We start from the raw sequence: 57671 nt of genomic DNA on the forward strand, positions 1-57671 counted from the left end.
CGGATATTGGGCAATATAGCCGAACTTAACGCTTTTAACGGCGCAATTCGCTTTTAAGTAATTTTGAGAATACAATAATTCGACCGCATCAAGCTCAGGAATCAGGCTCTCCGTCTGGATTCGCTTGAATGACTCCAGCATGGTCTGCTCGTAAGATACGACCTCGTTTTTATCGTTCAGATGCAGAATCACCTGTCCGATCGCATCCGTGGACGAGTCAAAATCTTGATAAATAAACTGGCCGTCATACATCTGGTAAAAAATGATCTGTTTTTTATCCTTGTCGACTTTCCACAGTTTATATTTTTCACCGCCGGTTATTTTAGAGCTGACGAGCGATTCCGCATCCTCCTGCGGTTTTTGCTTCGATAAACCGACCGGATCGGTAAGTTTCATTTTCAGCGTCGTAACCTTGTGATCATCCGCCGGCATCTCCATTAAAGGCTTTTGATCTTTCAAAGCATCAATATCTTCAGCGGTAAATACCTTTTGGCCCGCCGTCAGCCGGTAGCCCGTCGCGGAATCAGAAGACAGGTTGCCGAAAGTGATATGATCCATCTCCATGTCTTTTTCCACATTTGAATTTTTAATCACTTCGTATTCACTGCTCGAGCGTTTTTCAAAAAACTGATAGCCGAGAAAAATATCGAGGATGAGGAAGGCAATGATGAAGATCGTTTTTGTCTTATTCCACTCCATTATCGTCCTCCTCCTTCCCCAGCAGATCTTTCGTAATCGGGACGATCTTCCCGTTGATTTTCATACTCCAGACGGGTTCCAGCTCAACGAGATCATTCGTTGATGAAGAGACCATTTGATAGGCCAGGAAGATCTGGTCGATTTTGTTCACGTCGTATTTATCCTGCTGCTCCAGCAGAGACACAACCTCATTGCCGTTCATCATTTTTACGTCTTTTGTTTTAATCGGATTCGGTCCGAGAACATAGTTCGGCCGCTTGTAGCTGAGAACCTCGTCATTGGCCCATTGAAGGGTCAAAACAGGTCCGGATCCGAAAGGCTTAGACGTGCTGTTGATCACGGGCATTTGGTCTTTAAACATGTAGAAACTCAGCTGCTGGTTATCACTCACATTGAAAAATTGATAATGATCCGTCCAGCTTCCCGTATCCTCTAAATATTTATAGCTTTTCTTAATCAGCTCCCCTGTTTGATAAGAAGCGCTTTGTGCCAGGTTCCGATGCTGGAATTGAATCTGCCGCTGTGTCGAATTGATTTCCAGACGGCTGATTCCGTCAGTCAGGACATTTCGATTGTAATTCGGGTCTTCTCTGACCGTGCTCGGATCATTAAAAAGTGTCTGCTTAAACAGGTTCGTCTTAATGGTTTCAGTAATAAATTCCTTTTCCTTCATATTAAACCGCGCATTCGGCATGAGAAATTCTTTGCTTTTTCCGACCGAATAGAGGTGGTATAACGGCATACTCGACTTTTTGCTGTACAGCTCATTCATCAGATTGCGGTAATTCGCCGATTCCACAGTCACTTCCAAAATCAGCTGCTTGCTGTATGAGACCATGTAAATCTTTTTATTTGTCTTATTCTCATTAAATGGAATGACAATATGGTCAAATGAGCTGTATTCCATTGACGGATTCGACCATTTAAACATCGTTTGGAAGAAATCAATCGGAATGGTGTCATTGAATTGCAGATCGAGCTTTGCCGAATTGCCGTTTCTGCCGTAAAGCCAATTTTTAAAACCGAGCTTGTCGTATTGATCGGAAATATCCTTCATCCCTTTTACTTCCCATTGCGGCAAATCCGCCCACAGGTCATTAAAGAGCGTCTCATCATCCACTTTATAATGAGAGCCGTTTGTATGAATAAACATATCCCGGGGTTTTACCGTTTGCGACACTTTTTGGCTCGTTTTATCAATTTTATGCTTTTCCCGGACAGGCGATTTGGTTGAGGCCGTGCCTTCTGAAAAATTGGGCTGGAATGTCCAAATTCCCCATGTTAAAACAAGACTAATGACGACCAGCACTGACAGTATGACTGTTTTTATATTTTCACGCCTCATCCCAATCATCCTCTTGCTCTTCTTTATATGGAAGAGTAAATGTAATCTTCGTTCCTTTGCCTTCTACACTGTCGGCCCAAATGTCTCCGCCGTGCGCCTGAACCATCTCTTTTGCAATCGCAAGGCCGAGCCCGGTGCCGCCGAGTTTTCTCGTGCGCGCTTTATCCACTCTGTAGAAACGGTCAAAGACTTTTTCCACATCTTTTTTCGGAATGCCGATACCTTCATCTTTTACGCTGATATAAAGCAGCTCTTCTTTCTCATTCACATCGACTGAGAAAGTGACATGTCCGCCTTCCGGTGAGTATTTCAGTGCGTTAGAAATGATATTATCGAGAACCTGCGTCACTTTATCCTGATCAATCTCCACGTACAGATTTCTGTCCGGAAGCTCGCGGATAAATTCGACATGCTGTTCTTTCGTCATTTCAAAACGATCGATAATCAGTGACATAAAGCGGATCATATGAATCCACTCCCGATTAAACTGATAATCTTTGCTGTCGAATTTAGAAAGCTGGAGCAGGTCGTTCACCAATCTGATCATGCGCTCAGTCTCATTTTGGGTCACCATTAAGAAACGCGGAGCGATATCTTTGTTTTCCCACGCGCCCTCTGCAAGCGCCTCTAAATAGCTTCGCATGGTCGTCAGCGGTGTCCGCAGCTCATGAGACACGTTGGCAACGAACTCTCTGCGTTCCCGATCGAGTTTTTCCTGTTCGGTGACATCATAAAGAACCGCGATTAAACCGTCGATTTTTCCGTGCTCTCTCTGAATAACGGAAAAATTCACCCGCAGTACAGTCGTTTCGTCCTCACGTTCGATCTCCAGCAGCATTGAATCCTGCTGTTCTACTAAATCCTCAAATGTAAAGTTCTCTTTTATGCCCAATAAAGACGTAATCGGCATCTCTAAAGCCGTTTCACGTGAAACATTCAGCAGCTCAAGCGCAGGGCTGTTTAAAAGAATAATAGCCCCGTTGCGATTCGTAGCGATGACACCGTCCGTCATATACGCGATAACGGAAGAAAGCTTTCTTCTCTCCCCTTCCGTCATGGCTTGGGCATCTTCAAGCTCTCTCGTCAGATGGTTGAACGTCGTTGCGAGCTGACCGATTTCATCATGCCCGTATTTCCGCACCTTTCTGGAGAAATTCCCTTTTGCCAGTTCCATCGCCTGCTTACGCATATCCGACAGCGGATGGGTAATGGTACGGGCGAGAAATATACCGAGAAGAGCCGTCAGAACAAGGGCTAAGCCTGTTCCTGAAGCAAGAATCGAGTTGACGGTTTTCATCTGGTTAAAGGTATCTTCCATACTGGCCACGACATAAATCGCGCCGACAACTTCCTGATTCTCTGTGACGACAGGTTTTGCTGAAATCAGCACTCTGTTTTTGCTTTTAGGATCATAATATTTTTTTGAATAGGCCTGTTTTGTTGAGAAAATCCGTTTAAAAATCGGGTCAGTCGTCTGTTTCCCCGCTATTTCCTCGCCATAAGGCCTCGAAGAACCGACGACCTCATAGCTTTTATCAACAAATGTAATCTCCCGTATTTCATTATTCTTCGTAAAATCATTCAAAATCCGTTTGACGTCATCTTTAATGACGGTGCTGTCATTATCTCCTTTATATTCCTGCTCAATATAATAGGATAGATTGTCAATCCGCTGATTTAACGATAATTCATAGGACTTGAGAAGAGAATTCTCCACCTGTTTCACAAAGTACACGCCGATAATCTGCATGGCGATGATAATGAGAAGCACATAGATCAGCGTGATCTTAAACTGAATCGACCGAAAAAAACCAACCTTATTCATCGCCGGTTAGTCCTGTTCAGGGTTTCTCAAGTAATAACCGACACCCCGTCTTGTGACGATCCAGTTCGGATGGCTCGGATTATCCTCGATTTTCTCGCGAAGGCGGCGCACTGTTACATCCACCGTTCTCACGTCACCGAAATAGTCATAGCCCCACACAGTCTGCAGCAGATGCTCACGCGTCATAACCTGTCCGATATGTTTGGCTAAGTAATGAAGCAATTCAAACTCACGATGAGTCAGCTCGATCGTTTCTTCTCTTTTTGATACGACATAAGCGTCAGGGAAGATGACGAGAGAACCGATATGAATGTCATTAGATGCTGATTCTTCCTCAGCCGGCGCAACCGTAAGCTGGCGGCGCAGGTTCGCTTTGACGCGGGCCAGAAGCTCACGCGTGCTGAAAGGCTTCGTGACATAGTCATCCGCTCCGATTTCAAGCCCGATGACCTTGTCAATCTCCGAGTCTTTTGCCGTCAGCATAATAATCGGCATATCATATTTTTTCCGGACTTCCCGGCACACTTCAACTCCGTCTTTATTCGGAAGCATAATATCTAAAAGAATTAAATCAGGCTGAAGCTCCTCCACCATTTCCACGGCTTCGTTTCCGTCGTACGCACAATGCACGTCATAGCCTTCTTTTCTTAAATTAAACTCTAATATATCTGCAATCGGTTTTTCATCATCGACTACAAGGATTTTCTTATCCATCATCTTGATTTTCCTCCTGCCAGAATGACTTCATTTCATCTATTGATATTTCATGATGATCACAATTCGGATCGTGAAAAACGTTCCCCGTCTATTATAACGGTTTCAGGTCAAAAGATAAAAAAATTAAAGAGAACAGCGCAAAAACGTATTGAACTGCCATCCTTTTGTCATGTTTTTTATTTTCTTTTAAAAAATAATATTTTTTTGAAACCTCATGAAAAAAAACGCCGTCTAGTGTTTGACGTCTTCTTCTGGGCCGGCTGAAAAGCCGGCTCTCCCTTTTTTTATAACAAAAGAAAAAACGCACCTACTATTGCAGATGCGTTTGGGTAAGTGGCTCGGGACGGAATCGAACCGCCGACACACGGATTTTCAGTCCGTTGCTCTACCAACTGAGCTACCGAGCCAGATGTTTCTTTTCTATACTATAAAGTAAAGTAAAATGGCGGTCCGGACGGGACTCGAACCCGCGACCTCCTGCGTGACAGGCAGGCATTCTAACCAACTGAACTACCGGACCTTACAGTAATTTGTCCGGAGAGCCGTATCGTGGCGGCCCTCCGAGGACAAATAAGGAGTTAGCAATAACGCTAAAGTAAATCAATGACCCGTACGGGATTCGAACCCGTGTTACCGCCGTGAAAGGGCGGTGTCTTAACCGCTTGACCAACGGGCCATAAAAAGTGGTGAGCCATGAAGGACTCGAACCTTCGACCCTCTGATTAAAAGTCAGATGCTCTACCAACTGAGCTAATGGCTCTTGATGTGTCGGATTATGTATCATAGAGCATTCAGACAAAAGCTTTCTTGCAGTACTCTATTGAAGCTGTTCCGTAACAACGAGATTTATAATATCATAGAACATTCGAAAGTGGCAACTACTTTTTTGAAAAAAATCTATTATTTTTTTCCTACATAAAAAAACAAGCCTCCGTGACCGGAGGCTTGTTTGCTGCAAATTCTTAGTTAGCGCGGTATACACTGCGGATGACGTTCGTTTGTGAACGGTCGGGACCGACAGAGAAAATAGAAAGCGGAATACCTGTCAGCTGAGATACGCGTTCCAGATAATGGCGCGCATTTTCAGGAAGATCGCTTAATGTTTTTGCGCCTGTGATATCTTCCGTCCAGCCAGGCATTTCTTCATATACCGGTTCACACTCTGCGAGAGCTTTCAGACTTGCCGGGAATTCTTCAATCACTTCACCTTTGTAGCGGTAAGCGACACAGATTTTCAATGTTTCAATGCCAGTCAGCACATCGATTGAGTTCAGAGAAAGATCTGTGATTCCGCTGACGCGGCGGGCGTGGCGGACAACAACGCTGTCAAACCAGCCGACACGGCGCGGACGGCCTGTCGTTGTGCCGTATTCGCGTCCGACTTCACGGATTTGATCTCCGATTTCATCTTTCAGTTCAGTCGGGAAAGGACCGTCACCGACACGGGTTGTGTACGCTTTAGATACACCGACGACGTGCTGGATTTTTGTCGGGCCTACGCCTGAACCGATCGTCACCCCTCCGGCGACCGGGTTGGATGAAGTGACAAACGGGTATGTCCCTTGGTCAATATCAAGCATAACCCCTTGAGCGCCTTCAAATAAAACGCGGCGGCCTTCATCCAGCGCGTCATTTAAGACGACGGATGTATCGCATACATACTTTTTAATCTGCTGGCCGTATTCATAATACTCATCCAGAATATCTTCAATTTTGAAGCCTTCCGTTTCATACATTTTTTCAAGCAGACGGTTTTTCTCTTCAAGGTTCCGTTCAAGCTTTTCTGCAAACACGTCACGATCTAGCAGGTCTGCGATCCGGATGCCGATCCGCGCCGCTTTGTCCATATAAGCAGGTCCGATGCCTTTTTTCGTTGTGCCGATCTTGTTGGCCCCTTTGCGTTCTTCCTCTACTTCATCCAGTTTCAGATGGTATGGAAGAATGACGTGGGCTCTGTTGCTGATTCTCAAGTTATCCGTGCTCACATTGCGTTCATGAAGATACGCAAGCTCCGTTATGAGCGCTTTCGGATCAACAACCATTCCGTTCCCGATGACACACGCTTTTTCTTTATAAAAAATTCCTGATGGGATTAAATGAAGCTTGTACGTGACGCCATCAAACTTGATGGTATGTCCTGCATTGTTTCCGCCTTGATAACGTGCGATCACTTCTGCATTTTCTGATAGGAAATCTGTAATTTTACCTTTTCCTTCATCGCCCCACTGCGTACCTACTACGACTACTGAAGACATATATCCGTGCACCTCCGTTAACCTTTCAAAACGATATCTCATTCAAACAAATTAAGTGTATCAGTGCCGAAACAGAAAGTCAATCGTAAATCCGAACATTAAAATCTTATCAATCTATATTTGTTCGCCTTAAACATGATTAAAAGCGTTTTCTCTTTCATTTACTATCTATTACTCCCGAAACTTTCATGCTTTAACAAGAAAAAGAACCCGTAATCAGGGTTCTTCAGACAGTCATTTATATGCCGCATGTATTCATCAGGACGACCCGCCAGCCGTCAGGATCTTCGATGGTCACGCCTTTTTCTTCCCAGTACGGGTTTTCGGGTGCTTTCTCCTCATATCCCATCTGCTTTAATTTCGTGCTGATGCGAATGACCTCCTGCTGATCCTGGATGTAAAAGACAAGCAGGCTGTCGCCGTGCGGAACGGGCGCCGGCTGAGACGAGCCGGTTTCTTCGGTGAATTCTAAGTGATATTGCGTATGGGGCAGGCCGAACATGACACCGCTGTAGCCCTCATGTCCGGAAAAGCTGCCGACCCTCTTCAGCCCGAGGCCCTCTTCATAAAATCTGATGATTTCCTTAAGCTGTCCGGTCGGCCGGGCAATCCGGATTTGCGCCGCTTGAAATTGCGGAAATTCAATTGTCATCATCATTCCTCCCTTAATTCCATTATATAAAAGCGCTTTATTTTTTCGTCTGCCGAACGGACGGCATTCTCTCATTCTTTCGGATGAAAAAAAGCCTCAAGACATTGCTTGAGGCTTTACGCACCTGCCGGAACACCGCCGTCATCAAAGCGCCTTTCCAGGTTTACGAACTTATTGTATTCTTTCACAAAAGCCAGTGAGACGGTGCCCACCGGGCCGTTACGCTGTTTGGCGATAATGATTTCGATGATGTTTTTGTTTTCGGATTCTTTATCATAGTAATCATCACGATACAGGAAGGCGACGATGTCGGCATCCTGCTCAATACTTCCCGACTCACGGATATCTGACATCATCGGACGTTTATCCTGCCGCTGCTCAACACCCCGGGAGAGCTGAGACAGAGCGATGACCGGGACTTCAAGCTCCCGTGCCAGCGCTTTTAGCGCCCGTGAAATTTCCGATACCTCTTGCTGGCGGTTGTCGCTTGAACGGCCGCTTCCCTGAATGAGCTGCAAGTAGTCAATTAAAATCATGCCCAATCCGTTTTCCTGCTTCAGTCGGCGGCATTTTGAACGGATTTCGCTGACGCGGATGCCGGGGGTGTCATCTATAAAGATACCGCTGTTTGACAGGCTTCCCATCGCCATCGTCAGCTTGCCCCAATCTTCTTCCGTCAGATTTCCCGTTCTGAGATTTTGGGCGTTAATATTCCCTTCGGCGCAGAGCATACGCATGACAAGCTGCTCGGCACCCATCTCAAGACTGAATATCGCGACGCTCTCATCCGTTTTGGTGGCCACGTTTTGCGCAATATTTAAGGCGAACGCCGTTTTCCCCACAGACGGACGGGCCGCGACAATGATCAAATCATTCCGCTGAAACCCCGCTGTCATCCGGTCAAGCTCGATAAAACCAGTCGGAATCCCGGTAATATCGCCTTTCCGGTTGTGAAGCTGCTCAATGTTGTCGTATGTTTGCACAAGCACGTCTTTAATATTTTGGAAGGCGCCCGAATTTTTTCGCTGAGCGACCTCCATAATCGTTTTTTCCGCATCGCTTAATAAATCTTCAACTTCATCCTCGCGCGTATACCCGTCTTGAGCGATCGAGGTCGCCGTTCTGATTAAACGGCGGAGAATGGATTTTTCCTCAACGATTTTCGCGTAATATTCTATATTAGCCGCTGTCGGAACGGAATTCGCGATGTCCGTCAGGTAAGAGACGCCTCCCACCTCTTCTAACAAATCGGTATTCGCAAGCTCTGACGTTACCGTGACCAAATCAACCGGTTCACCGCGGTCTCCGAGCACGAGCATGGCATTGTAAATTTTTTGATGTGACATTCTGTAGAAATCATCCGGAATCAACACTTCAGAAGCCAGTGTCAACGCAGACGGCTGTAAAAAAACAGCACCTAACACGGCCTGCTCAGCTTCTATGTTTTGCGGCGGCAGCCGATCATTCAGAAGGTCTGTCATGCTAAGCACCGTCCTCTCCTTAAAAAATATCCAAACTCCATTTTACCATTTCTCATGAAAAAGAATAGAAAAATATCACTTTCCCTGTATTTGTCAAAGAGCGGCTGCGTGTTTCACCATTCCGAATGCTGGGAAACAAATAAATAAATCGAAACCAGGAGGTAAGAAGGATGAAAACATATGCAGTAACACCCAGTGTTGATGCGGACGGATGGTTTGTGAAGGTGGAAAATGTGGCGCCGACGGCTCTTTATACATCGAAGGACGCGGCGATCGAGAAAGCGGAGCAGACGGCTAAAGAGAACAGCCCGTCTAAGCTTGTCATTTATGATCAGCATAAAAACATTGAAGAAGAACGGTCCTTTTAAGAAAAGCCTTCGCCCGAGCGAGGGCCTTTCTTATTCGATGAAACGGATGTGCAGCACCGTCTGCGCCATGAGATCGGCCGTTTTTTGATACAGCTCCCATTCTTCACAGGCGGCGAATACTTTCATCATGTCCTGCAATGTCTGTTTCAGTATAATAAATTCGTCAATTGTCCGCAGTTCTGCGGCTTTTTTCTGATAATCAGCCAGCTTCAGCTGTAATAACATCAATGGCGATTGCATAAAAAACCTCCCCCATTCTGTTATAAAGCCCCGCTTATCAAACCTCCATTCCTTTGTCATATCCTCTTACGATAGATTTCTGATTTTAGTACAATAAAGAAACGGAAGGAGTGATCACATGAAACCGCTGCAAATTTCCGCCGAAACGGCGCAAAAGCTCGCAGAATCACTGAATATGCCACTTGAGAGAATCATGCACATGCCTCAGCACATTCTGCTTGCCAAATTAGCTGAAGTCCAAAAAGAGAACGATCACAAATAAAGGCTGCTCTCTCATATATATGTGCAGGAGGCGGAAGCGATGGCTTTCCGCCTCTTTTTCCGCGAAGAAAATTTTGGTAAATCAGTCTCACAGCTGTTGACGAAGGAAAAGTGAAATATTTCTTATTATCCGGAAACAATTCAGGCAACACAAAGCTTGTCTCATGGATTAAAAAGAACGGCACAAAAATCTCAGCTGACCCATACAGCACCGAAAAAACAAGCTCAGCCCGGCAAGGAATGACAGGCGGCCCGGGCGGACAAAGTCAGCAGACTCTGTATGAGATGAAAAAATAACTCAGAAAGAGGCTGGATAGTTAAACGCCGGCCTCTTTATTTTGCTCTTGAAGCACCTGTCATGCGGCGCCGGTATCATTCAGAAAAATGATTGATAAATCCTTTCTATTTTTGAAACCATCAGTTCCTGACGCAGATGCCGGCCCGCATAGGAGCGCGCTTCTTTCCCAAGCCGTTCCCTGAGAGACTGATCCGTAATCAGCATTACGAGAGCATCAGCAAGTTCGCGGCTGTTGCCGGGCTGACAGATAAGCCCTGTGTCCTCATGCCGGATCATCTCAGGGATTCCTCCGCAGTCAGTTGCGACAATGGCTTGACCTGAGAACATCGCTTCGATGATCGCTATAGGGAAATTATCATTCAATGTCGGCAGGACAAATATAGATGATTCAGCCAAAAGCGCCGGCACATCACGTCGTTTTCCGAGGAAAAACACATTCGAGAGGCCCAGTTTCCGTTTCTTCTCTTCCAGAAACCCTCTCATGTTTCCGTCTCCGATGATCCATATGTCGACTCCGGATAAATGGTGCCGGATGTGTGCGAGGGCGTCCAGAAGCACATCATGTCCTTTTCGCTCGGTCAGACGGGAAACGCACGCAATCACGAGCTTTTCAGCACGTTTTGGCTCAGGGGCATCCTGAATGTGAATACCGGTATGAACAGTCGTCAGCTGAGTCTCCTTCGCTCCGTACTCCAGCAAGGGCTCGTGAAAGGAGTCGCTGATTGTAATGATTTTATCCGAAGCCCGAATACCCTGCCTTTCTATTTCACTGAAATATGCCTCTTCTATTGAACCCTTTTGGATTTTATGAAACTTCATCCGGCTTTTCGTAAAATGTCCGTGCGGCGTGAAAAAAAGAGGACGCTGGTACGTTTGATTAAGGTATCCCAGCAAAAATACCGCAAATAAATCCTGCGCGTGAAACAGGTCATATTGTTCTAAGTCTTTCTCCTTCAAAAATCTTTGAAAGACATGTAAATAGCTGAGATTCTTCACAAACTTTTCATTTGCGGCGCCGTATCTGCCAACAAGAAACGCTCTGATCTCGTCAGCGGCCCGCGGGATATCTTCCTGAAAAAAAGTTGGCGGCATTTGGATCGGCGAGATGACATCCGCCTGATGACCGATGCGCTCAAAACCGGTCTTAATTGATGTGATATAACTCGCCAACCCTCCGACATTCGGGTAACGGAGAAAGGTTGCGTACAGAATACGCAATGGCTTTTTTCGTTTGGGGGAGCTTTTTCCTTCCGCACAGAATGAATACAGCATCTCTGGCTCACTTTGATGTTCGATCCCGTAAAATTGATCCATGACGCGCAATAAGGCTGGAGGCACCAGACCGTTCGGCTTGCCGATCTCTTCTTTCACATCCGCTCCCCCTCTCTCAAAATTATAATCCTAATTCCCGTCTCCATTTTGACACTTTGTCAACATGATACGGCAGCAGTTCCCCTCCCCGATTGTCGAAGATTCTCCGCAATTGGGTATGAAGCCCTTTCTCAAGTGTTCTCTGCAAATAAGCCATTTTATAAAGCGTCAAAGGAGGGGTCTGAAAATGAATGCCCCGCTTTTTCATTTCTATCGTATACACTTTTACGCAATACGTCCGAATATCTTCTGCGTGCCGGCTCCAATCTTTTCTGAAGCCAAGCAGAATTTCGACCAGCACCGTCATATCAAACCAAACCGGCGCGTATTTTGCGGATTCCCAATCGATGAATTGAATATCCCACGGTTCATGTCCGGACGCATCGTGGGTGCAGATATTCTGCATATGAAGATCACCGTGTGTGATGGCTGAGCCGTTTTGTATCAATTCAGGGAAAAAATCCGGCTCCTCCTGCTCAAGCAAGTTTGTGATTTGCCGATAATGAGGCTTCACGATATCTTTTGTGCGCTCATCTTTAAGAGCTCTATCCAATAATTCCGCTGTCTTTTTGATCTGCTTTTTACGCCCTTTTCTCATGGTTTCCGATTCGTATACCGGCAGCCACGGCCGCCATTTACCGTCAGAAATATTCTTGTTTTCAAAGGTGCGGCTGTGCAGTTCTGCGACAGACGGAATAATATACTTGAAATGCTTCGGGTGAAATGTAAGCTGTCCCCTGACCTGGCTGACAAACTCCATAAATATCCACGTTTCATGGTCACTTTCTTCTATATGATAGATGTCCGGCAGCAAATCCCCTAAAACAGAACGGGCTTTCCCGTATATATTAATCTCGACCTTATTTTTTTCACGGGAAGATTTATATACTTTCAATATCAGCGGAACAGTTCCGGATTTTTTCTTTACAAACAGTTTATAAATGGCGCTTCTGTCCGTCGATTTCAGACATGTGATGTCATCCGGATTCACCGCAGCCCTTTCACCGAACGAATACGACAGTTTTTCGTCAATTCTCAGTTTTTGAAATGCGCCATACAAAAGATCCTTTTCATACATGCCGATCTTCCTTCCGCTTCCGTTTCCAGCTGTTTTTGAGATGAGACCAAGTGTTTCTGATAAATGGCATCGGGTCATTCCAAGCAAAAAGAGCGTACTCTTTTTTTCCTTTACACCCTTTCCAAAAATCCCGGAACGTCATTTCTCCTCTTTTTCGTTTCTTCAAAAACGTTAAGAAGTAACGCACCTCATAAATCCAGTTGATTCCGTCTTTTTGTTCGAGCTGGGGCTTCACATGCTGTCCGGTCAAATACAGATAGTACATGTAAACGAAATGAACGCCTGCCGGTTCTGTCAGGCTATGGCTGAGCCAAAAGCGCGGATTAATTTCGATAAACTTGTAAACATTGTCCCGGGGGTCCTTTTTAAATTCCGCCATGCCTACTCCCTTCAGCTGAATCGCTTCAAAAAACGGCAGGGTCTTCTCGATCAAATCAGGAAGCCGTTTGCTGACGACGTGGGCCCCCGCGCCAAAATCTGCAGGGAATTGATGGTTCTTTTGCAGAGAGAACAAGCCCATTAATTTCATTTGGTCATCATAAAAAGTGGCGACTTTATAAAAACACTGGTTGTCTCCGGGGATGATCTCCTGCACGAGCAGTTCTCCATTTTCTCTGTAGGAGCTGAACTCCTTGCGCAATTGTGCGGCATCCTTCATTACAATTGCTTTTTTGTTTACTTTTTTTCTGTATTCATGGCCGGCCACCGGTTTTAAAATACACGGGAAGTCAATATTGGCGATGGCCTCTTCCAGCTCATCCTGGTTGTTCGGAAAAAAGGTTTTCGGGCAGGGGATGTTATGCTTGACCGCTAATTCATATGCTTTGCTTTTATCTAAAACCGTTTCTAACAGAGAGTGGCTCGGGAGCAAAAATAAAAAAAAACCGGCTAATGTCTCGCGGAATTTAGATATAAATCCCGCATAATCATCAGATCCTGCGTACAGAACCGGCTTTGCTTGGAATCGCTTCCCGAAATCAGTCAGAAATGTCAGCAGTTCTTCCTCTTGTGTTAAAGGGCTGGGACATATCCCGCAATCTGCCAATCTTGATTTTCCGATACGATAAGGTCCCTCCGTGTCAAACGCGTAAACATCGATTCCTCTTCGGGCCAGACTGCGAATGATCCCAATCCCGTTTGCACTGAAATCAAGTACAACGGCTGCATGTTCATGTTTCATGATCTCCCTCCGAGCTGTTGGTATTTTGATAAATCGATTCGATATTTTTTATCATCGGATCACTGCTTAAATATTTCTCCGCGTAGGCCCTTGCGTTTGAAGCAGCTATCTTCCGCGCAGATTTGTTAGTGATAAAAAACGCTAAAGCCCGGGCAAGAACCTTTGCATTTCCCGGCTCGACAATAAGCCCCGTTTTGTTATGGCGGATCAGATCCGGAATACCCCCGCAATCGGTCGCGATGATAGCCGAGCCGCTGAACATCGCTTCAATAATCGAAATAGGCAGGCTATCATTAATGGTCGGCAGTACGAATATGTCCGTCATATTCAAAATAGCGGGAACATCATCTCTTTTTCCTAAAAAGGAAACCATAGATAGATTCAGTTTTCGAGCCTGTTCCTCTAAGGCGCTCCTCATCTCTCCGTCGCCCGCGATCAGCACTTCAACATGCTCAAGTACATCAGATGGAATTCTCGAAAGTGCGTCCAGTAAATATTTGTGACCTTTTCTCGGGCCTAATCTTGCAATACACGAGATGATGATCTTATTTTTCGGTACCGGGATTTTTCTTTTCCCGCCTGTTTTGGCATCGTAATCGATTCCTGTGATCACCGTTGTCATGTCTTCCTGTTCGGCTCCGAGCTTCATGAGCGGGCTGCGGAACGTATCGCTGATAATAATCAGGCGATCTGCGTATTCAATGGCTTTCATCTCTAGTTTTTTATAATAAAACTCTTCTACCGATCCTTTTTTAAAGATGTGAAATTTAAGTCTGTTGAAAGTGAACATGCCATGCGGTGTGAAAAATAAAGGTTTTTTATAGATTTGATTGAACCTGCCTAACATATTGGCCGTAAATAAATCTTGAGCGTGGAACACATCATATCTTTCCAAATGAATCTTTTGAAGCATTTGCTCGTATATAAACATCAGCCGATTATTTTTCAAAATATGATCGTTATAATCCCCATATCTGTCTTTAAAGAAATCTTTTAATTTCGGAACAACAGCCGCCCGCAGTTCTTTTACCTGCGCGGACGGAAACAGATTAGGGGATATGACATCCACCTTATGACCTCTTTTTTTCAGTCCTTCACTAAGCGTTTTAATATAGTTTGATAAACCGCCCGTGTGCGGGTAGTCCCAAAACGTGGCAATCAAAATGGATAACTTCTTTTTTTTCCTGTATACTCGCGGAATATGATGATCGTGTTTCAACTGTGTCTTTACCGCCGTCTTTTTTTGCCGGGGCGTTTTGACTCCGTAGTAGCGGTCAAGCGTTTGAACCATATACGGATAGGGGACGGAAAATGTCTTGTTCATTTCCAGATCCTCCGCACGACTTCAAAAGCTTCGGCGTATTCCACACCCGCCGTCATCCCTCTGACTTTTCCTAAATGTTTTACGCCTTCATATGAACGGGGATGAGGGTAATCCCTCATTTCTACGTCATAGTGGTGAAGCGCCGCGAGTTTGGCATCCATTGTGTCTGTGATATTGACGAAGTAATTGGGCTTGAAGAGTTTATCAGCCGTATTTCTCTCCCACTCGCTTGAAGATAGCGTTTCGAACGTAAGCAGTTCGATAGGCTTTTGATTCGGAAGCGGTCTGGCGGCTGTTAAAACTGCTTGGAATGTTCTCTGGTGGTCCATATTGATATCGCCGTAATGATGTGTAAAGATTTTGTCAGGCTGATAGACGCGAATGAGCTGCTCTAATTCTTTGACAAGCTTATGAAGAGGGATACATTCCAGCTCTAAATTCGTGTGCTCCAAAAAGATGACTTTCTCAATTCCAAGCTCTTGATTCGCGCGTTCGCCTAATTGTTTAATATGATGAGCTTCTTCTTTTCTTCCTAATGCCGTAATAACGGAAATCACTTTATATCCTTCATTGATCAGCCGTTTTATGGTGCCCGCTGATCCCAATAGTTCATCATCGGGATGAGCGCCGATAACCATAATGTATTCTGCCATTTTTTCCACACTCCACCAAACAAATGTTACAAATATCATATGACGACCCTAAAAAAAGGAAACTTACATGTGCGGATTTTCAGAAACTTACATGTGCGGCTGCCATTCCAGGTAACGTGACGGATTTAATTTTTTTATAGTGTTCAAAAACTCATCCGCCAAGCCGTATTTGTCCAGTCCTTTTAATAGTTTTACGGGAAACCGGGTAATGGCGGAAAAAGCTCTTTTATGGTCGATGACCTTAAGATTTCCGTGTTCATTGATCAGAATGTGCCTGATTTCGGCATCCCATCTGGTAAAACCGATTTTCTTTAATTCATCCAGCATATTTAAAATATCAGCAGTCAGTTTGACGGACAGGGATTTTTCTTTTTTGATATGGCGGGCAAGAGAGGTGCCTTGGACATATTCCATCACAATATAACGATCTCCGTATTCATACAGTCTTGGAATCACCGGGGAACCTTGTCCGGTCTTTAAAGCTGCCAATTCCTTCTTGCATGTCCCTTTTTCAAAGAAGTATTTTACGCATTTGTTGTGTGTTAAGCGATAGACTTCCCCGTCTTTTCCGTCACCGATCAGCGGATAGTGCTCCAGCGCCTTTTTATTCTCCGGATTATTAAAATATGTTTCAGAAAAAAATCGTTTCATACCGACACATCCTTCGTTATGATGTAATATAATATGCAATCTGGTGATGATCGGAAATGAAACAATCTCATCATTTTCTTGCGCTGCGCCGTCTGCTGACATGAAAAAAACCCGCCGGATCGGCGGGTTTTTCATTGTGTATTACGCTTCTTCTTTTACGTGAACCTTCAGCACAGCCTGAACTTCAGGGTGCAGCTTTACAGGAACGTTTGTATATCCCAGTGTGCGGATACCGTCTTGGAGCTCCAGTTTCCGTTTATCCACTTTAATCTTATGCGTTTTTTGCAGCGCTTCTGCAATTTGTTTGCTTGTGACAGATCCGAATAGACGGCCGCCTTCACCGGATTTGGCACTCAGCTCAACAGTCAGCTGTTCAAGCGTTTCTTTCAAATCTTTGGCTCTTTCAAGCTCGGCAATCGCTTCTTTTTTCTCTTTTTCTTTCTGTCCTTTCAATGCGCTGATGTTTGTCGCATTTGCTTCGACAGCGAGGCCTTTTTTAATGAGAAAGTTATGTGCATAACCGTCTGCTACGTTTTTCATTTCGCCTTTTTTTCCTTTACCTTTTACATCTTGTAAGAAAATAACCTTCATCTCTGAACGCCTCCCTCAAAATATTCATCAATGGCTTCCTTCAGCCGGACGAGCGCTTCTGAGACAGAAATGCCCGATAACTGGGTTGCCGCATTGGTTAAATGCCCTCCGCCATCCAGCGCCTCCATAATAATCTGCACATTGACCTCGCCCAGCGATCTCGCACTGATGCACACCGTATGCTCATCCCGTCTGGCTACCGCAAATGAAGCTTCCACTTCACTCATCGATAAGAGTGAATCAGCCGCCTGCGCAATCAGCACCTGGTCAAAGTACTCCTCTTCGTTCTCAGGAAGAGAAGCAATCGCGATATGTTCTTTATAAAGAGACGTATGCTGGATCAGTTTCGCCCGCTTGATATAAGAACCGACGGATTCTTTGAGAACTTTCTGCACCAGAACCGTATCTGCGCCTTTCGCTCTCAAATAAGAAGCGGCGTCGAACGTCCGCGAGCCCGTGCGAAGGGAAAAGCTCTTCGTATCCACTATTATACCAGCTAACAGGGCCGTCGCTTCAATCATATTGATTTTGAGCCGCTTCGGCTGGTATTCAAGCAGCTCCGTCACGAGTTCTGCGGTGGATGAAGCGTATGGCTCCATATAAACGAGCAGCGGGTCTTTAATAAATTCCTCGCCTCTGCGGTGGTGGTCAATCACAACGATGTGCTCGATTTTGTTCACGAGACGCTCTTCCATCACAAGGGATGGTTTATGTGTATCAACGACGACAAGCAGCGTGTCGTCATTTGAAATTTCCATCGCCTCTTCCGGCGTGATGAACCGCGACCACAGCTCTTCATATTTCTTAATTTCTTCAATCAGGCGCTGAACGCTTGATCCGATCTGGTTCGGATCAATGACGATGTAGCCTTCTTTGCCGTTGGCCTGCGCCACCTTCAATATTCCGATTGCGGCTCCGACCGCGTCCATATCAGGAAATTTGTGCCCCATGATAATGACATTGCTGCTTTCTGAGACAATTTCCTTGAGCGCGTGAGAAATCACCCGGGCGCGCACCCTTGTGCGCTTCTCCATCGGATTCGTTTTGCCGCCGTAAAATTTCACCTTGCCGTTCGGCATTTTGATCGCCACTTGGTCGCCTCCGCGGCCGAGAGCCAAATCGAGGCTGGACTGCGCCAGATCTCCAAGCTCCTTCAAGGAAGAAACCGATGCGCCGATCCCGATGCTGAGGGTCAATGATACAGTGTGGACGGCTGTTTTTTCTCGGATTTCATCCAAAATCGAAAATTTCGCGTTTTCAAGCTCCGTTAAAATGTGTTCATTTAACACCGCGATAAACCGCTCCGAGGACGTCCGTTTCAGAAAAATGCCGTACTCCTGCGCCCACGCATTTAATAATGAGGTGACCTGGCTGTTCATCGTGCTTCTCGTTTGGTCGTCCAGCCCCTGTGTAACGTCATCATAGTTATCTAAGAAGATATATGCCAGCACGGTTCTCTCATTTTCGTACTGCTTTTCAATCTGAATCTGTTCTGTCACATCAAAGAAATAAAGCAGGCGCTCATCTCTTTTAATCACTACTTTAAACTTCCGCTCATTCAAGGTGATCGTTTCCGAATCGACCTCCTGCTTGATCAGCGGCACGACGGCCTCACATGTGTCATACAGCGAGCGTCCGACGAGCGTGCTTTCATTAAAACAGGAAGACAAAAACGGATTCGCCCACTCAATGTAATATTGATCATTAAACAGCATAATCCCGATAGGCATTTCCATTAATGCCTCTTCGCCTACTTTTTTCAATCTATACGATAACGTGGAGATATAATCGTCAATTTCTTTTCTGATCAGAGAATCCGCACGCTTAATGAAAAACAGGATCACGGCGAGCAGCACAACGCCGATGGCTCCTATCAGCCAGTTAAAGTAAATGCTGATGAGGATTATGATGATTGACAATGCAATCAATGCATAGATGGGATACCGAAACAACGGTTTTTCATAAAAACTAGGCATTTCTATCAACTCCCCACCTGTAAGTCACACTCAATTTCGCGTCACCTTATTTCTTATGTTAAATCCTATGTCAATGATGCCTAAGAGGAGATACACGGACAAGATGAGCGGAAAAAGCACCCCCAGCACAATTGCTAATACAGGAACGGCTTTCGGCATCTCCATTTCGCGGCAATAGAAAAAAATAAACGCTAATCCTTGAATACAAATCAGCAAGCTGAGAATAAATCCCCCATTCAATGAAACCGAATACAGCATATGCCCTTTTTCTAACGGCAGAAACCCTAATATCGTCACAATAAAATACAGAATGACAACGCTTTGCGGGAGTTTGAGCTCTCTAAAAGGCTTCATCTTCGGAAGATCAGGGGAAAATCGCCGTAAAAGCGGCCTTGCCATAGCATAACTGAGGAAAGAAAAAACGATGCCGGTCAATACGAGCACTGTCGGAAAAAGATATTGAACCGTGCTCAGCTGACTTTCCATCAGCTTGATCTGCTTCCCGAACTGGTCCCCGTAACCCAGCTGTTTTGACATGGTATCAGCCACAGACAGCGACTCCCGAAGCTGGGACATGGTGGTATCAACCACATTCATATTAAGAAACACGATGCTGACCACAAAAAAAACGACGCCGCACAGCACATACGCCATAGCGCCGGCAGCAACCGCATAGCCGGGCTGTTTCTTTTTAAAATAATATCCCATGGCGATTCCCGTACAGGCTGCCGTAAAAGCGCCTGTAAGCCCGGTAAACGAACTTACAATAAAGCTGACAGGAAGGCTGGCAAGCCCCATCCATACCCCGGGCTTCAGACCGTGCCGAATGGTGTAAAGAATGATCGGCAGCGGCAAAGCAAAGAGAAGAATTGCCCCCAGTAAAGGGAGGTACACGACCAAAAGGGAAATGATTGCAAAAATACTGATCAAAATGGCGCCTTCTATTAGAGCCCTTGTATTTTTCACTTACTCACCTCAAACCTTGTATCATTCGAACATACGAATAGAAAAGAGCAGCTTAGACGACTGCTCTTTTGACGCCGCAATGTCTCTTTCAAGACCTGAATTTTCCATAAACTCTCCAAAATACACGTATATATTTTAACATAAGTCGAAATCGCAAGTAAAATGAGCGCGGACAGCCTCAATGTTCCATGTGAAACATGAAAACAGACAAACGGACATCCCAGTGAAAGAATGCCCGTTGTATCAGTGATCCTGATCATCCATGAAACCAGAAGTATCTCTGTTTTTCTTTTTGGTTTTTCGTACATATAACAAGACGATAACGATAAGTAAGAGAGTGGTCGCCTGCAAAACCCCGCTGCTGAAAAGGAAGAAGTTCTTTATCATGTCCCACATATAGTTTCACCTCTATTTCGTATTTCCTTTACATTGATTTTCCCTTTCTGGAAACTTCAAAACATCAGGAACAACATCGGGACCGGGGCATATGCTGAAAGTGAAAATGAAGGATAAAGGAGATTCTTACACCATGACTGAGCGGAGAACATTAGCATGGCATGAAACGTTAGAACTGCATGAGTTAGTAGCTTTCCAGGCAAACGGACTTGTGAAATTAAAAAGAACAGAGCGGGACGTAAGCGATGCCAGATTAAAACAGCTTTACAGATTTTCCATCCATTCGCTGGAACAAAATCTGCGTGAACTGCTTCCCTTCTTCCCTGAAGCTCCCGCTTTTCGTGAGGATGAAACAGAAGAGCGCGCTGATTCCGCGTTTTACAGCGGCGGCCTGCTCATCCTGGCCAAAACGTCTGTGCGCAATTACGCCGGAGCCATTACAGAGACGGCCACACCTCAATTAAGACACGTTTTCGTCAAGCACTTAAACGCGGCCATCAAGTGGCACCAAATGGTCTTTGAGTATATGGAAGAACGCGGTCAATATCCGGCTTACAACCTGAGCGAATTGCTGAAGAATGACGTGCGCAACGCCAGAAAAGCCATCGCGATGAAATAAAAAAAAGCAGCAAGGAATTTAATCCTTTGCTGCTTCTTATTTTTGAGCGGACTGATCTTGAGGAGACGTTTTTTCCCGGTATGCCTCGAGAAACTCCCGGTTGGCATCTCCCCATTTCTTCATTTGCAAAACGATCGGTTCCAGCGACCTGCCGAATTCGGTAAGAGAATACTCCACCTTTGGAGGCACCTGCTGATATACCTCGCGATGCACGATGCCGTCCGCCTCAAGCTCGCGAAGCTGAAGCGTCAGCATACGCTGCGTAATGCTGGGGCAAATGCGCCGAAACTCATTAAACCGCTTTTTTCCGCCGATCATATGATAAAACAAAATACCCTTCCACTTTCCGCCGATAACGGAAAGCGTCAGTTCAACCGGACAACCTTCTTTATTCGGATATATGTTCATTTTTCATCCTCCATAGTACCTTTTTTGATACTATATGCTGATTAGCATCTGACTTACCCAGTATTTTACTCGCAACCCTCCCCACCTCTCAACAAAAATGCTTCATTTTCACATCAATTTTTAAGGTTTTGAAGATTACACCCTCCGCAAGACGTGTTAAACTATAAAAAGATTGTTTATACTACAAAAAAGGACAAGGAGTTATTATGGAAAAAATTCTTATTTTCGGACATCAAAACCCAGACACAGATACCATTTGCTCTGCCATTGCCTACGCTGATCTAAAAAATAAACTCGGCTTCAATGCTGAGCCCGTCCGCCTCGGACAAGTCAACGGCGAAACACAATACGCGCTTGATTATTTCAAGCAGGAAAGCCCGCGTTTGGTGGAAACAGCCGCAAACGAAGTAAACGGCGTCATCCTTGTTGACCACAATGAACGCCAGCAAAGCATCAAGGATATCGAAGACGTTCAGGTTCTTGAAGTTATCGACCACCACCGTATCGCCAACTTCGAAACAGCGGAACCTCTTTACTACCGTGCTGAGCCGGTCGGCTGTACGGCTACGATCTTAAACAAAATGTACAAAGAAAATAACGTGAAAATCGAGAAAGAAATTGCAGGCCTCATGCTGTCAGCAATCATTTCCGACTCTCTGTTATTTAAATCTCCGACTTGCACGGAGCAAGATATCGCAGCGGCAAAAGAGCTTGCTGAAATTGCCGGCGTAGATGCGGAAGAGTACGGCTTAAACATGCTGAAAGCGGGCGCCGACTTAAGCAAAAAAACTGTGGAAGAACTGATTTCTCTAGATGCGAAAGAGTTCACGCTCGGCAGCAAAAAAGTCGAAATCGCCCAAGTCAACACAGTTGATATTGAAGATGTTAAAAAGCGGCAGCCGGAATTAGAAGCGGCTCTTTCAAAAGTAATTGCCGAGAAGAACCTTGACCTGTTCCTTCTCGTGATTACGGATATTCTGGAAAACGATTCCCTTGCGCTTGCCATCGGTGATCAAGCGTCAAAAGTGGAAAAAGCATTCAACGTGACTTTAGAAAACAACACGGCTCTTTTAAAAGGCGTCGTATCCAGAAAGAAACAAGTCGTTCCTGTTTTAACAGACGCGATTGCAGAATAACCAACACACCCCGGAAACCCGCCGGGGTGTTTTTTTATTGCTCATTCATCAGACGGCCGTTTCGTAAGCGCTTTCTCCAAAAATCATTTTGACGGAATTCAATATACAATATATAATATATCACATGCAAGAAGTTCATTTTCTAATTACTGTAAGTTAATGTCGCAACATCAGAATCGGGGGTGTCTATCCTGGAAAAACACGCTGCTCTTTCTTATTCACGAACAACAGGCATTTGGCTTGTGCTGACAGGAGCTATCTTATGGGGGGTCTCGGGAACGGTTGCCCAGTATCTGTTCCAGCACCGCCACTTTAATACAGAATGGCTGACTTCGGTGCGCCTTCTGGTGTCAGGGGCGCTTCTGCTCGGCATCGCGTACCGCAAAGAAAAAGGACGGATATGGGCTGTTTGGAAAGACAGACAGGACAGAATTCCCCTTCTTTTATTCGGGATTTTCGGAATGTTAGGCGTTCAATACACCTACTTCGCGGCAATTGAGTACGGCAACGCGGCCGCTGCTACCGTTCTTCAGTATTTAGGACCAGCGATCATTACATGCTTTTTAGCGATTCGCGCAAAGAGAATTCCTTCAGCAAAAGAGCTTCTGGCCGTCTTATTGGCGGTTGCCGGCACATTCATTTTGGTCACGCACGGGAATGTCGGAAGCCTGTCCATATCCGGTCTGGCCGTCTTTTGGGGCATCAGTTCGGCGTTTGCACTGGCGTTTTACACCCTTCAGCCGCATCGTCTGCTGAAGAAATGGGGATCGGCCATTATTGTCGGATGGGGCATGCTGATCGGCGGAGCCGCCCTCAGCTTGATCCGCCCGCCCTGGAAATTTGAAGGCGAGTGGTCCTTGCCGGCATACGCCGCGATTGTGTTTATCATCATTTTCGGAACGCTCATCGCTTTTTATTGCTACTTGGAAAGCCTGAAATATCTGAGTGCCTCTGAAACCAGCCTGCTCGCCTGTGCAGAGCCGCTGTCGGCAGCTTTTTTAGCTGTTATCTGGCTGCATGTTCCCTTCGGAATATCAGAATGGCTGGGTACTTTGCTGATTTTAGCCACCATCGCTTTATTATCTATCAAGAAAAAATAACCTCTCTTTTTTAGAGAGGTTTTTTCCTAGGCCCAGAGCACCCCTTAGTCTCAATTGCCCATATATTAAAAGGCCTTTTTTCATTTTACTATCATCCAAAAGAGGAAAATAGACCAGTTGTCAATAGAATCAGAGTCTAATAGAATGATGTCGACAAGTAAATCATGCAGGATTGTTACTGATAAAGCAGGCAAGACCTAAAATGTGTTAAGGGCAAAGTGTATTCTTTGGCGTCACCCCTTACATATTTTAGGTCTTTTTTTCTGTAACAAACCTGCCATCCATGAATGCAGGAGGATCGAATCGGCAGATCGCAAAAAAAGGTACATACAAAAGGAGAAATGAACATGAACATCAAAAAATTTGCAAAACGAGCCACAGTTCTAACTTTTACGACTGCACTTCTGGCAGGAGGAGCGACTCAAGCCTTCGCGAAAGAAAATACCCAAAAACCTTACAAAGAAACGTACGGCGTCTCTCACATCACACGCCATGATATGCTGCAGATCCCTAAACAGCAGCAAAGTGAAAAATACCAAGTGCCTCAATTCGACCAATCAACAATTAAAAATATCGAGTCCGCAAAAGGACTGGATGTGTGGGACAGCTGGCCGCTCCAAAACGCTGACGGAACAGTAGCTGAATACAACGGCTATCACGTCGTGTTTGCTCTTGCCGGAAGCCCGAAAGACGCTGATGACACATCCATCTACATGTTTTATCAAAAAGTCGGCGACAACTCGATCGACAGCTGGAAAAACGCGGGCCGTGTCTTTAAAGACAGCGATAAGTTCGACGCCAACGATGAAATCCTGAAAGAACAGACACAAGAATGGTCCGGTTCTGCAACCTTTACATCTGACGGAAAAATCCGTTTATTCTACACTGACTTTTCCGGTACACATTACGGCAAACAAAGCCTGACAACGGCGCAGGTAAATGTGTCAAAATCTGATGACACGCTCAAGATCAACGGAGTGGAAGATCATAAAACGATTTTTGACGGTGACGGAAAAACATACCAAAACGTTCAGCAGTTTATCGATGAAGGGAACTATACATCCGGCGACAACCATACGCTGAGAGACCCTCACTACGTTGAAGACAAAGGCCATAAATACCTTGTATTCGAAGCCAACACGGGAACAGATAACGGATACCAAGGTGAAGAATCTTTATTTAACAAAGCATACTACGGCGGCGGCACAAACTTCTTCCGTAAAGAAAGTCAGAAGCTTCAGCAGAGCGCTAAAAAACGCGATGCTGAATTAGCGAACGGCGCCCTCGGTATGGTAGAGTTAAACGATGACTACACATTGAAAAAAGTCATGAAGCCGCTGATCACTTCAAACACGGTAACTGATGAAATCGAGCGCGCGAATGTTTTCAAAATGAACGGCAAATGGTACCTGTTCACTGATTCACGCGGTTCAAAAATGACGATCGACGGTATTAACTCAAATGATATTTACATGCTTGGTTATGTATCAAACTCTTTAACAGGTCCTTACAAGCCGCTGAACAAAACTGGTCTTGTACTGCAAATGGGTCTTGATCCTAACGATGTAACATTCACTTACTCTCACTTCGCAGTGCCGCAAGCGAAAGGCAACAATGTCGTGATCACAAGCTACATGACAAACAGAGGCTTCTTTGAGGATAAAAAGGCAACATTTGCGCCAAGCTTCTTATTGAACATCAAAAACAAGAAAACATCCGTTGTTAAAAACAGCATCCTTGAACAAGGACAGCTTACGGTTAACAACTAATAACAACAAAAAGAAAATGCCGATACTTCATTGGCATTTTCTTTTATTTCTCAACAAGATGGTGAATTCAATCATGGCACGAAAATGGCCCATTGTAATATTGATCTTTTTGGGTGCGTTCCTGTTTGTCGGTTTACTGCCGAACAAAACCCACAATTCCTCTGACACAAACACGGAGCATAAGAAGGATTACCGGGCGGCGTATCATTTTACGACCCCGGACAAATGGAAAAACGACCCTCAAAAGCCCATTTTTTTCGAGGGGAAATATCATTACTACTATCTTTATAATCGGGATTACCCGAACGGCAACGGCACCGAATGGCGGCACGCCGTATCAGAGGACTTGGTGCACTGGACGGACGAAGGCACGGCTATTCCGAAATACACCAACGAAAACGGCGATATCTGGTCCGGTTCTGTCGTCATTGATAAACACAACACCGCGGGCTTCGGCAAAAACGCGCTGGTCGCCGTCACAACGCAGCCGACAGCCAAAACAAAAGCCCAGGAACAATATTTATGGTACAGCACGGATAAAGGAAAAACGTTTACTTCCTATAGTGATCAGCCCGTTATGAAAAATCCGGGAACTAAGGATTTCCGGGACCCGAAAGTGATCTGGGATGAACAGGATGACAAATGGGTGATGGCCATGGCCGAAGGCGAAAAAATCGGTTTTTATGAATCACCCGATTTAAAAAATTGGACATACACGGGCGGTTTTATCACTCAGCAGATCGGCCTCGTCGAATGCCCCGACCTTTATATGATGCGTGCAGATGACGGAACAGCCAAGTGGGTTCTGGGCGCAAGCGCAAACGGCAAACCCGCAGGCAAACCGAATACGTACGCGTATTGGACCGGAAACTTTGACGGGAAGGAATTTACCGCCGATCAAGAAGAACCGCTATGGCTCGATTACGGCTTTGACTGGTACGGCGGCGTCACATTTGAAGACGGTAATAGCGAAGATCCGCTGACAAAACGCTATGCGCTGGCATGGATGAACAATTGGGATTATCCGAATGAAACACCGACACTAAAAAACGGCTTTAACGGCACGGATTCTATCGTCCGTGAAATCCGCCTTCAGCAGCAGGACGGCGGCACATACAGCCTTGTGTCAGAGCCGGTTGAAGCATTGAACCAATTAACCTCTTCAACTGACAGCATAGAACACAAACAGGTGAACGGTTCAGAGACACTGCCGATCAAAGGTGATACATATCAGCTTGATATGGATATCGCTTGGTCAGATATCAAAAATGCAGGCGTCAGACTCAGAGAATCAGCAGACCAAAGTCGGCATATTGATGTCGGTATTTCAGCAGAAGACGGCTATGCTTATGTGAACAGATCGTTTACAGACCAGCCTGACAAAACCGGCGCATACGCCGAAAGCAAAGCCCCATTTGACGGAAATAAAGGGCGCGTCCACCTGAAAATTCTCGTGGACAAAACAAGTATTGAAGTATTTGCAGACGACGGAAAAACCGTTCTGACAAATGAAGTGTTCCCAAAACACGAAGATCAGGGAATCACGCTCTTTTCTGAAGGCGGCTCCGCTGACTTTCAGCATATTGAGATGAAGCATCTCGGTTCGATTCATTCTTAGACGTCCCTCTTCATTTCTAACCAGCGCCCGGACTGTGGTAAAATGCAAATATGTATACTACGATTCATGAGGTGTTCCATTGGATAATCAAAACAAAGAACCTGTGCTGAAAAGAACCATCATGCGGGACGAAGTGTATCGCACACTCAGAAACTGGATCATAACGGGCAAGCTCAAACCGGAAACAAAGTTAAAGGACAAGGATTTGTCGGAAACATTGGGAATCAGCCGCACCCCGATACGGGAAGCCTTATTGCGGCTGGAAGATGACGGCTTGGTGATAACAAAAGCGAACAGATGGACGCTTGTCGCTCCGATTGAGTTAAAAGAAGCGGAAAACTTGTATTCCATCGTCTGGACGCTTGAAAAACTGGCATTTCAGCAAGCTCTCCCGCATGTGGACGATGCCGTGATTCAGGAATTGAAACAGCTGAATGAAAATCTTCTTCAAACAATGAAAGACGGCGATAAACCGGCCATCCTGGAAGCGGACAATGCATTTCACCAGCGCATCATTCTGCTTGCGGACAACGCCGAACTTCACAAATTGCTTGTAAGCCTGAAAGTCAAAATTCAGAGAATGGAAATCCGCTATTTCAGTGAAAACGGCGCTTTAAACAGATCATATAATGAACACTCTGATATCATTCACGCATTAGAACAGCAAGATGCAGCCGCTGCTTTTACAGCGCTTGAAGCGAATTGGAAAAACAGTTTAGAACGGCTGCAGAACATGGCATAGCAAACGAAAAAGCCAAATCACTCATATGATTTGGCTTTTTTACTGATATCACAAGACAGCCGCGTTGGCTGTCTTGTTTACTTTTTGTTTATATATAAATACATACCGTAATCCGTCGGCACAGAAGCATACCCCATCTGTCTGAGCATGGCTGTTATATTCCCGCGATGATACGTTCCGTGGTTCACCACATGGAGGATCATATCGGCCGCTGCGGTTTTCATGATGTCACCTGACGGATGCTCTATTTCAAGGGGGAGGCTGATATTTTCTTCCTTTTGCAAAAATAATTGATACCGGTCTGATAATTCCGAGAACATAACTTCCAGCTCTTCTATCTCTTTAGACAAGATGTCCTCTTTTTGCTGTTCAGCTGATTTCAGCGTATCCTCCAGACGCTCGCCGGAGAACACATCAAACCACCCCTTATCCGACAGATACACATGAGTCAATACACCGGCTATCGACGGAAAGACACTTTGAATCTCCTTACGGTACACATCCCCCGGAAGCTCTTTAAGCCGGGTGAATATTTGCTGATTTGCCCAAAGATGATAATCATACAATTGCAGTGCCAGATGTCCCACATTACCCTCTCCTCTCTCGATATAGAACGTACGTTCCTAATTATACTACACTACATGCGGCTTTGTACCAACTTCTTCATTCGCAGCTGAGAAAATCCGAAAAAAGCCGAAATTAATAAGAGAAGGCCTGCGCCAATATAAATAAACCGCACGCCGAATACATCCGAGATGACCCCCGTTCCGATAATGGAAAACATAAAAATGAACTGAACTAAAGCTGATCTCGCTGCTAATATATTGACCCGTGTCTTTTCGGTCGTGATGTTTTGCAGTAATGTTTCCTGCGTGAGATCTCGTAATACACAAGCCGGCCCCATACACAGCACCAGAAAAAGGGCCGTAACGGCGCTTGTGATCAACCCATAAATAAACGTGAACATTCCATATGCCAAGGCTCCCGTCAGCATAAGCGGAATGAGATGATGCTGAAACTTACCGGATAACTTATAGATGATCAGTCCGCCGATCATCGTCCCTGCATAATAGACTCCGTTGACATACCCCCACCAAGCCTCTCCTTTATGAAGGACGTCATGCACATAAGTCAAGGACACAGACCCGATCCATATCATGCCTGCCCACGATTCGATCACATCCATCACAATGAGAACCCTGAGCTGTTTTTGCTGAAATAAATACACCCAGCCGCTTGCCGCATCTGCAAAAAGGGAACGTTCCCTGACTGCTGCCGGCGCACACATGCGTACTTGAAGAAATAGAATGATGCCCAAAACCGAAGAAACCAATAACATGACAGTGATGATCATTGTATCGCTTTCTCCCAAGAACGCTATGATGACGCCGCCGAGAGACCACCCCGCAAACTGAACGGTCTGATCCGCCGCAGATAATAAACCGTTCGCTTTCGCCCTTCGATCAGGAGGAATGACTTCCCCAATCAGCGCGCTTTTTATCGGAGCAAACCATCCGTTGCAAAAAGAAATGCCTCCGATCAGACAAAACAGCAGAAAAAAGAATGCGGATGAACCGGTCTGGATGACAAAAAACAAACAGACTAACAGTGTGATCTGTATCAATTGAGAACCGATTAACAAAGAACGAAGCGTGAACCGGCCGGTGACCAGCGGCAAAACGGCGCTGCCCAATACGCGACAAACAATGCTGACGAACGTCATAAGAGAGGCCATCGCCGTCGAACCGGTTTTTGTAAACAAAAACAAGATGACAGCCATCGTATAAAGTGAGAACCCCAAGTTGATAGCGGTCTGGCTGTATAAAATAGCGTAATACGCCCTCTTCATATTCATCCTCTGCAACCTCACTCCCTGATTATGTAAATCATACCATATTTGCCGATCAGCTTTTTTTAAAAAACAGATTGACATGGAGTCCACTCCATCTATTAGGCTTTATTAGCAGAAAGAAGACTTTCAGCGAATAACAATCAAGAAAGAGTGATAGCTGATTTGACGCTTGGGTCAACTGAAAATTGACATGAAGATATATGTGTTGAAACGAGCTGATCACATCCGGAACCATATTCATTCCAAGCGACTGCAATATTGCGCCACTGTCTGAAAATAATGAATCTGATGCCGATCCATACGTCACCCGATCTATAGTGATGCATATCAGGAATGATTTTCAACACAGAATAAAAAAAGAGGGCTCCCATTCCGGAAGCCCTCACTCCGTTCTGCCTACGCCAATAAAAGAAAAATAAGCGCTAAAACAGCCGGAAGTCCTTGTTTTACGATAATTGATTTGTTTGAAGTAAAGCCTCCGAAAATGGCCGCGATGACCACGCAGATGACGAAAAACATTTGAATCATATGGCCAATCGGATCAGCTCCGAGGATCAGCCCCCAAATGAGGCCGGCAGCCAGAAATCCATTATACAGACCCTGATTTGCAAACATGACCGCTACATTCCGATCACCTTCTAAATGCTTCGGCAAATTGAAGGACCGCTTGGCTGCCTTCGAATTGATAAAAAACATTTCAAGTATCATGATAAATATATGTTCTAAAGCTACAATTCCGACGAAAACAGCCGCAAGCATGTCCACTGTCTCTCTCCTCTCAGCTTCACTTCAACCTTATTTCCATTGTGCGATTGTTTCGATAGGAAGACGGTAGGAAGCATATCCTTCGTCTGCCGCTTTTCCGATTGATAACAGCATGACCGGTACATAACGCTCTTTATCCATTCCGAAAACCTCGGCAATCTTTTCTTTATCGTAGCCGCCGATCGGGTTTGTGTCATAGCCGTGCGCGCGTGCCGTAAGCATCAGCTGCATGGAAACGAGTCCTCCGTCAATCAGAATCGTTTCACGGTTCACTTGCTCCGGAAGTTTTTCAAAGTGTGCTGTCAACGCAGCGATTTGTCTGTCTTTTACTTCCTGCGGCATGTAGCCCAGTTCGACCGCTTTTGAATAAATTTCTTCTAAATAGTCATCACTGTTCATATCTGCGAAAACCGCGATCACCGCAGATGATGTGCTGACTTGTGTTTGGTTAAAGCTGGCAAGCGGCGCGAGTTTTTCTTTTCCTTCAGGGCTGTCAATGACGAGAAAACGCCACGGCTGCGCGTTGACTGAAGACGGCGCTGTCGTTGCTTCTTCCAGGATTTGAGTCATTTCTTCTTTGCTGATTTTAACAGCCGGATCGTAATTCCGAATGGAACGGCGGCCTTTCATAATGTCCATAAAGTCGTTTGTTTTCAGTTCTGTTTTCATGTGTAAAACACTCCTATGCTTTCATATTTTCTATATTATTCTGCATCTGTGACAATACGTTTTTTAACATACTGCGTTCTTCCTCGCTGACACCGGCAAGCATTTCCTTTATGAAACGCTCCTTCTCCTTTTTGGAAGCCTCAATTCTCTCCCGCCCCTGTTCAGTAAGCCGGACAAGTATAATTCGGTTGTCCTCGGGCTTCCGCCTTCTTGTGACCATTTCTTTGGCTTCAAGCTGTTTCAAGTGTCTTGTCACGGCTGCGCCATCAATATTCACCTTTTTCTGAAGATCGCTTTGGCTGATCTCATCGACGTAAAAAAGCACGGCGAGAAGCTCAAGGCGGGATTGGCTGATTCCAGTGCACGCTTCAAACTTCGTGCCGATCACTTTATGCAGTGATTGGAGCTGATATAAAATCTCGCCTTCCTCTGAACAACATGCTGTCAAAACCCATCCCCACTTTCTTTTGCGCAATTAATTGACTAGTCAATGTTTGATATATCAACAATATACAGCCTTCATTCTAATTTTGCAAGTTTTTTCTCCTTTTTTAAAAAAAGCTGCCGATTAACGGCAGCTCGCTTCTTAATGATTATGGACTTTTCTGAAATTACTGCCTTTTACTTCTGCGACATCATATACCGTCACAAAGGCTTGTTTATCAATGTCATTAATAATTTCTTTCAGTTTGGTTTCTTCCAAACGGTTGATGACACATGTGATTTCTTGGAATTTTTCATGAGAAAAACCGCCGTATGCTTCTTTATAAGTAGCGCTCCGGCCCAATTCTTCACGAATGGTCTCTACCATTAATGCAGGCTCATTGGTGATAATCTGAAATGTTTTAGAACCGCTTAAGCCTTCCTCAACCACATGAATCACCTTAGATGCAATGTAGTAAGCAATGACGGAAAGCAATCCGCCTTGCAGCCCGAATACAAAAGAAACAAAAATAAACACAAACATGTTTAAAAATAAAATGAGGTCGCTCGTGCCAAACGGCAATTTCCGTGACAGAAGCACAGCCAGCATATCAATTCCGTCTAATGCGCCGCCGTTGCGCAATGCCAAGCCCATTCCCAAGCCGATAATAATCCCTCCGACAACGGTGATTAACAGGGTGTCTCCCTCGATGATAGCAGGAGTGTGATGGAAAAAACTCGTGCCTGCGGCAAGTGAGATAATGCCGATAATGGATAGAAACGCAAAACCTTTCCCGATTTGCTTATATCCCAACCAGACAAACGGTATATTGATCACCGCAATTAAGATCCCAAGAGGCAAATGAAACAGCTGTGAACAGACAATGCTGAGTCCGGTTACACCGCCGTCAGATACACTATTCGGAATCAATACGGTTTCCAGTCCATACGCGGCAATAATTCCGCCGATGATGACCATGATGGCCCGTACGATTGATTTCGCTCTGATTTTCTTACGTCTTTGTTTTTCGATTGTACTCATATCATTCCCCGCTTCAATTATTTTTTCTTATTTAAATATACCATAATTGATACTTTTCGTTAAAAATAAGCCTATCGGCTAGTTGAAGCAGGAACCGAGGAAGGAGATTTCACAGATAACGTATCCATTTATGACTTTAATCATTCACAACATAATCATTCACTAAAAGGAACTAATGACCATTAATAATCTCTTTTATTCCCCTTCTTCACATATTCCCAATCATGTTCTATATTTTTTCTCACCCGCTGAAGAAGGCTGAAAATGGTTTCTTTTTCCTCAGATGTAAAGCCAGACAGGGCTACCTCCGCAGAATGCTCTCCTTCTCTTTGCAATAACGGATAAACCTTTCTCCCTTTTTCAGTCGGAAACAGCTTTTTTATTTTTTTATTTTGATCATCAGGACGCTTTTCAATAAACCCTTGTATTTCCAGTTTTTTGATTGCTCTCGCCGCTGTTGTTCGGTCGACTTTAATCATTTCCGCCACTTTTTCCTGTATCACTCCCGGGTTTTCACATATACGCACAAGGTAGAGATACTGCCCTTTTGTTAAGTCTAATTCCTTAAATTCAATATTGCTGATGGAATCCAGTGCCCGTGCGATCATGCCGATTTCCCGCAAAATATCAGTCATATCTTTTCAAACCCTTCATGTTTTTGTTGCATATGCAATATAATTGTTTTATCGTTACTTCTATAAGACCACAAGCAAGCCGTGCAGTCCAGACTAATATGTGAAAAGGATTGATTGATCATGAGGATAAAAAGAATAACAACGGAAATTGATTTGCAAGCAGCGCTTGAGATTAGAAAAGCAGTATTCATTGAGGAACAGCAAGTACCTGAATCCGATGAATTTGATCAGTTCGATACGCTTGAGGAACAGTGCGGGCATGTCTTGGTTTATCATGAAAATCAGCCTGCCGGCACAGGACGTGTCCGCATTGTAAACCATACAGGCAAGCTCGAACGGATCTGCATCCTCAAGCCTTACCGCAAATACGGGTTGGGCAAAGTAATCATAAGCGAATTAGAAAACATGGTAAAAGAAAAAGGCATCACCCAATGTAAACTGCATGGACAAACACATGCGGAAGGCTTTTATCACAAACTGGGCTATCAGACAGATTCACCGGAATTTATGGAAGACGGCATCCCGCATGTCTTGATGACAAAAGAGCTGTGAGCTGTCACTAATGAGCAGCCAAACGGCTGTATGAATTATTTACCGAAAGCCTTGTATAAAGGCTTTTTTTCATATTCTGAAACTCACAACTAAAAGGTATGTGTGCGCAGCCGGTGCTTGTCACAAATGGCCGCCACAAAAAAATCAAAGCTGGAATAAAACCACCAATTTATAATGTTTTCATTTCTTAAATAGTCCGATCAAAAGCTTTTAATCTATTAATAATTAACAGTTTAAGAGATTGTGGAAAAAGCTGATTCTCTCTAATATGGACTGCTGACGCGTTACATTTTTTCTATCTTCACATATCTTTAATACTAAGTACGTTGTAAATAGATTCCAGGAGGAGATATGAAGTGGAAGAAACGAGTATGGAGCCATCACGGCTCTGCAAAGAATTTGCTAGAATTCTCAATTCAACGCCCAGTGTCGTAAATGGCGTATGTACGGCGACAAGATTTCGAAGCAACATTCATCCGGTGGTACTCGGAAGAAGAGCCGAGGCATTTCCTTTTATTCCTCAGGCCTTTTCATTTGAAAGCATGGACCGGGAAGGCAGAGCTTTATGTTTAGGTGAGACTGTTTTACTGCAAGAAGAAGTGAACCCGTTAATGAGTGAGCTGCGCAAATTCGGTATCATCGTAACGGCCGTTCATAACCATTGGCTGTTTGATAAACCGCGTCTGATGTTTATGCATTTTGAATCAATTGATAAACCTCTCAATTTTGCAAGAAAAGTGAGAGAAGCCTTTAGGGTTCTAACTACCAAAACTGTGCGTGCTGTACCAAAAACTGATGGGGAAATGATTGAACGGCATGGTCTTTGTGACGAATTCAACGATATTCTAGGCGGAACCATGCATACGTTTGAAAATGGAATTTGTACAGTAATGAGATCACGAACAAATATAAAACCGGTTGTACTGGGACGGCCCGGAAGATCATTTTTGCTCATTCCGCAAATGTTTTCATTTGAATCAATGACAAAAGACGGCCGTGCTCTTTGCAGCGGAGAAACTGTCATTCTGCAAAAAGAAATCAATCCTTTTATCAGCGTCCTTCGGAAACATGATCTGATTGTAACATCACTTCACAATCACTGGCTGTTTGACAAACCGAGACTGATGTATATTCATTTCGAAGCGATTGATAAACCTGTCAACTTCGCCTTAAAAGTGAGAGATGCTTTAAAAGTGCTTACTGATAAAGAGGTCAAAGCTTAGCATGTTTCGAAGTATCAAAAAGCGATTAATATAATCGCTTTTACATATGATCAACCGAAAAACAAAAAAGAGGTCAGACATTTTAATGTTAAAAAACAGCCTTATAGGCTGTCGTTTTGTGTATATTCTATTGATGAGTTTATACTACTTCATCCCGCATTCCATACAAGCTCTTTATTTCTCAATGGCTTTCTACATGTCGTTGTGCAAACACCTTCTTAGCCACTGAAAGAGCATTAAGTACACGCGGGAAGCCTGTATAAGGAACCAATTGGGTAATACTCTCTACAATCTCAGTCGGTGTTAATCCGGATGTAAGCCCTGTATTGATATGAAGTTCAAGCTGAGGCTCGGTTCCTTGCGTTACAAGGGATGAAATGGTAACAAGCGCACGTTGTTGATTGGTTAATCCCGGCCGTGAATATATATCTCCGTAAGCAAATTCTATAATGTACTTACTTACATCTGGGGCGATATCTTTCAAGTCTTCAGAAATCTTTAAATGCGTAGAGATTTTATCATCGCTTGTTAAAGTGTACTCCATTAATTTGTCTAATCCTTGTTGGTAACGGCTTTGATCCATTTGAATTTCCTCCTGAAAGATACTTATTTTCTGACATAAGATAATATATCGCAGCCCTCTCTAACCGTAAAATACATAAAAACTATAAAAACCATTCATTTTTTTCATGAGTTATCTTGATCTGCGTAATTACTCTTACAAAAAAATGAAATATACCGGATAAATTCGCGTACTGCGTGTGAAACGTATTTACCTTTTTTTAAAATAATCGCCACTTTCCAAGGAATTGATGGATTAACAATGGAGATTGCCTTAACTAAACTTTGATCAGTCTTTTTCACTATAGACTGAGGGAAAATGGAGATACCTAGTTCTTCTCCAATCATTTCGCTGATAAAATCCCATTGAGAACTTTCATAAACGATATTTGGACGAAAACCGGCTCTAATACACTCTTGAATAATCCGATCGTGAAGAGAAAAGTCTTCACTAAACAGGATGAAAGGTTCATTTTTCAAGTCTTGCATTTCCACAATCTCTTTATGAACAAGCGGGTGAGCGGAATGAACGAAGAGCATCAGTTCTTCATTAAGCAATGGAATGATATCAAACTGCTCTTTGTCCACTGGTTCAATAACCACGCCAAGATCCAGTACCCCATCTTCAACCTCCTGTTTCACCTTGTTTCCCCCATGTTCTATCAGCTTGATGTTCACATCAGGATACAATTGCTTAAATCCTTTAATGATTTTAGGAAAAAATAAAACACCGATAAGCGGCGGTATTCCAATTTTCACTTTTCCTTTTTTTAAATGTAAAAGATCGTATAAGTTCGTCGACAAGTCATCTATTGACTTCATAATCATTTGGCCTTGCTCAAATACAATTTCGCCCGCATCTGTCAATGCGATCTGTCTAGCGGATCGATCAATGAGCTCAACCTTTAATTCCTCTTCCAAACTTTTAACCATCTTACTTAAGGCAGGCTGTGACAAATGCAGATTTTCTGATGCCTTAGTAAAACTGTTGGATTTAGCAACTTCAAGAAAATAAGTGATTTGGCGTATATCCATCGTATGATCTCCATTCCATAAGTTTAACGAATACATTATATTCTTTTTATTCATTTTACTTATACAATTGCCGGGTGTAAACTTTTAGGAGACCAAAATGTTTCCTGGAGGGGTTACTATGAGTAAATTATTAGAAAGTAAAGTTGCTCTTGTTACAGGCGCGGCTAGCGGAATTGGTTTAGAAATTGCACGTGAATTCGCTAAAGAAGGCGCAAAAGTGGTAATTTCCGATTTGAACGAAAAAGCCGTGCATCATGCAGCTGAGGAACTCAAGGGACAAGGATATGAAGTCCTGCCTGCGGTTTGTGATGTAACAAACGAAGAACAAGTTGAAAAAAGTTTCTCTAAGACACTTGAAACCTTTGGGCGACTGGATATTCTGGTAAACAATGCGGGGATTCAGCATGTGTCGGATATAGAAAACTTCCCGACTGATAAATTTGAATTTATGCTGAAATTAATGCTTACTGCTCCTTTTAGTGCGACGAAAAGAGCGTTCCCTTTGATGAAAAAACAAAAATTTGGCCGCATCATCAATATGGCTTCCATAAATGGTTTAATTGGTTTTGCAGGGAAAGCAGCTTATTGCAGCGCTAAACACGGTTTGATCGGTTTAACTAAAGTATCAGCATTAGAAGGAGCGGAATACGGAATTACTGTCAACGCCTTGTGTCCGGGATATATCGACACTCCATTGGTGCAAAACCAGTTACAAGATATTGCAGAGACTAGAGGCATTTCTATAGAAAAGGTGTTTGAAGAAGTCATTTACCCCTTGGTTCCTCAAAAACGTTTGTTAACCGTGCAAGAAATCGCTGATTACGCAGTATTCCTCGCCAGTGACAAAGCTAAAGGTGTTACAGGGCAGGCCGTCGTAATGGATGGCGGTTATACAGCCCAATAATCTAAATTTCATCTGCAAGAGTCATAGCGCTTTGGATTAAATGATTTACTCTTCAAGAACCAAGCCGCTGTTCTTCTAGGAGAGACATAGCCATACAGATTGAAGTTTGAATAAAAACAAGGAGAGCAGAAATTAACCTTTTTTTGACATTCGGCATCTTAACTTAAGAAAAGCCGCTTTGTTGGCGGCTTTTTTATCCTGAATCCTTTAATGTGAGAATGTTAAAAAGCAGCGGGATAGTTGTTGTCTTGCAGAATGCGAAGAAGTTGTTGGGATTCTTTTACAAAGTATCGGTGAAGCTGCAGATAAGTGTGTAAGATTCCCCTCTCCCCATAATGCGCCCGCCCTTTTCATCTTAGCAGCATGAGCATCCGGCAGAGTAGATTTAATGCTATTCTGCTTCAATTTTTCTTCAATTGTTGGTATTCTGGCAACGAAATCTTCATAACGCTGAAATTGGCCAAACGGTATACTTAATTTTCCGGATACATATATAATCAACTTGAAAGACCGTTAGAAATAGTCGAAGAAAAAGCTGCAGCTGTAAAAATACAATCTAAATGGACATTGATGGAGTATGCGTCGACAATATAACAATTAAATTAATTCAATTCGGTTCCTCTTTCCCTAAAGAAAAACTTGTGCCTAAAAATCAGGCCCATCATCCATCTTCAGTCTCCAAACATTATCAAGCCTTGATGAGGCAAGCAAACACGGGGTATCATAGTAAAACACACCAAAAAAGATCTCATTATCCAAAGTCAGATTGAGTATTTTTAGTTGTATAAGATAAAGGAGGAAATAGATTGACTTTACATCATTTTATTGGGGCTGACAAAGAACTTCCTATTGGTGAGTATGGCAGGAATCCTACACTTAAGCCCATTTCTGAACTAAAAATAAAAGGAATTGATGTCAACAAATGCTCTCAAGTTAAAAAAAATCGAAAGAACAGCGAAAATTCACTTGTAAAGGTTTATGACACAGAGGAAGATGCATACGGAATTGATATTGTTCATTTAGATCCTGAATATGAAGCAGTCAGAAACAAATTCACACATCCTTATATATATGAATTACAAGGGTACTTACACGCCAACAATACACCTGGCCAACGTAAATCTATTAAATCACTTTTTCTTTTCATCGAAAAACACTTGTCAAAAGGTGAATCAATTGAAATATATTCCTGCTTAGATGGATATGAAGATGAAGATAAAGATGAAAGTATGGATGTCGTTATCAATTTAAATAATTCACAATTTGGAAAACATATAAAGTTTAAAGATATAAATCACCTTAGTCATATATTCTATTTGGAAGATAAACAATATGTATTAGTCAAGAAATAAACAAAAAATCCCAATTGAATAATTTTAATTTTATTTTTCAAAATGCACTTTTAATCCTGGTATGCTCAATATTCTTTGTATTTCTTTATCATCTTCAGTATCGATATAACTTTCTTCTTCATGAGAGCATGTTACCAACCACTCCTTTCCATCTTTAAAAAAAGACAAGAAAGAATAACTAAACAGCATTATGGTACAGTAAATCTATATCAACAAAATGCGAATGAAAGCAGGTGACCCCATGCCAAACAATAGTAAACCCAACAGTTTAATCACGGAGAAGTCCCCCTATCTACTCCAATACGCCCACACCCCCATAAACTGGCACCCGTGGGGAGAAGAAGCCTTTGAAAAAGCAAAACGCGAAAACAAGCCGGTTCTTGTCAGCATCGACTATTCGACTTGTCACTGGTGCCATGTCCCTGTTTTTTAGTAATCATTATATATTTATCTGCTTGCCAATTCCTTAATCATCAAACCCAATTCATAAATTCCCTTTTGAAGGTCTTCATGAGATGCATAAGCATATGATAAGCGAATATAATTCCCTTTTTCTTGAGCATAGATACTGCCGAGATTGAGAAGTATCCCTTTTGTCAAAGCTTTTGTATAAAGTGATTTCATAGATAGTGGAGGCAATATTTTTACCCAGACAAAGAATCCTCCCTTCGGCATATTCCATGCAGCGACATTCTTCAAATTGGTTTCTAAGAGACTCATGACCAATTGTCTTCTCACCTTTAATTGACTTCTCACCTGTTCTAGATGTTGCTGGTATTCACCGGATGTAAACCACTCTGCCGCTACTCTCTGGGATAACGAACTGGAGCCGTAATCTGTTTGCATTTTTATGTCGGATAAACGTTCAATCACTGGTTCCGGACCGACGATCCATCCAATCCTCAAACCCGGACTTAATGTTTTCGATAAACTGCCTATGTAAAGCACATGCCCATTTTTATCTATTGTTTTAATAGGATCTGGAGGAATCTCATCTATCCATAACTCACGATAAATGTCATCTTCAATAATGGGAAGCTGTGCATTCTCACTTGCCGCAAGGATTTCTTCTCGTCGCCGTTCTGACATTAAAATACCTGTCGGGTTATGAAAACAAGGATTTGTATATAAGATAGCCCTCCCTCGCTCCCCCCTTGCCATGTGGATATGTTCAGGCAAAAGTCCATCATTATCCATAGGAACTCCAGTCAGCTTCATACCGGCTGATTGAAATACGTGTAATGAATAAAGATAGGAAGGCTGGTCAAGATAAACGGTCGATCCCCTTTGCAAAAGCCCCATTGATATCAGCTGTAAGGCTTGCAGTGCGCCCGAAACAATAAGAATGGAAGAAGGAGAAGCTTGAATGCCGATTGTTCTTAAATAGCCGCTTAATGCCTCTCTCAAAGGTAAATATCCTTTTGGTTCCTCATACCCGAATGCCTCTATGTTTTGAGATACCTTTCCCATCATCTTTTTCATAGCAGCTAAAGGAAAAATCTCCTTTGAAAGTTCTCCTTTACTGAGCTGTATAAGATCGGAGTTTGATTCTGATTTATTGATCTCTTGAACGATTTTTTGGCTTGGCTGCTGGATTCCAGAGGTTACATACTGATCCCAATCAGGGGCGGAATTCTTAGCCAAAAGTGTCCATGTATTGTTCGTAACAACTGTCCCTTTGCCCATTCTGCCTTCGATTAATCCATCCGCCATCAATTCCTCTAAAGCTGTAATGACTGTGCTCCTATTCACCTCAAAGTGTTTGGCAAGCGTGCGCTGGCTTGGAATCTTACTTCCAATCGGCCATTCTCCATTTCCTATTTTCTCTTTTATAAATTGAATGATTTGTATGTACTTAGGAAGCTTTTTCATCTTTTTTTCTTCTGGAGCGCTCATAAAAAGTATCCTCCTTAAAGTGGTTGGGTCAAAATCTATTTAACTGGTTGAAGTCATATCATCAAATCTTTATTAATATAGAAACACATTAAATAACTGGTTGGTTTTTGTAAAGAGGAGTGAGAAAGATGCGAAAGAAAACAGTTCGAATCGGCATATCTTACAGTCTGATGATTGGGTTGTGGGCATCAGCTTTCCCGGGAATTCGCGCGGGTTTGGAGAGTTACACACCGGAACACCTCGCTTTGTTTCGCTTGTTGATTGGGTCAATGGCACTGTTGGTTTTTGCTGTTTTGACTCATATGCGTTTACCTGACATGAAGGATATCCCTGCTATCTTATCTTTAGGATTTTTAGGTTTTGCACTATATCACATTTTGCTGAATATCGGAGAAAAAACAGTCAGTGCAGGGGTAGCAAGCTTACTCGTGACCATGACACCTATTTTTTCTGCAATGTTATCTCGTCTGTTTTTTGGTGAACATTTTGGGCTTTATAAATGGATTGGCTCTATCATAAGTTTATTGGGTGTGTCGATCATTTCATTTGGGGCAGGAAACTATACAAATTCAGTGAACGGCATTTTGTTAATCCTGCTGGCAGCTTTTTCGGAGAGTATTTATTTCGTTTTTCAAGCCCGCTATATAAAAAAATATGGATTTATTCCATTCGTTACATTCACTATTTGGGGCGGGACAGTACCTATGCTTGTATTCTTGCCTGGCTTAGGGGAAGAGTTTTTGAACGCTTCAATGAACTCAACATTGTCTATCGTTTACTTAGGCTTATTACCAACGGTTGTGCCTTACTTTGCACTTGCGTATGTAACTTCACTCGTCGGTGCTTCAGAAGCAACCATTTCACTTTATTTAACACCAGCCATAACCTTGGTCATTTCTTGGGTGTGGTTAGGTGAAGTGCCCACGTTTATTGCACTGACAGGCGGGATGGTTACAGTCGCCGGGGTGTGTTTCACTTATCTAACAGTAAATAAAATGATAAAGATTTTAAATCCTTACTTCTTATCTAAAAAGCAATAAGGTGGATGAAGTCTTGTCAGCATGGCCGTTCGACTTACCATTGATCACATATTTTGTACCAAATGAAAAGGCCCGGATGAAAAAATCAATTCATCACAGGCTGGTGCCATTACACTGAAAACAACATTTTTTATCAAAGCACAAGATTCACCCATTGTCTGTATTTATTTCGAAAATACTTTTCTCTAAGAAAAGTTGTAAGTTAAGAAAAAATAAGTTAGAACATTAAAATGAAATTTATTTTTTCCAGTTCTTCTCTATAAATCGAAGTGCAGGCTGTAAGTTAGTTTTGTTCGCAATTTCAATGACAGTTGGAACCACAGAAGGGTCTGTTAAGGATAAGCTTGGGATTCGTGGATTTAACCGGAAAAAGCGATCACCCAGAAGATTAAAGCTGACCATGGTTTCATAGTAACCTAATCCGCTGCCGACAACTGAAAGGAATGGTAGCAAAGGCTCGTTGGGCGCTCGGTCCAGAAGCACTCCCCAATTCGGAGGAAGATTCTCCAGATTTTCAGGGCGTATGTTATCTGCACTTACCATTCCCCATCCCTTCGTATCTCTTCTCAACCGAGTCGGGGCTTCACCTGTTCCAATGGATAATACCGCAATTTCATCCAACGGTACGTTGGCTTTACCCACTGCAAACGCGATACTAGGTGTACTAGGGTTGGCTGAAACTACATACCCGTCCGCATAGTTTTGATAGGCGCGTTGCGTCGCGGGAGCAGCGCTGCTCCGCAGTATGACATCACTCACTTTCTCATTTAAATAGGGAGAACCGGGAAAGTTGTGAAATAATACAGGCGTCCAACGATCCAGTTTTGGAGAGTATAATTTGAATGAAGGGACAACAATTCGTTTTCTTACATCTTTGAGACGAAGATCTGCCGGGAAAAAGTTTCGTACCGCTTTAATAAAACCTGAATATGGTAATTGCTGATTAAAAACAGGTCCTCCTGGCCGGGAAATACTAAATGCGGGCAAGATTTTCTCCTTAAAATATTGGAATGTCTCCTGCGGTGATCTTCCGCTTGCTAACGCAAGGGCCGTGAATGAACCGATTGAAGTTCCTGAAAATACATGGGTTCGGCTTATTAACTTTGGGTTTTGCCTAGCCAGTCTGTTCAATAGTTGTAAACTTAAAGCACCTAAAGTACCGCCCCCATCAAAAGTCATGATACGATATTTTGCCAAATTGTTTTCTCCTTTCTAATTTGATCTATCATTCAGTATATGTTTATCCCGTGTCTCTTGTATGGATGGATGAATGCTCTTATGCTAAATGTTGTTCGATTGATTAATATTATGGTTTTAATGTTAGGACCGCTTATCAATGGAAGTATTAAATTCAATCCTTGTGGTACAGTAAGGATGAGGAAAACGATGTGAAAGAAGGTGATTAGATGCCAAATAATGGTATAGCCAACAGTTTAATCACGGAGAAGTCACCGTACTTACTCCAACACGCCCACAACCCCGTAAACTGGCACCCTTGGGGAGAAGAAGCCTTTGAAAAAGCAAAACGCGAAAACAAGCCGGTTCTTGTCAGCATCGGCTATTCGACTTGTCATTGGTGCCATGTAATGGCTCACGAGTCCTTTGAGGACGAAGAGATCGCCGGTATGTTAAACGATAAATTCATAGCCATCAAGGTTGATCGTGAGGAGCGGCCTGATGTGGATTCCGTGTATATGAGAATCTGCCAGCTGATGACGGGGCAGGGCGGGTGGCCGCTGAACGTGTTCGTCACACCAGATCAGAAGCCGTTTTATGCGGGGACGTATTTTCCGAAGACGAGCAAATTTAACCGTCCGGGTTTTATCGATGTGCTTGAACATCTGTCCGAAACGTTTGCGAATGACCGGCAGCATGTCGAGGATATCGCCGAAAACGCCGCCGCTCATCTTGAAGTCAAGGTTCACCCGGCTGAGGGCATGCTTGGCGAACAGGCGGTTCATGACACGTATCGCCAGCTGGCCGGCGGGTTTGACACGGTGTACGGCGGGTTCGGCCAAGCTCCGAAATTTCCGATGCCGCATATGCTCATGTTTCTGCTTCGCTACTACAGCTATACGGGCAAGGAACAGGCTTTGGCCGGCGTAACCAAGACACTCGACGGCATGGCGAACGGCGGAATTTTTGACCATATCGGGTTCGGCTTTGCCCGCTACTCGACTGATAATGAATGGCTCGTGCCGCATTTTGAGAAAATGCTGTATGACAACGCCCTTCTCCTGACCGCATATACGGAAGCCTACCAAGTCACGGGTAATGAGCGCTACAAACAGATTGCGATGCAGATCGTCACGTTTATTCAGCGGGAAATGATGCATGAAGACGGCAGCTTTTTCTCAGCTTTAGACGCTGATACCGAAGGCCGTGAGGGGAAATATTACATATGGTCCAAAAAAGAAATCATGAACCTTCTCGGTGATGAACTCGGCCCGCTTTACTGCAAGGTGTATAACATCACAGATCAAGGCAATTTTGAAGGCGAAAACATCCCGCACCTCATTTTCACGCGGCGTGAGGCCATCCTCGAAGGGACCGGCCTCACAGGACATGAGCTGGCCGAACGCCTTGAAGAGGCAAGAACTAAATTGCTGGAGGCCCGTGAAAACAGAAGCTATCCGCATACAGATGACAAAGTGCTGACCTCATGGAACGCGCTCATGATTGCCGGGCTGGCAAAAGCCGCAAAGGTATTTCACGAGCCTGACTTTCTCAGCATGGCGGAAACAGCGATCCGCTTTCTCGAACGGCACCTCATGCCGGACGGGCGCGTCATGGTCCGCTATCGCGAGGGCGAAGTGAAAAACAAAGGGTTTATCGATGATTACGCTTTTCTCATCTGGGCTTACCTTGAACTGTATGAAGCGGGTTTTAATCCGTCTTATCTGCAGAAAGCGAAAACGTTATGTACAAGCATGCTGGAGCTGTTCTGGGATGAACGGCACGGAGGTTTCTTCTTTACGGGGAATGATGCTGAGACCCTTCTTGTCAGGGAAAAAGAGGTTTATGACGGGGCCGTGCCTTCCGGAAACAGCGCGGCTGCCGTACAGCTGCTTCGTCTCGGCCGCCTGACGGGTGACATATCACTGATTGAAAAAGCCGAAGCGATGTTTTCCGTGTTCAAACGGGAAATAGAGGCCTATCCGAGCAGCAACGCTTTCTTCATGCAAAGCGTACTGGCACATACAATGCCCCAAAAAGAAATCGTTGTTTTCGGAAGGAAAGATGACCCGGACAGAAAACGTTTCATTGAGGCGCTTCAGGAGCATTTCACTCCCGCCTATACGATTCTCGCCGCAGAACATCCGGAAGAGCTTGCCGGCATTTCTGACTTTGCCGCGGGTTATCAAATGATCGATGGGAAGACAACGGTCTACATTTGCGAGAATTTCGCCTGCCGGAGGCCGACGACGGATATTGATGAAGCGATGAACACCTTACAAATCAGCAGCAGAGCCTAGGCGGCCTGCTGCTTTTCTTTTTTCACAAAACGGAACGCGAGCCATGCGAAGATGATATTGATCACCAGAGTCGATATGCAATCATATATTTCATAGCCGCCGGCTGCTGTTGTAAATATCGACGGAATGCCGCCGTACACCGAATGATCCTCTGTGAGAAAGATAAATAAAAACATATTATTGGCAGCGTGACCGCCAAGGGACATCTCCAGACTGCCCGTTTTAATCGTGATAAAGGTCCAGATCATGCCGATGGTGACATATCCGATTCCCGCCCAGAAAGCTCCATTTTCCATCTCCGGATTTCCGAAATGAAGCGCGCCGAATAATCCGCCGATAATGACCGTCAGAACCACCGCATTTGCCGTCAATTTTCCGGCGAACTGAAGCAGAAAACCGCGAAAGAGAAATTCCTCCGCAGAGGTTTGAATCGGAACCAATAAGACGGCCGCCGCTAACAGCAGCAGAAAACGTGAAGCATGGAATTCCTGAAGCATGAAACGATCCGGATGAATTGTAAAATCAATCAGCCCCGCGATAAACATCAGCACAACATATGTGCCGAATCCAAAGAAAATCCTCTTCCAGTTCAGCGACTGATTCGGTGTGATAATAGATAAAAACCGCCGTTTCATAATGAAACGAACCGCTATCCAAATGCCCGGGATCGCTATGAAATAGACGATATGCTGTAAATAAATATCCGCCAGCGGGTCACTTAATGCCGCCTCATCCCAATTTATCGTCAGTGAAGGATTGAAAGCGGACGTGAGAAACATATAAAACACGGTCAGTATGCTTCCAAAAAAGAACAAACCCACAATGACCAACAGAGAAAGGAGATATCTCGATACGCTATTTCTTCCCTCTGCTGGCCGTACAAACGTATTCATATTTATGCATCAACTTCCTTTCCTTCAACATTTTACAATATAAACAAAATCAGATATAGGAAATGTTATATATTTTAAGAAGAAAGCGCTATGCCGTTTCCTTTGGCTCTGGTTATTTACACTCTGTTTTTGCCAAAAAAAGACCTTTATAATGTATTCGTCAGATAAATTTACAGTATTTTCTGATCACAATTGCAAAGTCAGGGGGTTTTTTATGAAACATCAGACATTCTCAAATGTAGCGAACCGATTAGACCGTCTCCCCATTTCACGTGTGCACTATCAAGTATTAACCGCTCTCGGAATCATCTATTTTTTTGATCTCGCTGATCTGTTTACGCTCAGCAACGTGGCTCCGGCGCTGATTGAGCATTGGGGCGTGAAGCTGTCCACCATTGCCGACATTACGGCTGCATCCTTCCTGGGCATGTTTTTAGGCGCCTCCATCGGCGGAAGGCTGTCTGATCGGATCGGCAGGAAAAAAGCGCTGAATTGTTTTGTCCTTGTCTTTTCGATCTCATCTTTTCTGAATGCGCTGGCATGGGATATTCCGTCCTTAATGATTTTCCGGTTCTTGACCGGGCTCGGCGTCGCGGCCGCCATGATTGTGACGAACAGCTATTTAGCGGAATTTTTTCCATCCTCCGTACGGGGAAAATACATCTCCCTTTGCGCCATGATCGGACTGATCGGCGTTCCCGTCACAAACGTTGTTTCCGCTTTTGTCATCCCTTTAGGCTCATGGGGGTGGCGGCTCGTATTCGTATGGGGGGCGGCCGGTCTCATTTATTTCTTTTTTATCCGCCGGCTTGAGGAATCGCCGCGCTGGCACGAAAATCGGGGCGCATATGATCAGGCAAACGCCATTATGAACCGTCTTGAAGCACGTGCAGAGAAAGAAAAAGGCCCGCTTCCCGCGCCAAAAGAGGCGGCAGAAGTACATACAGTGAAGCACGCAGGCTACTTAGGGCTGTTTCAGGGCAGGAATTTAAAGATCACCATCATCCTGTCAGCGGTATGGATTCTGGAAACCTTTGGCTTTTACGGCTTTGCTTCATGGGTGCCCAGCCTGCTGAAAAGCAACGGCATCACCATGGAAAAAACGCTGTGGTACAATGTGCTTCACTCTGTCGGCGCACCGCTTGGCGCATTGCTCGGTTCCATGATATCCGAGACGTTCCAAAGGAAATGGATTCTGGCCGCAAGCGCTTTTCTGACTGCTATTGCCGGACTGTTATACGGCATGACGTTTATTCCCGTCATGATTATTGTGTTTGGATTTGTCGTTAACGTCACGGAACGGATCTTTACCTCAAACTTATACGCATATACATCGGAGCCGTATCCTACGGAATATCGCTCGGCAGGGAGCGGGCTGGCGTACGGGCTCGGCCGTTTTTCCAACATATTCGGTTCCCTGCTCGTCGGATTTATTGCCGTTAAGCTCGGCTACATCAGCGTCTTTTTGTTCATCGGCGGCTGCTGGCTTCTATGTTCCGTTTTGTTAATCCTCTTCGGTCCGAAAACAAATGCACAGCAAATTTAATCAATAAAACAGTGCGGGGGAACCCGCACTGTTACACTGTGATTTCTATCAAATTGCCTTCCCCATCCTCTATCACGCTCTCATAATATCCGTCACCCGTCACGCGCGGGCCGCTTACAACCTGAAATCCATCGTTTTTAAACGTCTCCGTCAATTCATTCACCCGCTCCTTGCTGCCTGTAGAAAATGCGAGATGCGCCCATCCGGTCATATTCTGTGCCGGAGCTTCAACAATGCCGCCTTTTTTCATAAGTTCCAGCCTGCATCCGGAGTCAAATGTCAGAAAATACGATTTGAAATCTTTTTTCTCATTATGATAAAGGTCATTGGCCTTGGCGCCGAAGTATTTCTCATAAAATTCTTTCATCCGTTCTAAATCTTTCACCCATATGGCCGCATGTTCAATTCGCATATGTCCGCCTCCTTTTTTTCTCAATCTATTTATAAAGCATGAAACCCATTTCAGCTCAAGAATTTTTCCGCTGAAATTGATGCATAATTTGTTTTTTAGCCGTTTCTTCGTGAAAAAACAATAAAAATGCTTCCTTTCCGACCCGTTCCAAATGAAGTTCCAGGGATGGAATATTCAATGCCCGGCTGACGCTCAGATTTCCCTCGCCGATGATCTCCGCGTCCCATTTCTGTTCTTTCGCAAACTGGTACAAGCCGGCAGCCACATCATCACTGTGGGCATAGATGGCCGTCGGCGCCTTGTCGAAACCCCAGAAGTGCTCACCCGCCCTCTTTCCGTCGTCCATATCATGGCATCCGACCAGAATGCGGGTTTCATCAAGAGAGCCGAAAACCGCCTTATATGCGGTTACCTTGTCGGCCGTACTCGGGCTTTTTTCCGCTTCCCGCACACATGTAAAAGCAACGTCCTGATGCCCCCGGTTTTTCAAATACAAAAAGCTTTCTCTGTATGCTGCCTGCCTGTCATTATAAGCGCAGGGAATCTCTTGATGCTGTGTATATTCACAAGCGACAATGGGACCGTATTCCAGGTAAGGCACGGCGGTTTCCCATTCATTCGCGCGGGACGTGACAATCAGTCCGTCAATCTTTTTCATTTTCAGCAGTTCGAAATAGGTCATCTCTATAGCGGGGTCATAGTTGGTGGGGAAAAGGGTTGTCACGTAATCATGGGCAAACGCTTCCTTCGTGATACCGTTTACAATTTTGTCAAAGCAGGGATGGTCGCTGTACGGCAAAATCACGCCGATTGTATTGGTCTTTCCGCGAATCAGATCAATGGCGGTTCGATTAGGGGTATAATCCAGTTCCTTCATCACTTGATTCACAAGACGCCTTTTCTCCTCAGATACGTATGGGTGTCGGTTTAATACGCGTGATACGGTAGCCACCGACACATTTGCCAGTTTCGCAATCTCTTTTATATTTGCCATGTGCTCCTCCATTTTCGGTGATAAAAAAGCAGCAAGAGTGGATTTCTCTTACTGCTATCTCATCATAAATCCACTGTCATTTCAACAGGGCAATGGTCAGAACCCATGATATCGGCACAAATGGCCGCTTGGTTGATCCGCGGCTTCAGTCTGTCTGAAACAATGACGTAATCAAGCCGCCAGCCGATGTTTTTCTCACGTGCGTTCGTCCTGTAAGACCACCAGGAATAGGCGCCTTCCCGATCAGGATATAAATAGCGGAATGTGTCGGTAAATCCCGCGTTCAGCAGGGCGCTGAACGCTTCCCGCTCCTGCTCCGAGAAACCGGCGTTCTTCCGGTTGGCTTTCGGATTTTTTAAGTCTATCTCCCTGTGTGCGACATTCAGATCGCCGCATAAGATCACGGGCTTCTTCCGGTCAAGCTTCTGCAGATAATCCTTAAAATCGGCTTCCCATTGAAGACGGTAATCAATTCGCTCTAATCCGCGTTTGGCATTCGGCGTGTAACAGTTGACGACAAACACGTTCTCAAATTCAAGCGTGATCACCCGTCCTTCTTGATCATGATCGTCAATCCCCAGTCCATAGAACACGTGCAGCGGCTTTTCTTTCGAAAAAACAGCCGTGCCTGAGTAGCCTTTTTTCACCGCATAGTTCCAATAGGCGTGATATCCTTCAGGCTGTAATGATACTTGTCCGTCCTGTACTTTTGTTTCTTGCAGACATAGAATATCGGCTTCCGTTTCCTGAACGTAAGTATTGATATCTATCTTTTTCATCACGGCACGCAAGCCGTTTACATTCCAAGAAATCAGTTTCATGTGATCCCTCCTGTCCGGCTCAGCCGGTATTCCAGTGTTTCAATGTTTCCGCCCTCTAACGCCAGCAGCTGCTTTTTCATTTCTAAACCGCCTCTGAATCCGGTCAGTTTCCCGTTTTTTCCGATGACGCGATGGCACGGAACCGTAATCAATACCGGATTTTTTCCAATCGCTGCGCCCACGGCTCTTATAGCTGCCGGTTTCTGAATCATTTCTGCTATATCCGAATAGGAGTATGTCTCGCCGTACGGTATGTCCATAAGCGCTTTCCATACAGCAAGCTGAAATTCTGTCCCGTAAAGATCCACCGGCACTGAAAAAGCTGATCTGCCATTTTCAATGTACTCGGACAGCTCTGCCGTATAAGGCGCCAGCTTTTCATCATCACGTGCCAATCGGTATTGCGGCAGTGATTTTTTTGCCCACTGCTCAAACTCTTCAAAGCTTCCATAATTTGAGCCTATAAAGCAAAGCCCCTTAGATGTGGCGGCTGTATAAAGGCTCCAATCATTCCGTGTGAAGAGTGTCCAATAGATCATAGGCTCTTTACTCATATTGAACCTCCCTGTCCCATTTTGACGGTTTTTCGGTATTCTGTGGGCGAACTCCCGGTTCTCTTTTTAAAAAGAGTCGCGAAATGCGCTGTGTTTGGAATTCCGACAGTCAGAGCGATCTCCATGACTGTCATATCAGTATGCTTTAAAAGGTGTTCCGCCTTCGACAATCTTATTTTCTGTATATACTCAATCGGGGATATTCCCCTGATTTTTTTAAATGTCCGCTGTAAATGATAGGGGCTGCCGTGACACATTTCGGCCAGTACACTCAGAGTCAGGGATTCGTGATAATGGCGTTCAATGTATTCAATGATTTGAGCAATCCATTCTTCATCAGGAAGACGAAGACCGTTCGGCCGACACCTTTTACAGGGACGAAAATGTTTATCGAGCGCTGCATCAGCTGTATCAAACACCAGTACGTTTTCTTTATTCGGAACTCTCGATTTACAAGAAGGCCGGCAGAAAATCCCCGTCGTTTTTACTGCATAATAAAATACTCCGTCATAAGAAGCATCATTACGTATGATTGCGCTCCACTTTTCATCAGTCAGGATATTTCTGTCTGTCTCCATCTCAGCCACCCCCTGTTTTTCAGTATAAACAAATTCATTGTATAAGTACGCGTTTTTGAATAGAGGAGCAAGATAACAAAGGTGTAAGAAGCTCTTCCATGTTTCATGTGAAACATTTCGGCAGGATGGAGGGGGACTGATATAAAAAAAGAGCAGGAGCCCGCAGGCTCTTGCTCTTTTCTTTCGGCTTACTCGCCAGTTACGTATGGAAGTAAAGCCATTTGACGTGCGCGTTTGATCGCGATAGTCAATTTACGTTGGTATTTCGCATGTGTTCCAGTTACACGGCGAGGTAAGATTTTACCACGCTCAGAAACAAACTTTCTAAGAAGATCTACATCTTTGTAATCGATGTGCGTAATGCCGTTAGAAGTGAAGTAACAAACCTTACGGCGTTTCGCACGACCGCCTCTGCGTCCTCCTGCCATTGTCATTTCCCACCTTTCTCGTTATGAATATAGCGATAATCTATTAGAACGGAAGATCATCATCCGAGATGTCAATCGGCTTGCCGTCGTTGGCAAATGGATCATCATTAAAGCTGTTCCCTTGATTTCGTCTCTGGTTGTTCTGATTTCCGCCGAACGGATTATCATTTTGGCCTCCGCCAAAGTATTGGCCTCCGCCGCTGTTTCCTTCGTTGTATCCGCCTGATCCAGAACCGCCGTTGTTTTTAGGCTCAAGAAATTGAACACTTTCAGCTTGGACTTCTGTCACGAAGACACGCTGTCCCTGCTGGTTTTCATAATTTCTTGTCTGGAGTCGGCCGTCTACGCCGGCAAGGCTTCCTTTTTTAAGAAAGTTTGCAACGTTTTCGGCTTGTCTTCTCCAAGTGACACAATTAATGAAATCGGCTTCACGTTCTCCGGACTGGTTCGTGAATGTACGATTCACAGCAAGAGTAAACGTGGCGACAGCCGCACCGCTTGGCGTATAACGAAGCTCTGGGTCTTTTGTCAGTCTTCCGACTAATACAACTCGGTTAAGCATATGAAAGACCACCTTTTAACATTATATATTTCAAATTGCTTATTCTTCTTCTTTAACAACGATGTGGCGAATGATATCGTCACTGATCTTAGCTAAACGGTCGAATTCAGCAACCGCTGCAGCTTCAGACTGAACGTTTAAGATTTGGTAGAAACCGTCACGGAAATCGTTGATTTCGTAAGCAAGACGACGTTTACCCCAATCTTTTGTTCCAGTGATCTCCGCTCCGTTAGAAGTTAATACGTTGTTGAAACGCTCGATAACTGCCTTCTTTGACTCTTCGTCAATGTTCGGACGGATAATGTACATAACTTCGTACTTTTTCATCTGTTTGCACCTCCTTTTGGTCTAAGCGGCCCTATAATGGGCAAGGAGCAATAATTCTATTACTCACAAGTTTATATTATACCAAAGCTCTTGTCCCTTTACAACTGTGTCCTATACATTAAATCGGAAATGAATGACATCTCCGTCTTGGACTACATATTCTTTACCTTCCAGACGCACTTTTCCGGCTTCTTTCGCTCCGGACATTCCGCCGCCTGCCAAAAGGTCTTCATAAGCAACCGTTTCAGCGCGGATAAAGCCGCGTTCAAAGTCAGTGTGGATGATACCCGCACACTCAGGAGCTTTCATGCCTTTTCTGAATGTCCATGCGCGCACTTCCTGTTCGCCCGCCGTAAAGTATGTCGCAAGGCCGAGAAGAGAGTATGACGCTTTAATCAGCTGATCAAGACCTGACTCTTCAATGCCGAGCTCCTCAAGGAACATTTGCTTTTCTTCGCCTTCCAATTCAGCAATTTCAGACTCAATTTTCGCGCAGACGACAATAACTTCGGCGTTTTCACCCGCGGCGTACTCCCGGATTTTCGCAACATATTCATTATCTGAAGGATCAGCCACTTCATCCTCGCTTACATTTGCCACATAAAGCACGGGTTTTGACGTAAGCAAATGAAGCTGCTTCACAAGCTTTTGCTGTTCTTCCGTAAATTCAACGGAACGGGCAGGCTTTTCTTGTTCGAAAGCTTCTTTTAATTTAGACAGAATGTCAAATTCAAAAACCGCTTCTTTGTCTTTTTGCTTAGCAAGCTTGCTTACACGCGTGATGCGTTTTTCGACTGTCTCCATGTCGGCAAGAATCAATTCAAGATTGATCGTTTCAATATCGTCAATCGGATCGACTTTTCCTGACACGTGCGTAATATTGTCATCAGCGAATGCGCGTACAACGTGGCAGATCGCATCTACCTGACGGATATGAGAAAGAAACTTATTTCCGAGTCCTTCACCTTTAGATGCGCCTTTTACGATCCCCGCGATATCAGTGAATTCAAACGCAGTCGGCACCGTTTTTTTCGGATTCACCAATTCAGTCAGCTTTTGCAGACGTTCATCCGGCACTTCCACGATCCCCACGTTCGGGTCAATTGTACAGAACGGGTAGTTGGCTGATTCGGCACCAGCCTGGGTAATTGCATTAAATAACGTCGATTTTCCGACATTCGGCAAACCAACAATTCCAGCAGTTAAAGCCATTCTTTCATCTCCTCTATATCAAACCATCATCGTATAAACGTATTGTAAACCTAGAGCAATTATAAGGAGGTTCATAGGAAAAGACAAGCTGAGAAAAAAGCATTTCCCGCCCTCTCTCTCCTTAGATTATCCTTTTTTAACCGCTACCAGACAGTCAAAAAGCGTACTTCCCATTCCATTATCGGAATTTGAATCCTTTGTGAGCATGTTGACGGAGCCTCCGAATGCCGCCCACATGCCTTCATCTATATTCACCGTCTTCGGGTGAGCCTGCTTCATGATTTTCACCCTGCCGCGCAGACGGCCGCGGTCATTGTATACCTCTGCCGTATCTCCGTCTTGAAGTGAAAGCTCCTCGGCGATATCCGGCGATAGATCCACCTGAATCTGCTGAAGCTTTTCAATAAACGGCACGTGCTGTGAATGATTGGAGCGCTGCGGGTGAATGGACAGCAGCGTATACGGATATTTCCCGGCCAGTCCGGCGTCATGATAAACAGACTCCTCCGGCACTTCCAATTGAGGGAGGCCGCTGTATCCTTTCTCTTCTGCCAGTGACGAGACGAATTCAAATTTTCCGCTCGGAGTTAAAAATTGAAAATCACTCCACGGAACCTGTTTGACCGGAAGCGGCATATGTCCTTTTTCCTTTAATTGCTCAAGGGTGATTCCTTCTTTCTCCAAAGAAGAGAGCCCCATTTTTAAGAAATCTTCCGTACTGTAATCAAAGAGCTCCCCGAATCCGAGACGCTTTGCGAGCTCCGTCCAGATCCAGCGGTCTGATTTTGCCTCTCCCTGCGGTTCCGCAAGCTTCTTGCCATATTGAACATAGTGATGATACATGCTGGAATAATAAATATCTTCCTCTTCGAAAACAACGGCCGTCGGCAGCACATAGTCACAGAGCTTCGCCGTATCGGTCATGACCGAATCAATGGCCACTGTGACCGATGTTTTTTCAAACGCTTCCTTCACTTTTTTTGTATTCGGCACCTGTGTCAGCGGATTGCCGCACGTCACGATGATCATCTCAATCGGCGGATCGGCTGCATTCAGCGCCTCTTCGGCTTGAGTCATCATCGAAAACGTTCTCGAACTTTTCTTCAGATCAGGACGGGTGAGCTCGGCCTTTGCAAAGCTTTCACCGACTTGCACATTTCCGAAGTTTGCGCCGCCGCCTTTGATACCTACATTTCCGCTCGCCGCAGCTAAAGCGTCAATCCACCGTATCGTCCCGCCCCCGTTTTTATATCTCTGCATCCCAAGACCCATAAAAGTGGAGGCGGGACCGTCAGCATATAAATCAGCAAGATATTTAAGCACTTCTAAAGACGTTTCTGTTTTCTCAACGATCTCCTCAAAAGAAATCGTCTGCAGAAGCTTTTCTATTTCTTCAAAACCGACCGAATGCCTTTGAATGAAATCAGAATCGGTTCTGCCGGTTTGGCATAATATTTTTAAAACACCCGCCGCAAACCAGCCATCCATGCCGGGTTTGACGGATATATACCGATCGGCAAGCTTTGCAGTCGGGTTAAAAATAGGATCAATGACCGTCAGTGTCGCTCCTTTTTTCTTCACCTGCTGCAGATGATGATAGAGGTGCATATTCGTCCGGGACACGTTTCTGCCCCATACGATCACATGCTTGCTGTGATAAATATCAAGCGGTCCATGCCCGTAAGAACGCCCGAAATCCCAGCGCTGCGCTTCAATGCCGGAACCCCAGCAAATGCTGCCCGCAATCTCCGTCACACCGCCGTATCCATTGAAAAAACGCTGGTCGAGCGCCTTCAAAAGACCGTTATTGGCGTAATCATGACTGTGCAGCACTGCGGCAGTGCCCAACGTCTCCTTAATCACCGCCATTTTTTCAGCAATTTCATCTAACGCCTGCTCCCAGGAAATGCGGACAAATTCGCCGTCTTTCTTTTTTAAAGGAAAACGAAGCCGTTCCGGCGCATTCGTTTTCGTCTCCAGCATTCTGCCACGGCCGCAAATTTTCCCTTCTGTAATGGGATGATTCGGGTCTCCGTCTACTTTCGTCACTTTTCCATCCTCAACTGTCACCAAAAAGCCGCAGCTGTCCCAGCAATTCAGCGGGCACGCTGACTGATGCACTTTGCTCATCGGGCCTCTTCCTCTCCTCTATATGAAAAAGCATGAGCGCCAGCCCTTATGATGTAGGCTCCTCATGCTTGACGAGTACTTTTTTCAGCTTTCTCTCAAAATCTCTTCTCGGAATCATGACACTGTGGGAACAACCCATGCATTTGATCCGAATATCCATTCCCATCCGAATGATTTTCCACCTGTTTTCACCGCAAGGATGCGGTTTCTTCATTTCAACAATATCATTCAGGCCAAAGTCTTTATCCGCCAAGACCCTTCACCTCTCTCCATAGACTGCTTTATTTATTGTACAAAAAAAGACAGGATAAGAGCAACGGCCGCACTCAAAATGAGCGTTATACTTTTTTCCATCTCCCTAAAATAGGGTAAAGAAGAAGACATACCAACAAATAAAGACTTAAAAGCCCGTAAATGGGATATAAAATCGCGATCAAATCTGAAAAACCGATTGTCGTAAAAGGCACCATCACAGCTAAAAGAAGAGATACGAGCGTCCATCTCGGCAATTTCACAAATGCAAGCATGCGGCTGGACAGCCCGAACAGACCGGTCACGGTTGTCGTATAGATGGCTAAAAAAAGCACGGCGGCCATACAAAGAAATAACGGATAAGGAGCGCCTTCAAGAACGGCGAAAAGAGGAATCTCATATTGTGTAAGACTGCCTGAAAGCTGTACAAGCGTTTCATTGTAAACAAATGAAATCATACCGAAAATCAGTCCGCTTGCAACGCTTGCGATTTTCGCTTCTCCCAGTCCCTTCATATCTTTCCCGATTGAAGAAAGAACAGCGACAACAGAAAGGATGTTTAAGGACGTGAAGGTAATGCTTGCCGGCCAATTATACTGGCGGGTCAAATCTATCGTCCACGTGTAATGATGGGTTGTCTGAAAAAAGACCAATGCATATAACAGTCCCGCTACAAGAATCGGTATCAAAATACTATTCAGAGATAATATTCCTTTTATATCCCAAAAGAATAAACCGACGGTCACAATGCAAAGAAGAAAAATACCGATCCAAAACGGCAGCTTGTACATTTGCAGCGTCACACCGCCGCCGGCAATCATAACCATCGTCATTGAAAACAAATAAAACATAATAAGCACATCATAGACTTTAGCAAGAGCCGGCCCCATCAGATGCTCAAGCACAGGTAAAAAGTGCGTTGATTGAACCCGATAGCTGATCTTCAACACAATATAAGCTGAAATCGTAAACATGACTGTAAACAATACAATAGCCAGTCCGCTTTCGACACCGAAGAACTGCCATATTTCCTGCCCGCTTGCATATCCAGCCCCAATCTGGCTGCTTAATATGAGCAGCATCCACTTCATCCCGGCTCTCCACACCCTCATCACCTCATAAAATTTCTGATCATCTCCGCATATTGCTACTATATTGAGTGACAGCGGCAAACATTCATACAAATGGGACAAATATGGTATGATAACGACGATTAACTATTCAGAAAATTTTATTTATATAAGGAGCTCAAATCATGTACATCAGGCGTTTAACCGCAAGTGATACCCAGCCTTACTCCGATATCAGGCTCAAAGCTTTAAAAGATCACCCCGACGCATTCGCCGTCAGCTATGAGGAGGAGAAAGAATGGCCGTCCGAAAAATTCAAAGCCAGGCTTGAAGCCGACAATGCCATCGTGCTTGGCGCCTTTGAACAAGACAGACTGATAGGAATCCTCAAGATCTCCAAGCATCCGCTGTTTAAACTAAGACACATTGCGGTTATCGGTTCTATGTATATTTCCCCCAAACACCGAGGGTCAGGCGCGGGAAAAGCTTTATTGACGGAAGCCATCAGCCGGGCAAAAAAGATGAAAGACACAGAACAGCTCCATCTCTCTGTTACTTCAACAAATGAACCCGCAAAAAAACTCTACGCTCAGTTAGGATTTATCCTCTTCTCTGCAGAAAAAAGAGCGCTGAAATTAGATCATCAGCAATATGTCGACGTAGATCAAATGGTCTTATTTCTTTCATGAACTTAGAGAATAACTGCTCTGAGTTCTTTTTTCTATCCCGCTCTTTTCAAACAACCGGC

59 protein-coding genes, 4 tRNA genes and 2 pseudogenes (1 of these 65 running past the window's edge) are annotated in these 57671 nt (G+C 44.4%); 18 read left to right on the top strand and 47 right to left on the bottom strand.

Going from position 1 to position 57671, the window contains the following annotated elements; translation table 11 throughout:
- The 11 genes from MY7_RS17540 to dnaB form a co-directional block, all read right to left on the bottom strand.
- Positions 1-699, bottom strand: partial view of a two-component system regulatory protein YycI gene (locus MY7_RS17540; protein WP_007614971.1) — the 5' portion only. The gene continues 141 nt to the left of window position 1, outside the view; only the first 699 of its 840 coding nucleotides appear in the window; its start codon is at positions 697-699; its stop codon lies off the left edge, out of view.
- Positions 686-2044, bottom strand: coding sequence for a two-component system activity regulator YycH (yycH, locus tag MY7_RS17545; protein ID WP_029325781.1), 1359 nt, complete (start codon positions 2042-2044; stop codon positions 686-688). The genes MY7_RS17540 and yycH overlap by 14 nt, the downstream gene beginning before the upstream one ends.
- Positions 2034-3869, bottom strand: coding sequence for a cell wall metabolism sensor histidine kinase WalK (gene walK, locus MY7_RS17550; RefSeq protein WP_007614974.1), 1836 nt, complete (start codon positions 3867-3869; stop codon positions 2034-2036). Before walK ends, yycH begins: the two co-directional genes overlap by 11 nt.
- 6 nt (positions 3870-3875) lie before the next feature.
- Positions 3876-4583: a cell wall metabolism DNA-binding response regulator WalR gene (walR, locus tag MY7_RS17555; protein WP_004393104.1), complete on the bottom strand. Its 708-nt coding sequence runs from the start codon at positions 4581-4583 to the stop codon at positions 3876-3878.
- A gap of 337 nt (positions 4584-4920) precedes the next feature.
- Positions 4921-4993 (bottom strand) — tRNA-Phe (locus MY7_RS17565).
- A gap of 36 nt (positions 4994-5029) precedes the next feature.
- A tRNA-Asp gene (locus MY7_RS17570) sits at positions 5030-5106 on the bottom strand.
- Positions 5107-5190: 84 nt separating this feature from the next.
- Positions 5191-5262: transfer RNA gene (locus MY7_RS17575), tRNA-Glu, on the bottom strand.
- 8 nt (positions 5263-5270) lie between these two features.
- Positions 5271-5346: transfer RNA gene (locus MY7_RS17580), tRNA-Lys, on the bottom strand.
- Between the two features lie 202 nt (positions 5347-5548).
- Positions 5549-6841, bottom strand: a complete 1293-nt coding sequence (gene purA, locus MY7_RS17585; RefSeq protein ID WP_012118894.1) for an adenylosuccinate synthase — start codon at positions 6839-6841, stop codon at positions 5549-5551.
- Positions 6842-7079: 238 nt separating this feature from the next.
- Positions 7080-7493: a VOC family protein gene (locus MY7_RS17590; protein ID WP_029325782.1), complete on the bottom strand. Its 414-nt coding sequence runs from the start codon at positions 7491-7493 to the stop codon at positions 7080-7082.
- Between the two features lie 116 nt (positions 7494-7609).
- Positions 7610-8974: a replicative DNA helicase gene (gene dnaB / locus MY7_RS17595; protein ID WP_004393100.1), complete on the bottom strand. Its 1365-nt coding sequence runs from the start codon at positions 8972-8974 to the stop codon at positions 7610-7612.
- 170 nt (positions 8975-9144) lie between these two features.
- Between dnaB and MY7_RS17600 the strand changes: the two genes are divergently transcribed.
- On the top strand, positions 9145-9342 hold the full coding sequence (locus tag MY7_RS17600; protein ID WP_007407900.1) for a DUF2188 domain-containing protein: 198 nt from the start codon (positions 9145-9147) through the stop codon (positions 9340-9342).
- A 30-nt stretch (positions 9343-9372) separates the two neighbouring features.
- On the opposite strand, the gene MY7_RS17605 is transcribed toward MY7_RS17600, so the two are convergent.
- On the bottom strand, positions 9373-9582 hold the full coding sequence (locus MY7_RS17605) for a hypothetical protein (protein WP_015418617.1): 210 nt from the start codon (positions 9580-9582) through the stop codon (positions 9373-9375).
- A 118-nt stretch (positions 9583-9700) separates the two neighbouring features.
- Here MY7_RS17605 and MY7_RS19435 point away from each other — a divergent pair, with 118 nt between their 5' ends.
- A complete protein-coding gene (locus MY7_RS19435) occupies positions 9701-9844 on the top strand; it encodes a YycC family protein (RefSeq protein WP_007407902.1) in 144 nt (47 codons plus the stop codon).
- Between the two features lie 95 nt (positions 9845-9939).
- A pseudogene (locus MY7_RS19975) lies at positions 9940-10140 on the top strand (hypothetical protein); the annotation flags it as partial.
- 79 nt (positions 10141-10219) lie between these two features.
- On the opposite strand, the gene MY7_RS17615 reads toward MY7_RS19975, so the two are convergent.
- From MY7_RS17615 to MY7_RS19650, 10 genes are all read right to left on the bottom strand, one after another.
- Positions 10220-11512 (bottom strand): glycosyltransferase family 4 protein, encoded by a 1293-nt coding sequence (locus MY7_RS17615; RefSeq protein ID WP_007614984.1) that lies wholly within the window; start codon positions 11510-11512, stop codon positions 10220-10222.
- A 22-nt stretch (positions 11513-11534) separates the two neighbouring features.
- Positions 11535-12590, bottom strand: coding sequence for a phosphotransferase (locus MY7_RS17620; RefSeq protein ID WP_007614987.1), 1056 nt, complete (start codon positions 12588-12590; stop codon positions 11535-11537).
- Positions 12583-13770 carry a carboxylate--amine ligase gene (locus MY7_RS17625; RefSeq protein WP_007614989.1) on the bottom strand — a complete coding sequence of 396 codons (1188 nt, stop codon included), beginning with the start codon at positions 13768-13770 and terminating at the stop codon, positions 12583-12585. Before MY7_RS17625 ends, MY7_RS17620 begins: the two co-directional genes overlap by 8 nt.
- Complete coding sequence (locus MY7_RS17630) at positions 13760-15094, bottom strand: glycosyltransferase family 4 protein (protein ID WP_007614991.1); 1335 nt, start codon at positions 15092-15094, stop codon at positions 13760-13762. Before MY7_RS17630 ends, MY7_RS17625 begins: the two co-directional genes overlap by 11 nt.
- A complete protein-coding gene (locus MY7_RS17635) occupies positions 15091-15747 on the bottom strand; it encodes a PIG-L deacetylase family protein (protein WP_007407908.1) in 657 nt (218 codons plus the stop codon). The genes MY7_RS17630 and MY7_RS17635 overlap by 4 nt, the downstream gene beginning before the upstream one ends.
- A gap of 87 nt (positions 15748-15834) precedes the next feature.
- Positions 15835-16533: a kinase gene (locus MY7_RS17640; RefSeq protein WP_007614998.1), complete on the bottom strand. Its 699-nt coding sequence runs from the start codon at positions 16531-16533 to the stop codon at positions 15835-15837.
- A gap of 6 nt (positions 16534-16539) precedes the next feature.
- The gene (gene rplI, locus MY7_RS17645; protein WP_004393063.1) at positions 16540-16989 is read right to left on the bottom strand and encodes a 50S ribosomal protein L9; all 450 of its coding nucleotides are present in this window, start codon (positions 16987-16989) and stop codon (positions 16540-16542) included.
- Positions 16986-18965: a DHH family phosphoesterase gene (locus MY7_RS17650; protein WP_007615000.1), complete on the bottom strand. Its 1980-nt coding sequence runs from the start codon at positions 18963-18965 to the stop codon at positions 16986-16988. Before MY7_RS17650 ends, rplI begins: the two co-directional genes overlap by 4 nt.
- Before the next feature lie 30 nt (positions 18966-18995).
- Positions 18996-19931: a YybS family protein gene (locus tag MY7_RS17655; RefSeq protein WP_007615002.1), complete on the bottom strand. Its 936-nt coding sequence runs from the start codon at positions 19929-19931 to the stop codon at positions 18996-18998.
- A 243-nt stretch (positions 19932-20174) separates the two neighbouring features.
- The gene (locus MY7_RS19650) at positions 20175-20327 is read right to left on the bottom strand and encodes a hypothetical protein (RefSeq protein ID WP_004393059.1); all 153 of its coding nucleotides are present in this window, start codon (positions 20325-20327) and stop codon (positions 20175-20177) included.
- 133 nt (positions 20328-20460) lie between these two features.
- Here MY7_RS19650 and MY7_RS17665 point away from each other — a divergent pair, with 133 nt between their 5' ends.
- The gene (locus MY7_RS17665) at positions 20461-20946 is read left to right on the top strand and encodes a spore coat protein (RefSeq protein WP_029325783.1); all 486 of its coding nucleotides are present in this window, start codon (positions 20461-20463) and stop codon (positions 20944-20946) included.
- 36 nt (positions 20947-20982) lie between these two features.
- Here MY7_RS17665 and MY7_RS17670 read toward each other — a convergent pair whose 3' ends face one another.
- Positions 20983-21354 carry a winged helix-turn-helix transcriptional regulator gene (locus tag MY7_RS17670; protein WP_007615010.1) on the bottom strand — a complete coding sequence of 124 codons (372 nt, stop codon included), beginning with the start codon at positions 21352-21354 and terminating at the stop codon, positions 20983-20985.
- Between the two features lie 206 nt (positions 21355-21560).
- Between MY7_RS17670 and MY7_RS17675 the strand changes: the two genes are divergently transcribed.
- The 5 genes from MY7_RS17675 to MY7_RS17695 all read left to right on the top strand — a co-directional run bounded on the left by MY7_RS17675 (position 21561) and on the right by MY7_RS17695 (position 27719).
- A complete protein-coding gene (locus MY7_RS17675) occupies positions 21561-22490 on the top strand; it encodes a manganese-dependent inorganic pyrophosphatase (protein ID WP_004393053.1) in 930 nt (309 codons plus the stop codon).
- 182 nt (positions 22491-22672) lie between these two features.
- A complete protein-coding gene (locus MY7_RS17680) occupies positions 22673-23590 on the top strand; it encodes a DMT family transporter (protein ID WP_007615014.1) in 918 nt (305 codons plus the stop codon).
- Positions 23591-23937: 347 nt separating this feature from the next.
- Positions 23938-25359 (top strand): glycoside hydrolase family 68 protein, encoded by a 1422-nt coding sequence (locus MY7_RS17685; RefSeq protein ID WP_029325785.1) that lies wholly within the window; start codon positions 23938-23940, stop codon positions 25357-25359.
- Between the two features lie 61 nt (positions 25360-25420).
- Positions 25421-26977 (top strand): glycoside hydrolase family 32 protein, encoded by a 1557-nt coding sequence (locus MY7_RS17690; protein ID WP_029325786.1) that lies wholly within the window; start codon positions 25421-25423, stop codon positions 26975-26977.
- A gap of 79 nt (positions 26978-27056) precedes the next feature.
- On the top strand, positions 27057-27719 hold the full coding sequence (locus MY7_RS17695; protein ID WP_007615019.1) for a GntR family transcriptional regulator: 663 nt from the start codon (positions 27057-27059) through the stop codon (positions 27717-27719).
- Positions 27720-27796: 77 nt separating this feature from the next.
- Here MY7_RS17695 and MY7_RS17700 read toward each other — a convergent pair whose 3' ends face one another.
- The 7 genes from MY7_RS17700 to MY7_RS17735 form a co-directional block, all read right to left on the bottom strand.
- Complete coding sequence (locus tag MY7_RS17700; protein ID WP_007615020.1) at positions 27797-28306, bottom strand: DinB family protein; 510 nt, start codon at positions 28304-28306, stop codon at positions 27797-27799.
- Between the two features lie 50 nt (positions 28307-28356).
- Positions 28357-29574, bottom strand: a complete 1218-nt coding sequence (locus MY7_RS17705; protein ID WP_029325787.1) for an MFS transporter — start codon at positions 29572-29574, stop codon at positions 28357-28359.
- Between the two features lie 393 nt (positions 29575-29967).
- The gene (locus tag MY7_RS17715; RefSeq protein WP_394852445.1) at positions 29968-30330 is read right to left on the bottom strand and encodes a DUF1304 domain-containing protein; all 363 of its coding nucleotides are present in this window, start codon (positions 30328-30330) and stop codon (positions 29968-29970) included.
- A 36-nt stretch (positions 30331-30366) separates the two neighbouring features.
- On the bottom strand, positions 30367-31005 hold the full coding sequence (locus MY7_RS17720) for a nitroreductase family protein (protein ID WP_004393039.1): 639 nt from the start codon (positions 31003-31005) through the stop codon (positions 30367-30369).
- 13 nt (positions 31006-31018) lie between these two features.
- Positions 31019-31480 (bottom strand): MarR family winged helix-turn-helix transcriptional regulator, encoded by a 462-nt coding sequence (locus MY7_RS17725; protein ID WP_169510223.1) that lies wholly within the window; start codon positions 31478-31480, stop codon positions 31019-31021.
- Between the two features lie 111 nt (positions 31481-31591).
- The gene (locus MY7_RS17730; protein ID WP_007615028.1) at positions 31592-32470 is read right to left on the bottom strand and encodes a YitT family protein; all 879 of its coding nucleotides are present in this window, start codon (positions 32468-32470) and stop codon (positions 31592-31594) included.
- A 182-nt stretch (positions 32471-32652) separates the two neighbouring features.
- A complete protein-coding gene (locus MY7_RS17735; protein WP_007615031.1) occupies positions 32653-33105 on the bottom strand; it encodes a MarR family winged helix-turn-helix transcriptional regulator in 453 nt (150 codons plus the stop codon).
- A gap of 120 nt (positions 33106-33225) precedes the next feature.
- Here MY7_RS17735 and MY7_RS17740 point away from each other — a divergent pair, with 120 nt between their 5' ends.
- Entirely contained in the window at positions 33226-33657 is a 432-nt protein-coding gene (locus MY7_RS17740) for a GNAT family N-acetyltransferase (protein WP_007615033.1), read from the top strand.
- A gap of 356 nt (positions 33658-34013) precedes the next feature.
- Positions 34014-34880 (top strand): DUF1259 domain-containing protein, encoded by an 867-nt coding sequence (locus MY7_RS17745; RefSeq protein WP_007615034.1) that lies wholly within the window; start codon positions 34014-34016, stop codon positions 34878-34880.
- Positions 34881-35061: 181 nt separating this feature from the next.
- On the opposite strand, the gene MY7_RS17750 is transcribed toward MY7_RS17745, so the two are convergent.
- Together MY7_RS17750 and MY7_RS17755 are read right to left on the bottom strand one after the other, a co-directional pair.
- Positions 35062-35463, bottom strand: a complete 402-nt coding sequence (locus MY7_RS17750) for a carboxymuconolactone decarboxylase family protein (RefSeq protein WP_007615035.1) — start codon at positions 35461-35463, stop codon at positions 35062-35064.
- A 104-nt stretch (positions 35464-35567) separates the two neighbouring features.
- A complete protein-coding gene (locus MY7_RS17755) occupies positions 35568-36476 on the bottom strand; it encodes a LysR family transcriptional regulator (protein WP_029325789.1) in 909 nt (302 codons plus the stop codon).
- A gap of 118 nt (positions 36477-36594) precedes the next feature.
- On the opposite strand from MY7_RS17755, the gene MY7_RS17760 reads away from it, so the two are divergent.
- The 3 genes and pseudogenes from MY7_RS17760 to MY7_RS19450 form a co-directional block, all read left to right on the top strand.
- Positions 36595-37380, top strand: coding sequence for a 3-hydroxybutyrate dehydrogenase (locus MY7_RS17760; protein ID WP_029325790.1), 786 nt, complete (start codon positions 36595-36597; stop codon positions 37378-37380).
- Positions 37381-38186: 806 nt separating this feature from the next.
- A complete protein-coding gene (locus tag MY7_RS17765) occupies positions 38187-38732 on the top strand; it encodes a hypothetical protein (protein WP_007615038.1) in 546 nt (181 codons plus the stop codon).
- A 241-nt stretch (positions 38733-38973) separates the two neighbouring features.
- Positions 38974-39153 (top strand): annotated as a pseudogene (locus tag MY7_RS19450) (DUF255 domain-containing protein); the annotation flags it as partial.
- Between the two features lie 26 nt (positions 39154-39179).
- On the opposite strand, the gene pdxR reads toward MY7_RS19450, so the two are convergent.
- Positions 39180-40628 (bottom strand): MocR-like pyridoxine biosynthesis transcription factor PdxR, encoded by a 1449-nt coding sequence (pdxR, locus tag MY7_RS17770; RefSeq protein ID WP_007615040.1) that lies wholly within the window; start codon positions 40626-40628, stop codon positions 39180-39182.
- A 128-nt stretch (positions 40629-40756) separates the two neighbouring features.
- Here pdxR and MY7_RS17775 point away from each other — a divergent pair, with 128 nt between their 5' ends.
- Complete coding sequence (locus tag MY7_RS17775; protein WP_007615042.1) at positions 40757-41668, top strand: DMT family transporter; 912 nt, start codon at positions 40757-40759, stop codon at positions 41666-41668.
- Positions 41669-41905: 237 nt separating this feature from the next.
- Here the strand turns inward: MY7_RS17775 and MY7_RS17780 are convergent, their stop codons facing one another.
- Positions 41906-42865 (bottom strand): patatin-like phospholipase family protein, encoded by a 960-nt coding sequence (locus MY7_RS17780; RefSeq protein WP_007615045.1) that lies wholly within the window; start codon positions 42863-42865, stop codon positions 41906-41908.
- Positions 42866-43074: 209 nt separating this feature from the next.
- On the opposite strand from MY7_RS17780, the gene MY7_RS17785 reads away from it, so the two are divergent.
- Positions 43075-45144, top strand: coding sequence for a thioredoxin domain-containing protein (locus MY7_RS17785; RefSeq protein ID WP_007615048.1), 2070 nt, complete (start codon positions 43075-43077; stop codon positions 45142-45144).
- Here the strand turns inward: MY7_RS17785 and MY7_RS17790 are convergent.
- Positions 45141-46037 carry a CPBP family intramembrane glutamic endopeptidase gene (locus tag MY7_RS17790; RefSeq protein ID WP_029325791.1) on the bottom strand — a complete coding sequence of 299 codons (897 nt, stop codon included), beginning with the start codon at positions 46035-46037 and terminating at the stop codon, positions 45141-45143. The genes MY7_RS17785 and MY7_RS17790 overlap by 4 nt on opposite strands.
- A 214-nt stretch (positions 46038-46251) precedes the next feature.
- Here MY7_RS17790 and MY7_RS17795 point away from each other — a divergent pair, with 214 nt between their 5' ends.
- Positions 46252-47583 (top strand): MFS transporter, encoded by a 1332-nt coding sequence (locus tag MY7_RS17795; protein WP_007615061.1) that lies wholly within the window; start codon positions 46252-46254, stop codon positions 47581-47583.
- Between the two features lie 31 nt (positions 47584-47614).
- Here MY7_RS17795 and MY7_RS17800 read toward each other — a convergent pair whose 3' ends face one another.
- From MY7_RS17800 to MY7_RS17855, 12 genes are all read right to left on the bottom strand, one after another.
- Positions 47615-47995: a VOC family protein gene (locus tag MY7_RS17800; protein ID WP_007615062.1), complete on the bottom strand. Its 381-nt coding sequence runs from the start codon at positions 47993-47995 to the stop codon at positions 47615-47617.
- A 55-nt stretch (positions 47996-48050) separates the two neighbouring features.
- Entirely contained in the window at positions 48051-48989 is a 939-nt protein-coding gene (locus tag MY7_RS17805; RefSeq protein ID WP_029325792.1) for a LacI family DNA-binding transcriptional regulator, read from the bottom strand.
- A gap of 62 nt (positions 48990-49051) precedes the next feature.
- On the bottom strand, positions 49052-49810 hold the full coding sequence (xth, locus tag MY7_RS17810) for an exodeoxyribonuclease III (RefSeq protein ID WP_007615064.1): 759 nt from the start codon (positions 49808-49810) through the stop codon (positions 49052-49054).
- A complete protein-coding gene (locus tag MY7_RS17815; RefSeq protein ID WP_007615065.1) occupies positions 49807-50364 on the bottom strand; it encodes a methylated-DNA--[protein]-cysteine S-methyltransferase in 558 nt (185 codons plus the stop codon). Before MY7_RS17815 ends, xth begins: the two co-directional genes overlap by 4 nt.
- On the bottom strand, positions 50361-50942 hold the full coding sequence (locus MY7_RS17820; RefSeq protein WP_007615067.1) for a bifunctional transcriptional activator/DNA repair enzyme AdaA: 582 nt from the start codon (positions 50940-50942) through the stop codon (positions 50361-50363). Before MY7_RS17820 ends, MY7_RS17815 begins: the two co-directional genes overlap by 4 nt.
- Before the next feature lie 188 nt (positions 50943-51130).
- A complete protein-coding gene (gene rpsR / locus MY7_RS17825) occupies positions 51131-51370 on the bottom strand; it encodes a 30S ribosomal protein S18 (RefSeq protein WP_029325793.1) in 240 nt (79 codons plus the stop codon).
- Positions 51371-51413: 43 nt separating this feature from the next.
- A complete protein-coding gene (gene ssbA, locus MY7_RS17830) occupies positions 51414-51932 on the bottom strand; it encodes a single-stranded DNA-binding protein SsbA (protein WP_007615071.1) in 519 nt (172 codons plus the stop codon).
- Between the two features lie 39 nt (positions 51933-51971).
- The gene (rpsF, locus tag MY7_RS17835) at positions 51972-52259 is read right to left on the bottom strand and encodes a 30S ribosomal protein S6 (protein ID WP_004392977.1); all 288 of its coding nucleotides are present in this window, start codon (positions 52257-52259) and stop codon (positions 51972-51974) included.
- A gap of 111 nt (positions 52260-52370) precedes the next feature.
- Positions 52371-53471 carry a redox-regulated ATPase YchF gene (ychF, locus tag MY7_RS17840; protein WP_004392975.1) on the bottom strand — a complete coding sequence of 367 codons (1101 nt, stop codon included), beginning with the start codon at positions 53469-53471 and terminating at the stop codon, positions 52371-52373.
- 126 nt (positions 53472-53597) lie between these two features.
- Positions 53598-55601 carry a molybdopterin-dependent oxidoreductase gene (locus tag MY7_RS17845; protein WP_007615074.1) on the bottom strand — a complete coding sequence of 668 codons (2004 nt, stop codon included), beginning with the start codon at positions 55599-55601 and terminating at the stop codon, positions 53598-53600.
- Between the two features lie 46 nt (positions 55602-55647).
- Complete coding sequence (locus MY7_RS17850; RefSeq protein WP_007615075.1) at positions 55648-55854, bottom strand: DUF951 domain-containing protein; 207 nt, start codon at positions 55852-55854, stop codon at positions 55648-55650.
- A gap of 85 nt (positions 55855-55939) precedes the next feature.
- Complete coding sequence (locus MY7_RS17855) at positions 55940-56965, bottom strand: YkvI family membrane protein (protein WP_088005468.1); 1026 nt, start codon at positions 56963-56965, stop codon at positions 55940-55942.
- Positions 56966-57108: 143 nt separating this feature from the next.
- On the opposite strand from MY7_RS17855, the gene MY7_RS17860 reads away from it, so the two are divergent.
- The gene (locus MY7_RS17860; RefSeq protein WP_007615078.1) at positions 57109-57612 is read left to right on the top strand and encodes a GNAT family N-acetyltransferase; all 504 of its coding nucleotides are present in this window, start codon (positions 57109-57111) and stop codon (positions 57610-57612) included.
- Positions 57613-57671 lie beyond the last annotated feature (59 nt).

The organism is Bacillus sp. 5B6, from assembly GCF_000259405.1.
GTDB classification, from domain to species: domain Bacteria; phylum Bacillota; class Bacilli; order Bacillales; family Bacillaceae; genus Bacillus; species Bacillus velezensis.

Excerpts from the sequence above, each read along its gene's own strand:
- yycH (WP_029325781.1), bottom strand. The coding sequence starts at position 2,044 with ATGAGGCGTGAAAATATAAAAACAGTCATACTGTCAGTGCTGGTCGTC.
- walK (WP_007614974.1), bottom strand. The coding sequence starts at position 3,869 with ATGAATAAGGTTGGTTTTTTTCGGTCGATTCAGTTTAAGATCACGCTG.
- walR (WP_004393104.1), bottom strand. The coding sequence starts at position 4,583 with ATGGATAAGAAAATCCTTGTAGTCGATGATGAAAAACCGATTGCAGAT.
- purA (WP_012118894.1), bottom strand. The coding sequence starts at position 6,841 with ATGTCTTCAGTAGTCGTAGTAGGTACGCAGTGGGGCGATGAAGGAAAA.
- MY7_RS17590 (WP_029325782.1), bottom strand. The coding sequence starts at position 7,493 with ATGACAATTGAATTTCCGCAATTTCAAGCGGCGCAAATCCGGATTGCC.
- dnaB (WP_004393100.1), bottom strand. The coding sequence starts at position 8,974 with ATGACAGACCTTCTGAATGATCGGCTGCCGCCGCAAAACATAGAAGCT.
- MY7_RS17600 (WP_007407900.1), top strand. The coding sequence starts at position 9,145 with ATGAAAACATATGCAGTAACACCCAGTGTTGATGCGGACGGATGGTTT.
- MY7_RS17605 (WP_015418617.1), bottom strand. The coding sequence starts at position 9,582 with ATGCAATCGCCATTGATGTTATTACAGCTGAAGCTGGCTGATTATCAG.
- MY7_RS19435 (WP_007407902.1), top strand. The coding sequence starts at position 9,701 with ATGAAACCGCTGCAAATTTCCGCCGAAACGGCGCAAAAGCTCGCAGAA.
- MY7_RS17620 (WP_007614987.1), bottom strand. The coding sequence starts at position 12,590 with ATGTATGAAAAGGATCTTTTGTATGGCGCATTTCAAAAACTGAGAATT.
- MY7_RS17625 (WP_007614989.1), bottom strand. The coding sequence starts at position 13,770 with ATGAAACATGAACATGCAGCCGTTGTACTTGATTTCAGTGCAAACGGG.
- MY7_RS17630 (WP_007614991.1), bottom strand. The coding sequence starts at position 15,094 with ATGAACAAGACATTTTCCGTCCCCTATCCGTATATGGTTCAAACGCTT.
- MY7_RS17635 (WP_007407908.1), bottom strand. The coding sequence starts at position 15,747 with ATGGCAGAATACATTATGGTTATCGGCGCTCATCCCGATGATGAACTA.
- MY7_RS17640 (WP_007614998.1), bottom strand. The coding sequence starts at position 16,533 with ATGAAAAACCCGCCGATCCGGCGGGTTTTTTTCATGTCAGCAGACGGC.
- rplI (WP_004393063.1), bottom strand. The coding sequence starts at position 16,989 with ATGAAGGTTATTTTCTTACAAGATGTAAAAGGTAAAGGAAAAAAAGGC.
- MY7_RS17650 (WP_007615000.1), bottom strand. The coding sequence starts at position 18,965 with ATGCCTAGTTTTTATGAAAAACCGTTGTTTCGGTATCCCATCTATGCA.
- MY7_RS19650 (WP_004393059.1), bottom strand. The coding sequence starts at position 20,327 with ATGTGGGACATGATAAAGAACTTCTTCCTTTTCAGCAGCGGGGTTTTG.
- MY7_RS17665 (WP_029325783.1), top strand. The coding sequence starts at position 20,461 with ATGACTGAGCGGAGAACATTAGCATGGCATGAAACGTTAGAACTGCAT.
- MY7_RS17670 (WP_007615010.1), bottom strand. The coding sequence starts at position 21,354 with ATGAACATATATCCGAATAAAGAAGGTTGTCCGGTTGAACTGACGCTT.
- MY7_RS17675 (WP_004393053.1), top strand. The coding sequence starts at position 21,561 with ATGGAAAAAATTCTTATTTTCGGACATCAAAACCCAGACACAGATACC.
- MY7_RS17685 (WP_029325785.1), top strand. The coding sequence starts at position 23,938 with ATGAACATCAAAAAATTTGCAAAACGAGCCACAGTTCTAACTTTTACG.
- MY7_RS17705 (WP_029325787.1), bottom strand. The coding sequence starts at position 29,574 with ATGAATATGAAGAGGGCGTATTACGCTATTTTATACAGCCAGACCGCT.
- MY7_RS17715 (WP_394852445.1), bottom strand. The coding sequence starts at position 30,330 with ATGCTTGCGGCTGTTTTCGTCGGAATTGTAGCTTTAGAACATATATTT.
- MY7_RS17720 (WP_004393039.1), bottom strand. The coding sequence starts at position 31,005 with ATGAAAACAGAACTGAAAACAAACGACTTTATGGACATTATGAAAGGC.
- MY7_RS17730 (WP_007615028.1), bottom strand. The coding sequence starts at position 32,470 with ATGAGTACAATCGAAAAACAAAGACGTAAGAAAATCAGAGCGAAATCA.
- MY7_RS17735 (WP_007615031.1), bottom strand. The coding sequence starts at position 33,105 with ATGACTGATATTTTGCGGGAAATCGGCATGATCGCACGGGCACTGGAT.
- MY7_RS17740 (WP_007615033.1), top strand. The coding sequence starts at position 33,226 with ATGAGGATAAAAAGAATAACAACGGAAATTGATTTGCAAGCAGCGCTT.
- MY7_RS17750 (WP_007615035.1), bottom strand. The coding sequence starts at position 35,463 with ATGGATCAAAGCCGTTACCAACAAGGATTAGACAAATTAATGGAGTAC.
- MY7_RS17755 (WP_029325789.1), bottom strand. The coding sequence starts at position 36,476 with ATGGATATACGCCAAATCACTTATTTTCTTGAAGTTGCTAAATCCAAC.
- MY7_RS17760 (WP_029325790.1), top strand. The coding sequence starts at position 36,595 with ATGAGTAAATTATTAGAAAGTAAAGTTGCTCTTGTTACAGGCGCGGCT.
- pdxR (WP_007615040.1), bottom strand. The coding sequence starts at position 40,628 with ATGAGCGCTCCAGAAGAAAAAAAGATGAAAAAGCTTCCTAAGTACATA.
- MY7_RS17775 (WP_007615042.1), top strand. The coding sequence starts at position 40,757 with ATGCGAAAGAAAACAGTTCGAATCGGCATATCTTACAGTCTGATGATT.
- MY7_RS17785 (WP_007615048.1), top strand. The coding sequence starts at position 43,075 with ATGCCAAATAATGGTATAGCCAACAGTTTAATCACGGAGAAGTCACCG.
- MY7_RS17790 (WP_029325791.1), bottom strand. The coding sequence starts at position 46,037 with ATGAATACGTTTGTACGGCCAGCAGAGGGAAGAAATAGCGTATCGAGA.
- MY7_RS17795 (WP_007615061.1), top strand. The coding sequence starts at position 46,252 with ATGAAACATCAGACATTCTCAAATGTAGCGAACCGATTAGACCGTCTC.
- MY7_RS17800 (WP_007615062.1), bottom strand. The coding sequence starts at position 47,995 with ATGCGAATTGAACATGCGGCCATATGGGTGAAAGATTTAGAACGGATG.
- MY7_RS17805 (WP_029325792.1), bottom strand. The coding sequence starts at position 48,989 with ATGGCAAATATAAAAGAGATTGCGAAACTGGCAAATGTGTCGGTGGCT.
- xth (WP_007615064.1), bottom strand. The coding sequence starts at position 49,810 with ATGAAACTGATTTCTTGGAATGTAAACGGCTTGCGTGCCGTGATGAAA.
- MY7_RS17815 (WP_007615065.1), bottom strand. The coding sequence starts at position 50,364 with ATGAGTAAAGAGCCTATGATCTATTGGACACTCTTCACACGGAATGAT.
- MY7_RS17820 (WP_007615067.1), bottom strand. The coding sequence starts at position 50,942 with ATGGAGACAGACAGAAATATCCTGACTGATGAAAAGTGGAGCGCAATC.
- rpsR (WP_029325793.1), bottom strand. The coding sequence starts at position 51,370 with ATGGCAGGAGGACGCAGAGGCGGTCGTGCGAAACGCCGTAAGGTTTGT.
- ssbA (WP_007615071.1), bottom strand. The coding sequence starts at position 51,932 with ATGCTTAACCGAGTTGTATTAGTCGGAAGACTGACAAAAGACCCAGAG.
- rpsF (WP_004392977.1), bottom strand. The coding sequence starts at position 52,259 with ATGAAAAAGTACGAAGTTATGTACATTATCCGTCCGAACATTGACGAA.
- ychF (WP_004392975.1), bottom strand. The coding sequence starts at position 53,471 with ATGGCTTTAACTGCTGGAATTGTTGGTTTGCCGAATGTCGGAAAATCG.
- MY7_RS17845 (WP_007615074.1), bottom strand. The coding sequence starts at position 55,601 with ATGAGCAAAGTGCATCAGTCAGCGTGCCCGCTGAATTGCTGGGACAGC.
- MY7_RS17855 (WP_088005468.1), bottom strand. The coding sequence starts at position 56,965 with ATGAGGGTGTGGAGAGCCGGGATGAAGTGGATGCTGCTCATATTAAGC.
- MY7_RS17860 (WP_007615078.1), top strand. The coding sequence starts at position 57,109 with ATGTACATCAGGCGTTTAACCGCAAGTGATACCCAGCCTTACTCCGAT.